Origin of the sequence: Pseudomonas monteilii (assembly GCA_001534745.1) — a bacterium.
In the GTDB taxonomy this organism is placed as follows: domain Bacteria; phylum Pseudomonadota; class Gammaproteobacteria; order Pseudomonadales; family Pseudomonadaceae; genus Aquipseudomonas; species Aquipseudomonas alabamensis.
Genome location: CP013997.1, coordinates 3224771 through 3282441 on the forward strand (window position 1 = coordinate 3224771; position 57671 = coordinate 3282441).

Genomic DNA, 57671 nt, shown 5'->3' on the forward strand with positions numbered 1-57671 from the left:
CCCGCAGGGGCTCACTGGCGGACATGGGCAGGCCTCCTGCGTCAGCGGATCGCGAACAGCTTGGAGAAATTGGAGATGGCCAGGATGGTGCGTACGTCGCTATTGGCGTTGACCACGCTCACACGCGCCTGCTCGCCACCTTGGTAGTCGCGCAGCAGAAGCAGCATGCCCAGCGCCGAACTGTCCAGGTAGGTGGTCTCGGCCAGGTCGATCACCACGTGTTCGGGGGCGACGGGCTGGTCTTCGTAAGCGCTGCGAAAGGCCTGATGCAGGCCGAAGTCGAAGCGCCCGCGAACCTTGATCGTCAAACGTTTTTCATCCGTTGAAAACAGGGTATCGACAGCCATGATGCGATTCCTTGAGCCCAGTGCGAGCGTTGACGCTAGGGCTTGTACGAAAAGTCGCCGAGCGGCGATCAGGCAAGGCGAAAACAGGCGAGGAAGCGGAGTTTGCTGGTTGCAAATGAGCATTCCGAGCCTGTTTTCAACGCAGCATGATCGTTGCGTAGGCACTTTTCGTACAAAGCCTAGAAGAGGTTTAGCAGGCCGGTGCCCCCTGGGCAAGCGTGCGTCAAGGCTGCTCCAGCCGAGGCAGGCGCTGGGCCAGCTCATCGAGCAGCTTCTGCTCGCGCTTGTCTTCGGCGCGGCGGGCTTCGTCGAGGTAGCGCTGCACCAGCTTGCGCAGGCCCTCGACGCGGGCATAGGCCTGCTGCCAGACCTGGCGGGCGTTGTTGAGGTTGTTCTGGTGCCAGGTCAGGCTCTGGCGCTGCTGGTTCATGGCCGTCTCCAGCTGGCCGAGAAAGCGCTGGTAGTTGAGCAGCCAGCTGCCGTTGACGCCCTGCCCGCCGCGGTTGATCCACTGCTGCTGGTAGTCTTCGCGAAAGCGCTCGAGCTCGCTCAGCTTGGCCTGCGCCTGGGTGACCTGCTGCTGGAACTGCCCCAGGCGCTGGACGGCCTTGCGTTCGGCTTCCTCGGCCATTTCCACCACGGGCGCCAGACGGGCGGCACGGCTGTTGGCGGCCATGACCGTCAGCTACCGGAAGGCGCAGCGAACAGGCTGCCCAGGTGACTACGGCTCTGCTCGAGGCTGACGTTCTCGTTCAACGCCTGACGCAGGTAGCCGACCAGTCGCGGCTGCAAGGCGATCGCCTGATCGGTCTCGGCATCGCCGCCGGCGACGTAGGCGCCGACGCTGATCAGGTCGCGCGCCTGGGACAGCTTCGACCAGAGCTGCTTGAATTTCTGCGCCTCGCGCAGGTGTTCGGGGCTGACCACCTGGGGCATGACCCGGCTGATGGAGGCTTCGATGTCGATGGCCGGGTAGTGACCTTCTTCGGCCAGGCGCCGGGACAGCACGAAGTGACCGTCGAGCACGCCACGCGCCGAGTCGGCGATCGGGTCCTGCTGGTCATCGCCTTCGGACAGCACGGTGTAGAAGGCGGTGATCGAGCCGCCGCCCGCCTCGCCATTGCCGGCACGCTCCACCAGCTTGGGCAGTTTGGCGAACACCGAGGGTGGATAGCCGCGGGTGGCCGGCGGCTCGCCGATGGCCAAAGCGATCTCGCGCTGGGCCTGGGCGAAGCGGGTCAGCGAATCCATCAGCAGCAACACGTTCTTGCCCTTGTCGCGGAAGTACTCGGCGATCCGCGTGCAGTACATGGCCGCCCGCAAGCGCATCAGCGGCGCATCGTCGGCGGGTGAGGCCACCACCACCGAGCGCTTCAGGCCTTCGCTGCCGAGGATGTGCTCGATGAATTCCTTGACCTCGCGGCCCCGCTCGCCGATCAGCCCGACCACGATGATCTCGGCCTCGGTGAAGCGGGTCATCATGCCCAGTAGCACCGACTTGCCCACCCCGGTACCGGCGAACAGGCCCAGGCGCTGGCCGCGGCCCACGGTGAGCAGCCCATTGATGCTGCGGATGCCGACGTCCAGTGGCTGGCTGATCGGGTCGCGGTTGAGCGGGTTGATCACCGGGCCATCGATCGGCACCCAGTCTTCGGCCTTCATCCCGCCACGCCCGTCCAGAGGACGCCCTACCCCGTCCAGCACGCGCCCGAGCATGCTCATGCCCATGGGCAGGCGACCGCTGTCGGCCAACGGCACCACGCGCGCACCCGGTGCGATACCGGCGACGCTGCCCACCGGCATGAGGTACACCTTGCTGCCGGAGAAGCCCATCACCTCGGCCTCGACCTGCACCGCCTGGTAACTGTCGTCGTTGATCACCACGCAGCGGCTGCCCACCGCCGCCCGCAGCCCTTCGGCTTCCAGGGTGAGGCCGACCATGCGCAGCAGGCGGCCCTCCACCACCGGCCGGGTCGGCAGGTCGATCGCGCCGAGGTAGCCCGACAGGCGCTTGGCGAAACTGGTGCGTTCAACCGGCATCGAAGGTGTCCGTCTCGAGGTTCAGGTCAGGGCTGGCCGGGTGCAGGACCTGGTCGTGCATCTGCTCGAACAGCTGGCCCACGGCCTGTTCGATGCGCGTTTCCATGCTGGCGTCGATCCGGCTGTGCGCCGTCTCGATCCGGCAGCCACCGGGCAGCAGCGTGTCGTCCTCGAGCAGCCTCCAGGTTTCTTCATGCCGCTCGCGCAGTGCCTTGGCGGCGTCGAAATCCTGGGGGTTGAGGTGGATGCGAATGTTCTCGGCGCCCATGGGCAGCAGCTTCAGGGCCTCGCGCAACACCTGGGTGATCTGCGCGGAATCCAGGCGCAGCTCGCGGCCGATCACCTGACGGGTGACATGGCTGACCAGGTGCACCAGCCCGCGCTCGATCTGCGCGTCCTGTTCGGCGATCGGTTCGAGCAACTGGGCCATGACCCGTTCGAGGCTGTCCAGCTTGGCCGCCAAGGCCACCTCGGCCTCCTGGCGCACCTTGAGCTGGGTGCTGTGGAAGCCCTCGCGCTCGCCGGTGGCGAAGCCCTCGTTCCAGGCCTCCTGGCGAATGCTCTCGAGGTCTTCGAGAGTCAGCGGCTGGACCTCGTCGAGCGGCACTTCCTCGACCTCGTCCTCCACGGCCTGGGGCTCGGGCTCGGGGGTCGGTTCGGGCAGCGGATCGAAGCTGGGCAGCGCCCAGACATCGACGCCCCGCAGGTCGCGGGCGCGGATCAGGTCGCTGGAGGGGTCGTTGCTGGACATGCGCTGGGGTACTCGAAACCGTGACTGAAGGGCCGGGTGTCACAGGTTGGACACCCGGCCAGGCCCATCAGATCATTTCTTCGGCGCCTTTGCCACCCAGCACGATCTCGCCGGCCTCGGCCATGCGCCGGGCGATGGTGAGGATTTCCTTCTGCGCCGCCTCGACATCGCTGACCCGGACTGGCCCCTTGGCTTCCAGGTCGTCGCGCAGCAGTTCGGAGGCGCGCTTGGACATGTTCTTGAAGACCTTGTCCTTGAACTTGTCGTCGGCCCCCTTGAGCGCCACCACCAGCACGTCCGACGAGACCTCGCGCAGCAGCGCCTGGATACCACGGTCTTCGACGTCGCCCAGGTTGTTGAAGACGAACATCAAGTCTTCGATCTGCTCGGACAGGTCGCTGTCGACCTCGCGGATCGAATCCATCAGCTGGCCTTCGACCGAGCTGTCGAGGAAGTTCATGATGTCGGCGGCGCGCTTGATGCCGCCCAAGGTGGTGCGCGCGGCGTTGGAGTTGCCGGAGAACTGCTTCTCGAGGATCTGGTTCAGCTCCTTGAGCGCGGCCGGCTGCACGGTGTTGAGCGAGGACACGCGCAGGATGATGTCCAGGCGCACCTTGTGGTCGAAATTGCTCAGCACCTCACCGGCCTGATCGGGGTCGAGGTAGGCGACGACGATGGCCTGGATCTGCGGGTGCTCGTAGCGGATCACGTCGGCCACCGCCCGCGGCTCCATCCACTTGAGGCTGTCCAGCCCGCTGGTGTTGCCCCCCAGCAGGATACGGTCGATCAGACCGTTGGCCTTGTCCTCGCCCAGGGCCTGGTTGAGCATCTTGCGGATGTAGCCGTCCGAGCCCACGCCGAGGCTGGTCTGGTCGCCGACGATGTCGACGAACTCGCTCATCACCTGCTGGACCTGCTCGCGGTTGATGTTGCCCATCTGCGCCATGGCCACGCCGACGCGCTGCACTTCCTTGGGCCCCATGTGGCGCAGGACCTGGGCCGCGTCGGTCTCGCCGAGCGACAGCAGCAGGATGGCGGCCTTGTCGACCTTGGTCAGTTTGGCGGTAGCGGCTCGATTGTCACTCATCGTCGTTGATCCACTCTTTGACGACCTGGGCGACACGGCCCGGGTCTTCGGCCACCAGGCCTTTGATTGCGTTCAACTGCGCCTCGTAACCCTCTTTCGGGCTAGGCAGCAGAATGCTTTGCGGCCCGCTGAGGCTCACACGGTCGTTGGCCAGCTCGCCATCGGCACCGATCATGCCGCCCATCTCCATGTCGCTGCCCAGCGCCTCGGCCGGACGGCCGCCACCGGAAATGTTTTTCAGCACCGGGCGCAGCACGCCGAACACCAGCACCAGGATGAACAGCACGCCGAGCACCTGCTTGACGATGTCCCAGAACCACGGTTGCGAGTAGAACGGCACTTCGGCGATGACTTCGCCACGGTCGGCGGAGAACGGCACGTTGACCACGCTGACGCTGTCGCCACGGCTGGCGTCGAAGCCCACCGCGTCCTGCACCAGGCGGGTGAAGCGTGCCAGGTCTTCGGCGCTCCACGGCGCACGGGTGGTCTGGCCGGTCGCCGCGTCGAGCTTGAGCTGGTCGTCCACCACCACGGCCACCGACAGGCGGGTCAGGCGCCCTTGCTGCTGGCGGGTGTGGCTGATCGAGCGATCGAGCTCGAAGTTGCGCGTGGTCTGCTCGCGCTTGTCGCTCGGATACGGTGCCAGCATGGGCTGGCCGGTGGCCGGGTCCATGATCTGCTGGCCGTTGGCATCGAGCAGCGGCTGACCCGGCTGGATCGCGCCTGCGCCCGCTGCGCCACCGGTAGCCACCTGCGGGGCGGCTGCAGCAGCCGGTGGCTGGTTGCTCAGTGCACCGGGCACGCCCGAGGAACCCGAGCTGCTGGAGCGTTGTTCATTGACCGCCTGCTCGCTGCGCAGAGCCGGCTGGTCGGGATTGAACTGCTCGGAGGTGGACTCGACCGCGTTGAAGTCGACGTCGGCCGAGACCTCGGCCTTGTAGCGGTCGTTGCCCAGCACCGGCTGCAGGATGCTCTGCACGCGCTGGGTCAACAGGCCTTCGATGCGCCGGCTGTAGTCGAACTGCTTGCCAGCGGCGCTCATGGCCGTGTCCTGCAACTGGTCGGAGAGCAGATTGCCCTTCTGGTCGACCACGGTGACCTGGGACTTGTCCAGTTCCGGCACGCTGGTCGCCACCAGGTTGACGATGGCCATGACCTGACCGGCTTCGAGCGAACGACCGGCGTACATCTCGATCAGCACCGAGGCACTGGGCTTGCGCTCGTCGCGCACGAACACCGAACTTTTCGGGATCGCCAGGTGCACGCGGGCGGCCTTGACGTTGTTCAGGCTGGCGATGGTGCGGGCCAGTTCGCCTTCCAGGCTGCGGCGGTACCGGGCTGCCTCCATGAACTGGCTGGTGCCCAGGCCCTGTTCCTTGTCGAGCATCTCGAAGCCGACGTTGCCATCGTTCGGCGCCACGCCTGCGGCGGCGAGCTTCAGACGCGCACGGGACAGGTCATCGGCCTTGACCAGCAAGGCACCGGAATTCGGCTCCACGGTGTAAGGAATGTCGGCAGAGGCCAGGGTGTCCATGACCTGCTTGGTGTCCATGCCCGCGAGGCTGCCATACAGCGGCCGGTAGTCCGGCTGCTGCGACCAGAGCACCACGGCAAAGCCGATGGCCACGCTCGCAGCCAGGCCGACCAGCAGGCCCATCTGGCGCAGAACCGGCATCCGCGAGATGTTTTCCAGGAACGCCAGGCCCGGCAAGCCAGGCTTGCGTGGGGCAGGAGCGCCGCTGGTAGCGGGTGGAGTGTCGAGTGCTTCGGCCATGTCTTAGCTTGCCCTCAAACCGGCATCTGCATGATGTCCTGATACGCTTGGACCACTTTGTTGCGCACTTGGGTCAATGCCTGGAACGAGACGCTGGCCTTTTGCGAGGCGATCATCACGTCGGTCAGGTCCACGCCGCTCTTGCCGATCTCGAAGGCATTGGCCAGTTGCGAGGACGCCTGCTGGGTCTCGTTGACCTTGCCGACGGCCTGACCCAGCATGTCGGCGAAGTTCATCGAACCCGCCTCGGGGGCGGCCGTGACCGTCGTCCGGGACAGCGACATGGCGTCGGCCTGCATGGCGCGCATGTCCAACATCAAACGATTGAATTCAACACCTTGGCTCATGGACTTCTCTCTGCGGCGGCCGCATTTTTTTGACACTCCTGCGGCGGATAGGCACGACCTAGCAACAACGATGCCAGCACCTGTTTCAGCGGCGTGACAAAGCGCTCAAAGGTCGGGCTCAGCGTCCAGGTCAAACCCGGCGTCACGCATCTGCGCCAGCTTGTAGCGCAGGGTTCGAGGGCTGATGCCGAGCCGATCGGCGGCTTCCTTGCGCCGGCCACGCTCGGCCCGCAGGACGTCGAGGATCATCTGAAATTCATGGCGGCGCAGGTCATGCTCCAGGCCACTGGGCACGGCGGCCTCTGCGACCTCGTCAGGCACGGCAGGCGGCGGCGCGACGGACGGGGCCGGTACGCTGCCGTCCAGACAGAAATCCGCCGCTTCGATCACCCCGCCCTGCTGCAGGATCAGCGCGCGCTGGAGCGCGTTGTCCAGCTCGCGCACGTTGCCTGGCCAGTGGTGCGCCAGCAGTCCTTGCCGGGCCGCCTCGGAAAAGCGTACGGGCGCATGGCGCATCTTGCCGACGTGTCGCGCCAGCAGGCGCTCGGCCAGCGGCAGAATGTCGGCGCTGCGCGCCCGCAGCGGCAGCAGCCGCAGAGGGAAGACCGACAGGCGATAGTAGAGGTCTTCACGGAACCGCCCCGCCGCCACCTCGGCGGCCAGGTCACGGTTGGTGGTGGCCAGCACGCGGATATCCAGCGCGATCGGCTTGCGTCCACCGACCCGCTCCACTTCACGCTCCTGCAGGACCCGCAACAGCTTGGCCTGCAAGGCCAGGGGCATCTCGGAAATCTCGTCGAGCAGCAGGGTACCGCCCTGGGCCTGCTCGAACTTGCCGGGCTGGGCGGCGATGGCGCCGGTGAAGGCGCCCTTTTCATGACCGAACAGCGTGGCTTCGAGCATGTTGTCCGGGATCGCGGCACAGTTGATGGCTACGAAGGGCTGTTCGGCGCGGGCCGAACGGCGATGCATGTAGCGCGCCAGCACTTCCTTGCCGGTGCCCGATTCGCCGGCGATCAGGACCGTGGAGTCGCTGCGCGCGACCCGTGCGGCCAGGTCGAGCAGGTGCCGACTGGCCGGATCGCACGCCACCGGCCCGTCATCATCGGGCAGCAGCCGTCCCTGCCCGTGCCGCTCCACCAGCGCCAGCAGCGCGCGCGGCTCGAACGGCTTGACCAGATAGTCCACCGCGCCCTGGCGCATGGCCTCGACCGCGCGCTCGACGGTGGCGTGGGCCGTCATCAGCAGCACCGGCAGGTGGGGCTGGGTGCGACGCAGATGCGCCAGCAGGCGATGACCATCCATGCCCGGCATGTTCACGTCGCTGATCACCAGGGCATAGGGCTCCTGCGTCACGGCGAGCAGGGCCGCCTCGGCACAGTCCACGGCGCGGTAGGCGAAGCCGCCGACTTCCAGGGTATCGGCCAGAGCCTGGCGCAGCGCGGGATCGTCCTCCACCAGCAAGACCTTGATCATGGGCGCGCCGACACGGGTGGGTGCGCCTCGGTCAGGGGCAGCTCGATGACGACACAGGTACCACGACCCAGCCGCGAGCGCCACTGCACCTGGCCTTGATGGGCACGCACCACGGCCTTCGTCACGGCCAGCCCCAGCCCCGTGCCGGTGGATTTGGTGGTCAGGAACGGCTCGCCCAGGCGAGCCAGCAGAGGCGGCGCGATACCAGGGCCGGCATCGCTGACAGCCAGGCGCAGGGTCGCCCCACGTCGGTAGAGGTGCACCTTGAGCCGCGCCGGCCCGTCGCTGGCCTGCAGGGCATTGTCCAGCAGGTTGAGTACAGCGCCGACCAGGGTGTCGCGGTTGCACGGCAGTTCGCCCAGGCGGGCGTCGCACTGCCAGCGCACGGCATGGCCCTGGACATGGCTCTGCGCGGCCTGCTGCAAGGCCTGGAACAGCGCCTTGGGCGTGAGCGTGTCGGTCAAGGGCAATTCGCCCCGGGCGAAGACCAGCATGTCGCGCACCTGGTGTTCCAGTTCGTGCAGGCGGGCCTTGAGGGTATCGGCGAAGCGCTGACGGGTGGCGGTGGGCAGGTTGGCCTCGGCGTCAGCCAGGTGGCCGGCGTAGAGCATGGCTGCCGACAGAGGGGTACGGATCTGGTGGGCCAGGGAGGCCATCATCCGGCCCAGGGACGACAGACGCTCGTGCCGCGCCAGCTGATCTTGCAGGTGGCGGGTTTCCGTCAAGTCGGTGAGCAGCACCAGTTGGCCAGGTTCGGCGTCCAGTGACCGGGTGGCGATGGACAGGCGACGCCCATCGCGCAGCGACACCTCATGCCCATCGTCCTTGCGTGGCGCGAAGCAGCGGACGATGACCTGACGCCACAGCTCGCCGCATAGCGGCTCGCCCAGCAGGTCGCTGGCGGCCGGGTTGGCTTCGCAGACCCGACCCTGGGCATCGATGACGATCACCCCACCTGGCAGCAGGTCGAGCAGATGACGCAGACGGTCGGCCAGGCGTGCCTTGTCGCCCAGTTCGGCCAGCCGCTGTTCGCTGACGGCCGCCAACTCCCCCTTGAGCGCATTGACCCGCGCTTCGAGCATGCCATAGGAGTCGGCGAGCTGATCGGCCACTTGGTCGACACGGCAAGCCGCCTGCTCACGAACGGGACGTTCGCATGGGCTGGAGGGCGTGGAGGCAGAAACGGCCGACGGGCGGACGAATGAGGCGGCGTGGGGCATCGTGCTGTCTCGTAGGGCTGACCGTCAAAAACGGTCCGGTACGAGAGGGGGAAGCAATCACCGTGCCGGGTGAAGACAAGACAGCCTGGGAGCGTGTAGCGAGATCGAAGCCGCCATCGCGGGCAAGCCCGCTCCCACACCCGTAGATACGCCGCAGTGATACAGCAATCGCTCAGCCTCTTGCAAGAGTGTCTTGTGGGACCCAATAGCGGCACGGGGCTGCTCCCGCACCCGTAGAGACACCGCAGTGGTACAGGCGATCGCGGTACTGTGGGAGCGGGCTTGCCCGCGATGGGCTGCAAGGCAGCCCTACGAGCCTTCAGTTACAGGCGCCCCCGATCCGGTGCGAGCGCCACACAGTCCTCATTCGTCCGCCGCGTCTTCCCCTTCACGCCGGCTCATGCCGTACTTGCGCATCTTCTCGACCAAGGTGGTTCGACGGATGCGCAGGCGTTCGGCGGCGCGGGCGACGATGCCGTTGGCATCGTCCAGCGCCTGCTGGATCAGCCCCTGCTCGAGGTTGCCCAGGTAGTCCTTGAGGTCCAGCCCCTCAGGCGGCAGCATGGCATGGCCCGAGAAACTGGTGGTCTGGCCGTTGATCGCGACGCGCTCTTCCAGCTCCGTGCGCAGGCTGTCGACCATCTGCTCGTCTTCGTCCTCGACATAGCGGAATTTCTTCGGCAGCTCGGACACCCCGATCACGCCGTACGGGTGCATGATCGCCATGCGCTCGACCAGGTTGGCCAGTTCGCGCACGTTGCCCGGCCAGCCGTGGCGGCACAGGGACATGATCGACGCCGAGTTGAAGCGGATCGAACCGCGCTTCTCGTGCTCCATGCGCGAGATCAGCTCGTTCATCAGCAGCGGAATGTCCTCGACGCGCTCGCGCAGCGGCGCCATCTCGATGGGGAACACATTGAGCCGGTAGTACAGATCCTCGCGGAAGGACCCGACCTCGATCATCTGCTCGAGGTTCTTGTGGGTCGCGGCAATGATGCGCACGTCGATGCTCTGGGTCTTGTTGCTGCCCACGCGTTCGAACGTGCGCTCCTGCAGCACGCGCAGCAACTTGACCTGCATGGGCAGCGGCATATCGCCGATCTCGTCGAGGAACAGCGTACCGCCATTGGCCAGCTCGAACCGCCCGGCGCGGCTGGTGATGGCCCCGGTGAACGCGCCCTTCTCGTGACCGAACAGCTCGCTCTCGAGCAGTTCGGCCGGAATCGCGCCGCAGTTGACCGGCACGAAGGGCGCTTCGCGGCGCTTGGAATGGTAATGCAGGTTACGGGCGACCACTTCCTTGCCGGTGCCCGATTCGCCCAGGATCAGCACGCTGGCATCGGTATCGGCCACCTGCTGCATCATCTGCCGGACATGCTGGATCGCACGGCTGGTACCGACCAGGCTGCGGAACAGGTTGGGCTCGCGCTGGCGGCCCCGCTCCCGCGCCTGGTCGTACATCTCGCGGTAGACCTGGGCACGGTGCAACGAGTCGAGCACCTGGCTATAGCTCGGGGGCATTTCCAGGCTGGACAGCACACGACGGCGCAGCTCTTCGGGGAACTCGGCGACAGAAATATCGCCAATCAGCAAAATCGGAAGGAACTCATCCCAGGCCAGCACTGTCTTAAGCACCCCAGACACCGTCGAGGGCGCTTCGACCGTGCCGATGAGTACGCAGAGCACATCCCGGTTCGATGCCAGGGACTCGACCGACTGCGACCACTCCTGGCTGGAACACGGCAGGTTCTCTTCGCCCAGGAAATTCAGCACCACCGCCAGATCGCGGCGGCGCTCGCTGTCGTCGTCGATCAGGAGAATTTTTGATTCACGCCACATGCAATAGCAACTTCCCTAGTCATATCGGCGCCCGGGGGCAGGCTCGACACCATTACGACTGAATGCTCAGCGTTCACGACGTCATCTACGAAAACAGCTACTAGTTAAGTCAAAAAACCACGGGCAGTCAATTTGTTGGCGCCCATCTTTTGCATCATCCAGTGTCAGCTGAACAGATGGTATACCTTCGTCGCCGTCTGTGCCTGTCGGATTTCAGTCATTTCTGCTATCAAACTTTGACGCTCGTCACTTGCTGTATCGATTAACTGGCGATAGACGCCCAGCAATTCCTCGAGCCGCCCCTTAACTGCCTGCTGATTGACCACCGACTCGGCCAACACGTCATCGACGCAGACCCGGCACTCCAGGTCGAGTTCGCCAATGGCTTCCCAGTCGCGTGTGGATAGCGCAGCGAGCAAGGCCTGACGGGTTTGGTCGATGCGTTCGAGGACTGCATTCATGGGGGCGTCTCCTAGAAATCCGGGCTGGCCTGATCGCCGATTGCGTCCCAGCCTTCCTTGACGGTGATCAGCAAGCGGGCCACTTCATCGATGATGGCCGGATCGTTCTTCACGTTGGCTTCGATCAGGCGGCGGCTCATGTAGCTGTAGAGGCTGTCCAGGTCGGCCAATTGCGCCCCATGGTTTTCCAGGTCCAGCCCTTCGCGCAGGCCGCCGATGATGTCGATGGCCTTGCCGATCAGTACACCACGCTGCGCCACATCGTTGCGTGCCATGGCGCCCTTGACCTGAGCCATGCGGTCCAGGCCGCCCTGCATCAGCATCTGCACCAGGCGGTGCGGGCTGGCTTCGGAGGTTTGCGCGACGCTGTTGACTTTCTGGTATTGGCGCATGGCCAGCATTGGGTTCATGGTCTGCCTCATTGCAGCGAATGGATTGCATGTACTGGGTTATCGTCGCCAGGACGGGAAACTTTAGACCAAAAAAAACCCGCGGTGCTTGCAAGGCGGCCGCGGTTCATTGGGTTCGGGCGTCGATCAGGAGTTCTTGGCCTGGGCATTGATCGCGTCGAAGATCGAGGTGATCTGGGCGGCTTGAGCCTTCATCTTACCCAATGCGGCATCGAGCGCCACGTAACGCTTGGTCAGCGATTCGGTCAGCGACTCGGTACGACGGTCCAGCGCCGCCTGCTGCTCGGTCAGCCCCTTGGCGACCTTGTCCAGGTTGCTCTTGCGGGTGGCCAGGCTACCGTCGGTGGAATTGTATGGCGTGACCGCACTCTTCAATCGGCTGAACAACCCCTTTTCACCCGTGAAGAACGCCTCGACGCTGGTGCCCAGCTTCTTGTCGTTGATCGCCGTGGTGAAGGTGGTGGTGTTGAAGGCCAGGGTACCGTCCTTCTGCGTGGCCACACCCAGCTGGCCCAAGGTGGACAGCTGATCGCCGCCTACGGCCGTCGCCAGCACGCCCCGGATATCGGCCAGCAGCGAGCGCGTGGTCGGATCGTTGGTCAGCGAGCCCAGCACCGTCTTGCCATTGGCATCCGTGGACGTGCTGGTCAAGGAGCTGATGCCCTTCTGCAGCGTGTTGAAAGCGTCGACGAACGCCTGCACGGACGTCTTCAGGCCGTCGTTGTTGGGCGCGACCGTCACCTTGACGGCGGTCGCTGGCACAGGCGCCGAGGCCAGGTCCAGGGTCAGGCCGCTGATGGCGTCGGTGATGGTGTTGATGCCGCTGGACACCGCCAGCCCGTCGATGGTCAGCGAAGCATCCTTGGCCTGCTCGGTGATGAAGCCGGCACCGTTGCCACTCATCTTCTGGGTGCCGTCGATCGCCAGCGAGGCGATGCCACTGACCGACACGTCCGAGCCGGCGCCGGTGACGTTGGAGCCCAGTACCAGCCGAGCGCCGTCCCCGGCGTTGATGATGTTGGCCGAGAAGCCTCGCGGGCCGAGCTCCTTGTTGATCTGGTCGCGTACGCTCTGCAGCGTCGCGCCCTTGGCGACATCGATCGAGTAGCTGTTGCCGCTCTGGGTCAGGGTCAGCTTGCCAGCTTCCACGCTGCTGCTGGCACCCCCGCTAAACACCTGGCTGGCGATCTTGGAGCTGGTCGCCAGGTTGTTGACCTGGACGCTGTAGCTGCCTGCGACGGCCGTGTTGCTCGAGCTGACCTTGAGCACGTTCTCGTTGGACGAACTGGCGGCAAAGGCATTGAACGAAGGTGCGGTGGTGCTGCTGAGCTTGTCCAGCGACGACTGGAAGGTGGTCAGCGCACTGCGCAAGGCACCAATGCCCGACAGCATCGCGGTGTTGTTGCTGGTCTGCCGAGTGATCTGGCCTTGCTTGGCCGCCGTGTCTGCCTTGACCAGCGAGGTGACGATGGTGCCAATCTCCAAGCCGGAACCCAGGCCGGTGCTGGATACGATGGTAGAAGCCATGTCATTGTCTCTCTCTGTTGATCGCTACGCCTGATGCGGGTGCCTTGCCCCTGCCCCGGGCTCTTGGCCCGGCAGAGGCCGATCGATCAGACCTTGGCACTGAACAGGATGCTCGCGGTGTCGTCCAGCGCACGGGCGATGCGCAACGCCTCTTCGGAAGGCAGCTGGCGAATCAGTTCCCCGGTGTCGCTGGCGATGACTTTGACCACCAGCCTGCCAGATTCCTCGTCGGTCGAGAACTGGAGATTGCGTCGGCTGGCGTTCAGGAATTTTTCGATATCGGATACAGCAGTCTTGAGTTGATCGGCTTCGTCCGCCGACCCCACCTCAGGGGTGATGTCTGTACGGCCCGGATCAGTTGGCGGGGAACCGGGCGTCGCGATGGGCCGTTCGGCGGCCGTGTCGTCTGCGCGGGGTGCCGGGTAGGGCTGACTGAACCTGACGTTGATGTCCATGACATTCACCTCGAAACGAAAAGACGGGGAAGCGTCTTACGACACTCCCCCGCCGATGGCCGTCACCGATTACTGAAGCAGCTTCAGAACCGAGGATGGCAGCTGGTTGGCCTGGGCCAGAACCGACGTGGACGCCTGCTGCAGAGTCTGCTGCTTGGTCAGCTGAGCGGTTTCAGCGGCGAAGTCGGTGTCCTGCACGCGACCACGAGCGGCCTCGGCGTTTTCGTTGATGTTCTGCAGGTTGTTCACGGTGCTGGTCAGGCGGTTCTGCGAAGCACCCAGGTCGGCACGCGTGGTGTTGATGGTCTGCAGAGCAGCGTCGATGGCCGACAGTGCTTTGTTCATGCTAGCTTCAGCGGTAGCGCTATCGGTACCCGTGATGGCGACGGTAGCCGAGTCGACGCTCAGTGCACCGGCGGTGAAGCCACTGTCCAGCGAGATGCTGATCTGGTTGTTGGCACCGGAGTTGGAGCCAACCTGGAAGGTCATCTTGCCAGCAGTACCGTCGAGCAGGTTCTTGCCGTTGAGCTGGGTCGAGTTGGCGATACGGGTCAGCTCGTCGGACATCTGCGCGAATTCTTTGTTCAGCGCTTCACGGTCCTTGGTGCTGTTGGTGTCGTTTCGCGACTGGACGGCCAGTTCACGCATACGCTGCAGGATGTTGGTCTGTTCCTGCATCGCGCCTTCAGCGGTCTGGGCGATGGAGATACCGTCGTTGGCGTTCTTGATCGCCATGGTCTGACCACGGATCTGCGAGGTCATGCGGGTAGCGATCTGCAGGCCGGCGGCGTCATCTTTGGCGCTGTTGATTTTCAGGCCGGAGGACAGACGGGTCATCGAAGTGCTCAGCGCATCGGCAGCCCGGTTCAGGTTTTTCTGAACGCCCAGAGAAGTGGTGTTGGTGTTGACAGTCAAAGCCATGACGAATTCCTCGTGGTATGGGTACTACGGCTTCCGGCCTTGGCAAATCGCCGGGCGTGGCACAGAGAACCTTCGTAGTAGTTATCGTCGTCAGGGCGGGTTGCTTTAGGAAAATTTGCAAAAAATTTGCTGGCAGGCTGCCACTGTCGAGAAATCAATGACTTGCCGCCTTTCCTGGCCAGGAGGCGGACGAGAGGGCCTGAACGCACAACGCCGCTCGAACGAGCGGCGCTGGCAGACCACCAGGCAGTCGATCAGGGCTGACGTTCGAGAATCGCCGAACCCCACGACAGGCCCACGCCGAAGCCGCTGAGCGCCACGCGCTGCAAGGCAGCGCCAAGCACGTGCTTTTCCAGCAGCAGCGGGATGCTGGAAGACACCGTGTTGCCAGTCTCGAGCATGTCCTTGACGAACTTGTGCTTGTGCGCGCCGTCATCGAACCGCGACGACACCGCATCGACGATGGCCGCGCTGCCCTGGTGCAGGCAGTACAGGTCGATCTGCTCGGCGCTCAGGCCGCTGGCCTCGAGCAACTGGTGAAGATGCGCCGGCACCTTGACCAGGGCGAAGTTGTAGACCTGGCGACCGTTCATGAAGAACGTGCCGTCGGTGGTGCGCAGATGCTCGGCCCCTGCCCCATCGCTGCCGAACAGTGACTTGCCCAACTGCCACGGCGCGTCTTCACCCATCCAGGTCGCCGTAGCGGCATCGCCGAACAGCATGGTGGTGTTGCGATCTTCCGGGTCGACGATCTTCGAGTACGGGTCGGCGGTGATCAGCAGGCCGTTCTTCAGGCCGGTGGCTTCCATGAAGCCCTTCATGGCGTACAGGCCGTACACATAGCCCGAGCAGCCCAGAGAGACGTCGAACGCCGCCACGGCCGTGGACAGGCCCAGCTTGTGCTGGACGATCGCCGCGGTGTGCGGCAGGCCTTCGGCATCGCCGTTCTGGGTGACGACGATCACCACATCGATCGAGGCCGGATCGAGCGTCGGGTTGGCGGCGAACAGGTTACGGGCCGCGGCGACGCCCAGGTCGGAGGTTTCCTGGTGCTCGTCCTTGCGCGGCAGAAAGGTCGAGCCGATCTTGCCGAAGATGAAATCCTGGTCTTTGCCGAATTTCGCACCTTGGGCGTAGTTGTCCACACCCTCGAGCGGTACGTAGCTGGCGATGCTTTTCAGGCCAATCATATGGCTTCCCAATTCAGTGACAGCGCAACACATGCGACGACGTCCAACGGCCAAGCCCCAGGTCTGTCGAGGAACATCGACACCTGCCAGGCACGTCGGAAGACGAGGCAACGATTCGTGGTCGGGTAATATACAGGGGAGATGCGCGATATGACTCTCGAGTCACGCGCTTTTTTGTGACACATCCTGCAAGTGGCGCATCGCACGTGGGGCATGCCGCCCTGCTTTCGGCCTGAAAGCGGGGCGGCATCGGCAGGCGATCAGCCGCCCAGGGCCTGCCAATCGACCCCGGCCTGCGGGTCCAGGCCGAACAGCGTGGGCCCGGTGCCGTGGCTGGCGTTGTGGAACGGGTCGGACGGAGGTGAGGCAAGGTGCGGCTCGGCCCAGGGCGAGTCCAGCCCGTCCGTGGCCTCCCCATGATCGATGGCCTGGACCTGCGGCGTCCAGACCACCAGCAGCCCGGCTGCGGCGAGGCGCGGGCAGAGTTCGATCTGCACGGCGCGCACCGACGTCAGCTGGGTGTCGAACCCGCCTACGGCCTGCAAGGCCTCGGCGCGCACCATCAGGCATCCGGACGCCGCAAATACATCGTGCTCGACACTCAGCCGTTGCAGGTAGCCTGGCTCCTTCACCGAGGCACCGACGAACGCGGCCTGCAACGACGAGGCGTCAGGCAGGACCAGGCCCGCCTCGCGTACCTTGCCGTGCGTATCCAGCAGCAGCCCGCCGACCGCGCCGACTTCCGGGCGCAGGGCCTGGTTGAGCAGCCCTTCGAGCCAGTTCGCATTGAGCACTTCGACGGCATCGGCCAGCACCACCAGGTACTCACCCTGTGCGTGCTCACGGGCGCGCTCGAGCAGCACGCCGGGCGGTACGGGCTGCTCGCTGCGCACCACGCGCACGCGACTGCCGGCTGCCTGCAGACTGTCGAGCCATTCGCGCAACGCCGACGACTGGCTGGCGTTGTCGACGATGAGAATCTCATGATGGTGGTAGCGGGTACGCTGCACCACAGCGATCAAGGCCCGCTGCACGTCGACCGCATTGTCGTGACAATGCAGCAGGATCGATACCTGGGGACGCCGAGCATGCCGGTAGTCGATGCGATGGACACCAGGCACCACCGAGGACACCTCGGCGTCGTAGCCACGCTGGCGCAACGCCTGCGCCAGCACGTCGCGCGTCTGTCCTTCGTCCTCGGTGGGCGCCGCGCAGGTCAGCAACGGTTCGGCCAGGTGTGCCAACCCTCCCAATCCCTCTGCCCCGATCAGGCGCAGCAACAGGTCGAACTCCAGTGCCTGCGGCCAGCGCGCGTCGAACCCGCCCATGGCCAGCAACAAGTCGCGCCGCAGCAGCCAATGCCGCGCCATCAGCCCCGGCGCACTCTGCAACAGGTCCAGGTTGACGCCAGGACGCAGGACGTCCGCCAGGCGGCCATCGGCCTGCACCTGGACTTCGTCCATGGCCACGGCACGCACGCCCTCGACACCCAGCAGTTCGAGGCTGGCGCGCAACAGGCCCGTGGCGGTGAAGCGATCACCCGCCTCGGCCAGCACCACCCAGTCGGTATCCAGTTGGGCCACGGCCTGGTTGAGACGGGCGGCTGGCTGCCGAACGTCGACCGGCACGAAATGCACGGTTTGCCCGGCATGGGTCTGGGCCGGTGGCTCGCCAGCCGTCAGGACCACGACCTTGAAGCGCCGGCACAGCCCGTTCATCAGGCTGTCGAAGGTGGCTTGCAAGCCTTCGGCGTCGTTCTTCAGGTCGAGCAGCACGATGCCGAAGGATGGCCCACCATCCGCCTCGCTCAGCCGCTGGCGCAACCGGTCGAGCTGGTCTGGCGACGGTCTCCGGCTGTCCAGCCAGTTCAACAACCGACCCGACGGCAATGAATCGAGCAGCGCCTGGCTGTCGTAACTCGGGACCGCCTCGAGCCGGGCCAGCCAGCCTCGCAGCGAGGCGGCCTCCGGATCCTCGACCGCTTCGAGCGAGACCAGCAGCCGCTCGACCACCTGACGATTGAACGGGCTCAGGGTCAGCGCCTGCCACAGCCGCGCGCGCAACGTGTGTTCGTCGTCATTGGCCTGCACCTGCATCAACTGCTGCTGACGCACCAGGATCGGCTCCAGTTCGCGCAGTTGCAGACGGCCACATGGCAGGCTGTGGATGAGATGCTCGAACTCGGCGAGCAGGTCGAACATGGATTTGGTGTAGTACGGCATCTCGAGGAACTGCTGCTCACCGAAGGCGCGGGTCGGTTCCGGTGTTGGCAGCAACCAATGGGAACGCACGATCATGCAACCTTGCAAGGCGCGCCCCGTGAGCAGCCCCTCTGCCATGGCCTGGAAGGCCTCCAGCACGACCTGCTTGGCCTGCTCGAGCGTCAGCGGCGTCAGCCCGGTCGGCAGGCCGGCCAGGAACTCGGCGAACTGCTCACGCTCGCGGCAGGCGGCCTCGTCCTGGTAGGTCAGCACGGTCAGCACGTTGGTGTTGTGCTCCGAGCCGCCCACGTTGGCCTCGCGCACGGCATAGGGAATCGGCAGTACGCGGGCCTTGGCGCTGGTCAATAGGTAGAAGGTGTGACCGATCTCCTGCCACTCGAAACTGGTGCCGGCCGGCAGCAGGCGGTACCACTGCTGGATCAGGTCGGTGCGGGTGACCGCGTAGAACGGCGGCAAAAACTGGCCCATGAAGTCGACCAGACGCCGCGCCGGGTCTTCGCTGGCATAGTCTTCCTGGACCCGCTTGTCGCGGCGGAAGTACTGCACCTCGGTGCCGCGTCCGACGTACATCATGCCGTAGCCATGACAGACACCGTAATCGGGATGCGCCTGCAGGAAGTCCACCGACTGGGTCATGCCGTCGAACAGCAGGAAGTCGTCATCGGCGGCGAAGGTCATGAACGGCGTCCTGATCCGCTCCACGCCATAGGCCAGCTTGTCCTGCAGGCCGGTGTAGGCGAACTGCGGCAGGTGCAGGTACTCGACCTGCGGATGGTCGGCCTGCAGCGTCGCGTCGATCTGGCTGGAGGAGTCCAGCACCAGCAGCGTGGCCGGATAGTCGCGGTAGTAATGCAAGGCGCGCCGCAGGAACGCCGGCCGGTTGTGGGTGATGAGCACGATGGTCAGACGGTTGCGCAACGCGTCGTCTGCGAATCGGGAGGAAGAAAGAGGCACGGTACGCTCCTGCGCGACAGGGAAGGAAAGATCAGCGAACGCGACGCAGATAGCCGTCCGACGCGACGGTCAGCAGCAGTTTGTCCTGCACCGTCTGGTCGATCTGGAAGTCGCCGTTTTCCTCGAGGAAGGCCCAGACTGCGGTCTTCGGATTGTCGCCATGGCCCCAGGGGCGGTCGGGGAAGGCATCGGCCGGCATGTCCTCGACCACCGTGTCCATCACCACGCAATAACTGTCCACCGACACCAGCGGCGCGTAGTGACGCAGCTCTTCGAGCACGTGGGCATGGGTGTGATTGGAGTCGAGCACGACCATGACCCGCTTGCCCTGGGCATGGGCACGAACGCGCTCGACCATGGCGAGGTCGATGCTCGAGCCTTCGAACAGGGTGATGCGGTGGGCCATGGGGTGGTTTTCGATGGCCTGGCGATTGTGCGCACGGATGTCCACGTCGATGCCCAGCACCTCACCATGCCCCAGCAGCTGCAACAGGGAGGCGTAGTAGATGATCGAGCCGCCGTGGGCGACGCCGCACTCGATGATCAGGTCGGGCTGGATGCGCCAGACCAGTTCCTGCATGGCGATCATGTCCTGGGGCAGCTGGATGATCGGCCGCCCCATCCAGGAGAAATGGTAGGTGTACTTGTGCTTGGCCGACTCGTCGTAGAAATCGCGCGCCAGTTGCTTGAGCGTCTGGCTCTGCCCTTGCTCGGCGATCTGCGTCGCGCACTCTTCGGCAAAGATCTGCTGGGGGGTCTTGTCGCTCATGAACATCTCCAAAAGTCATCGAGGCGCGGCATCGGCCGCGAAACACATCACACCGTGGTGGCCGTCAGGGCCGCGCACAGGACAAAACAGGCAGCCGGCCCTGTCATACAGGCCGGACTCAGGCCGCAGGGTCGGCGCCCTGGGCTGCCAACAGCCGGTCGAGCACCTCGGTCACCGCCCAGAACGCCATGGGTTCGTGCCGTGGGTAGGGGTAGTGTCCGAGGTTGAGCGACAGCGTCGCGCCGCGTGCGGCCAGGTGCCGTTCCACCAGCGTGCGCACGGCCAATGGCTGGCCGCTGGCGCAGTTGACGGTGCCGTCGAATTCCCGCCGGGCGATCAACGTGGCCAACTGGCGCGCCAGCGTCGTGATCGGCTGGAAGTCGCGCAGCTGCTCGCCGCCGGACATGTCGAACGTCGCGGCGCCCTGGTCGATGGCGCGGTCCAGGGCGGCCAACAGGCTGTTGGGGTTCTGGCCTTCGCCATGCAGGTAGAACAGGCGCGCCCATTGCAGCACGAATGGATGGTGGCGCTGCAGCGCCAGCAGGAACTGGTGCAGGCTGTGCTTGGCCAGCCCGTAGGCCGTCTGTGGCCGGGCCGGACAACGCTCGTCCAGCGGGCCGCTCTGATCGCCGTATTCGTAGCAGGTGCCGGTGACCAGCACCTGCGGCACGCCTGCCAGCACGGCCTGCTTGATGAAGCGGTAGTCGGCGCCCAGGTTCTGCTCCAGGTGGAACAGCGCCTGGTAGTCGGGCAGCCCGGGCCAGGCCAGGTGCGCCAGTACGTCCACGCCCTCGCACCAGGCGGCGACCTGCTCGGCAGTGGCATCGTGCACGTCGGCCGCGATGAACGTCACCCGTTCGAACCACGGCAGCGTGCTGGCACGTGCCTTGTCCCGCGCCAGCGCACGGACGGTCATGCCGCGTGCCAGCAGCTCGCCGACCAGGTGACGGCCGACGAAGCCGGTGGCGCCGGTGACCAGTACGACGGACGCGCTCACAGCACCGTCAACTCAGGCACGGCGACGACCAGCCGCCCTCCCCACTCGGCGATACCGGCCTGCTCGGCCTGCACCTCCGGCAGCAGGTTCCAGGGCAGCACCAGCACGTAGTCGGGGCGCTCCTGGGCGATACGCTCGGGCGCAACGATGGGGATGCGGCTGCCCGGCAGGTACTTGCCCTGCTTGTGCGGGCTGGCGTCGGCGACCCAGGCCAGCAGGTCGCTGCGAACCCCGGCGTAGTTGAGCAAGGTGTTGCCCTTGGCCGCCGCGCCGTAGCCCGCCACGCGCTTGCCCTGGGCCTTGGCTTCGAGCAGGAAATCCAGCAGCTGCAGCTTGATGGCCTGCGCGGCCGGGGCGAGCGTCGCGTAGAACGCCGGCGTAAGCACGCCGGCTTCGCGTTCGGCGTCCAGCGCCTCGCCCACCGCCGGGCTCACGACCCGTTCGCCTGTCGCGCGGCGCTGGACGAAGACCCGCAGCGAGCCGCCGTGGGTCGTGAGCGGTTGCACGTCGAAGACCTGCAGGCCGTTGCGCTGGCAGAGCAGGTCCACGGTGGTCAGCGACAGGTAGGAATAGTGCTCGTGGTAAAGGGTGTCGAACTGACGGCCGGCGATCAGCGTCAACAGCTGCGGAAACTCGAAGGTGACCACCCCCGTGGGCTTGAGCAGGCGCGCGAAGCCTTGGAGAAAATCGTTGATGTCGGGCACATGGGCCAGCACGTTGTTGGCGACCATCAGGTCGGCCTGCCAGCCCTCGGTCGCCAGGGTCTCGGCCAACGCCGTGCCGAAGAAGTCCTCACGGATGGCCAGACCGCGTGCGCGTGCAGCGGCGGCGGTGCTGCGCGTGGGCTCGATACCCAGGCACGGGATACCGCGCTGGGCCACGAACTGCAACAGGTAGCCATCATTGGCGGCGATCTCGACCACGCGGCTGTCGGCCGTGAGCGTGAAACGCTCGACCATCTCGGCCACGTAGGTTTCGGCATGCTTGAGCCACGAGCGCGAGTAGCTGCTGAAGTAGGCGTAGTCGGCGTCGAACAGCTGGTCGGCCTGCTGGTGGGCCTCGGCCTGGACCAACCAGCAGTGTTCGCAGACCCAGACTTTCAGGGGCAGCCAGACCTCGGGCTGCGACAGCTGCTCGGGGCGCAGGTAGGCATTCGACGGTGGCGAGGTGCCCAGGTCGATCAAGGGCAGCTGCAAGGGGCTGGCGCAGGCACGGCAGGTGTGGGGGGCAAGCGTCATGGGTTCAGTCCGCTGAAGTGGTCATCGAGCCAGGCATGCTGCTGGTCGCGAAGCGACAGGTTGATCACCGGCAGGGGCCAGTCGATCGCCAGGCGCGGGTCGTCATGGGCCAGCCCGCCTTCGCGGTCCGGCGCATGGTCGGCGCTGTGCAGGTACAGCAGCTCGCTGTCGTCGCTCAGGGTCTGGAACCCGTGCGCGAACCCCGGCGGCACCAGCAGGCTGAAGCCCGCCTCGGCCGTCAGCTGCTCGGCATGCCAGCGCAGGAACGTCGGTGAACCCCGGCGCAGGTCCACCACCACGTCCCAGACGGCGCCACGGACGCAGGTGATGTACTTGCTTTCGGCCGGCAGGCCGCTCTGGTAGTGCAGCCCGCGCACGCTGCCGCGCTGGCGGGTCAGCGAGCGGTTGATCTGGCGAACGTGGAACGGCGCGCCCTGGGTATGCAGGCTGTCCTCGCAGTACAGCCGTGCGAAGGCGCCGCGTGCATCGTCGTGCCGACGGTGCTCGACCCGGGCCAGACCCTCGAGCGGCAAGGGGATCAGACGGTACTGGCTCACAACGACTCCTTGTAATGATGCAGTTGCGTCAGGCATACGGCGCGCATGTCCAACCCTTGCTGCCAGCCCTGATGCCAGGCCAGGGTATGGTCGAGGCATTCGGACAGCGACCAGCGCGGTTGCCAGCCCAGCACCTGGCGCGCCCGCGAGCTGTCCAGGCGCAGCAGGCCCGCCTCGTGCAGTTCGCTCTGGCGCAGCTCGACGCCGGCAGCCTGGGGCCATTGCGAGGCCAGCAGCTGCACGACTTCACCGACGCTGCGCGCATCGTCCTCGCCGGGGCCGAAGTTCCAGGCGCCCTCGAAAGCCGGGCCGCGCTCATGCAGTGCCTGCGCCAGTTGCAGGTAGCCGGCCAGCGGCTCGAGCACGTGCTGCCAGGGGCGTACTGCCTGCGGGTAGCGCAAGGTCACGGGACGGCCTTCGGTCCAGGCCTTGAGCACGTCCGGTATCAACCGCTCGGGGGAAAAATCGCCACCTCCGACCACGTTGCCGGCCCGTGCCGTGGCCAGGCACAGGCCATGGGCGGCATGCTCGGCGGCCGGGAAGAACGACGACTTGTAGGACTGCACCAGCAGTTCGCAGCAGGCCTTGCTGCTGCTGTAGGGATCATGGCCGCCGAGGGCTTCGTTCTCCCGGTACGGCCAGGGCCATTCCTGATTGGCGTAGACCTTGTCGGTGGTGACGACCACGCAGGCGCGCACGCCGCCGATCTGGCGAATCGCCTCGAGCAGGTTCAGCGTGCCCATGACGTTGGTGGAATAGGTCCCCAACGGATCGCGATAGCCCTCGCGCACCAGCGGCTGGGCCGCCAGGTGCAGGACGATCTGCGGCTGGGTCTCGAGCAGCACGTTCATCACCGCGCCCAGGTCGCGCACATCGCCGCGCCGGTCGTCGATCCCCTCCCCGACCCGCGCCAGGGTAAACAGGTTCGGCTCGGTGGACGGATCCTGGGCGAAGCCGATCACCTCAGCGCCCATCTGCTGCAGCCACAGCACCAGCCAGCTGCCCTTGAAGCCGGTATGACCGGTCACCAGCACGCGCTTGCCGGCCCAGAAGCCGGGGTTCAGGTCCACTGTTTCCATGGGGCCTCCCCGTTCGCCCAGAGCTGTTCCAGGTAATTCTTGTCGCGCAGGGTGTCCATCGGGTGCCAGAAGCCCTCATGGGTGAAGGCGTGCAGTTGCCCTTCTTGCGCCAGCTGGGTGATCGGCTCGGCTTCCCAGGAGGTGGCGTCACCGTCGATGTACGGCAGCACCGCCGGCGACAGCACGAAGAAGCCCCCGTTGATCCAGCCGCCGTCACCCCGTGGTTTTTCGCTGAAGCCCAGCACCCGATCACCCTCGCACTGCAAGGCGCCATAACGCCCGGGCGGCTGCACGGCGGTCACGGTGGCATGCTTGCCATGGGCACGGTGGAAGGCGACCAACTGGCTGATGTCCAGGTCCGAGACGCCGTCGCCGTAGGTGAAGCAGAACGCCTCTTCCCCCTCGAGGTAGCGCCCTGCCCGGCGCAGACGCCCGCCGGTCATGGTCTCTTCACCGGTGTCGACCAGCGTCACGCGCCAGGGCTCGCTGTAGTTCTGGTGCACGTCCATGCGGTTGGCCCGCATGTCGAAGGTCACGTCGGAGGTGTGCAGGAAATAGTTGGCGAAGAAATCCTTGATCGCATACCCCTTGTAGCCCAGGCAGATCACGAAGTCGTGAATGCCATGGGCCGAGTACTGCTTCATGATGTGCCAAAGAATTGGCTTGCCGCCGATTTCGATCATCGGCTTGGGCTTGAGGTGCGACTCTTCGCTGATCCGCGTGCCCAGCCCACCGGCCAGAATGACTGCCTTCATCGAGTTCCTCGTCTGCGTCGACCCGACCTGCACGTGCCGGGTGCAGGATTTATGGCGATGTCGAGGTGCATTGCAGGAAGCGCGCCAATCTGGGAGCTGAACACAAGTTCACGCAGACGGTAATGCGGTGCGTCAGGCAGAGCATGACGTCAAGACGGCGCTGGCGCTCTGACTTGCAGCTTGCAGCCCGTCACTTGTCGCTAGGGTGCCAACCACCCCCACTCCCACTGCCGCAGGTTGTCACCGCACAGCAGGAAGTCGCGCATGACCGCGTCGCGCAAGGCCTCGCCCATGCGCTGGCTGGCGACAGGATCGGCCAAGTGCTGACGAATCGCCTGCAGCCATTCTTCAGTACTGTTGGTATATACCCGAGTACAAGGCAAATAGCCGCGGTAGGCCTCGGTGTCGGTGCAGACCACCGGATAGCCGCAGGCGCCGTACTCCAGTAGACGCAGGTTGCTCTTGCAGTCGTTGAACACATGAAACTCGAGGGGTGCCAGAGCAAGATCCAGGTCGAGGCTGGCCAGCTTGGCCGGATACGCGTTCAGCGAAACACCTGGGTGGTACTCATGGATGTAGGGCTTGAGCTCATCCGGGCACATGCCGAAGAATACCCAGTGCACCTCATCGACCAATGCACGGACCACCTCGGCGATGATCTCCAGATCGCCACTGTGACTGGTACCACCGCCCCACCCTACCCTGGGTTTGGACGAGGTGCCTCGCCGACTAGGCGCAAGATTGCTCCAGAGATGCGGCGCCAGCATGTTGGGCACGACACGTATGTCGGTGTGCATGTCCGCCAGTCGTTGGGCCAGCGCATGAGTCGTGACCACGACGCGATCGCACAGCGCAATGCCACGACGCAGTTGCTGCTCTGTGTCGGCCGGCTTGTTACGCGCATGGGAATTCTTGGCAGAGGCCTGAATCACATAGTCGTCAATTTCGAAGATACGCCGTGCGCCAGAGAACCGGGCAATGCGCTCGATATCGCGCACCGAATCCTCGGAATGGCGCAACTGGAATACGATCACGTCCGGGTCCATGCGCGCCAGCTGTACGATGCTGGGCGATTCGTAGACCACCCGACCCACCACGCGGCCGGCAGCCTCCAACTGACGGAACGGCTGGTCGACCCTGTAATGTCCCACGGCCGAATCATTCACCGGCAGACCCAGCACGGATGGCAGCGCGCGCGCGCACAAAGGGCTCCAGCTGCCACGCAGGCTGGGCTCGAGACTGAAGTCGGCGCTGTTCAGGCTCAGGCTCGGGTTATAGGCCGGATCGCGTGCTACCTTGGGCAGCCAGCGCTCGCAAAATGCCTGTTGCTGCGCCTGCCATTGGTCGGTATCGACGACCGGCGCAAGCGATGGATTGGACGACGTCTTGAGCAACCTGGCATGCGGTGTGCCGACAATCAGGTAGCCCAGCTGTCCGGCGCGTAAGCACAGATCGACCTCGGCCAGCCCCCCTACCAGCGGCTGGCTGCACAGTCCGCCCAGTTCGTCGAAGACCGTCTTGCGAACCATCAGGCAGGCACCACCCACGGCGCTCCAGTTCTGCACGACCTGCAAGCGCTGCAGGTAACCTCGGGCTTGGCTGTCCTCCCCCGCAAACGCTGGCCCTGAACTGCCCGCCACACCGAGCACGCGTCCCGCTTCGACGACTCGACCACGGGTATCGATCAACGTGCCGCCGACCACCGCCACCTCCGGGCGACGGCCCAGCTGCAGCATTTCATCGAGCCAATGGGCATCAAGCACCTCCACTGCGGCATCGAGCAGCAGCAGGTAGTCGCCCTGTGCTTGGGCGGCGGCGCGATCGATCAGTCGCGTACGCTCGCTTTCTTCCGGTACGCGCACGACACGCAGCAACCGCGCATCTAGCCGGGCCATCGCGTCGAGCCAACCCGCGATGGATGCGGACACCCTCTCGCCGGCCACCAACAGCAGCTCGTAGTCCACCGTGGCAGTGCGCTCGAGCAGCCGCTCGGCGCTACGTTGCAGCTGCTCGAGGTCTTCCTCAACCACGATGATGATCGTCACCTTCGCGCTGCCCGTATGCTGGTAATCGATACGATTGAGCACCTCGAGCTGCTCATGGCAAATGCGATGCTCGATGCCAAGGCGGTCAAGATGAGCGCTTACCAGCCCCTCACTGCCTTGGACCACGGCCGGTGACGATAACCATTGGGCGAAACTCGACGTGCACTGGGCCTGGATTTCGGCAATATGATCGATGGCCTGGAGGCCACGCGCTTCCACCAAGCGCCAAAGCAGGTCATGGGGCGCCAGCTCGCCGAACCGGTCATCCAGCCCGCCGAGCTCAAGCAGCGCAGCACGCTCGAACGCCAGCATCCGACCGACGTACGGGTAACTGCGCAGCAGGTCGAGGTTAAAATCGGGCTTGAACACAGGCTCAGCGGGCGCATCGTCCACCCAGGCACCTTCGTCGCCATAAATACAGGCAATGCCAGGAAATACCGATGCGCGCTCTGCCAGCAGCAAGCACGCAGACTCGCTCAGGCGGTCACCAGCACGCAGCAGGTACACCCAGTCGACATCGGACGTGGAGATCAGCCAGCGATTGACCTGCTCGGGCCAGTTGGCATCCAGTGTCTCATGTGAAACGGCCAGCGACGGGTGTTGCCTCGGCACGGTGTCGGCAAGCAGCAGACAGGCCTGTACTGGATAAAGCTGCCCGGCCAGGCTATCGAGCGTGTACTGCACGCCCTGCGCGTCTCCTTCCGGGTCGAGCACCACTGCCAGCAATCGCGGCTGCGTCGGCCAGGTCGACACGACTCGTGGCACCAAGCCACGCTGTACCGCGCTGAAATGCCGGGCAGCCAGCCATTGCTCGTAGAATTGCGCATAGCTTTCACAGTCGCTGCCCACCCGCCCGCTGAGCCGCGTATGCCAGTTGCTGAGGATCCTCGCCACACACAGCTCTTGCCAGGGAAGCGGTCGCTCCTTGGCCTGGCTCAACGGAACGAAGCGCACCCAGCCACTGGCAGGAGCTGCTTCACCACTGCGCGCGGCTACCATCTGCAACAACCAGCGCCACTCCTGAGGCATACGTTGGCTGATCTCTGGCAGCTTGCTGAAACGTTCCGGATGCAACCGCTCGATCAATGCCGGCGCACTCAGCATGACCATGTCGCCACGGCGCATCAGGCAGACGAACACAGCGATGTCCAACAGCGCTTGAAAACGCTGGCCATCGGCGCTCAGCGCACGTAACCAATGCAAGGCTTGCTCACGCCGCATCAAGGCTGCCGACAGATTGCCGAGAAAATTGAACGGCCGGCCTTCGAGCAGCGACAGCATGTCTTCACCTTTGAACAAGCTGTCTTCGCTGGCAAACCGCGCGTTGGCGATGCGCATGGGCAGAATGAAGTCGTTCTCGTCGCACAGCACTCGCTGAGACAGTACCAGGTTGACGTCGGGCAGACTCAGCAGCACCTCGGCCTGATCGCTGATGCACTGCGGGAACAAGCGGTCGTCATCGCACAGCACCTTCACCATGTCATGGCTGGCCAGTTCGAGCGCGTGGATCAGGTTGTCGATGAACCCTTCGCTGTCATCATGACGTACATAGCGCACGCGTGCTCGGCTCTCGGCGTCCAGCGCCATGACGATTGCTTCGATCTCAATGCCATGGCTGTCATCACAGACAATCACCTCCAGCGCCTCATAGGTCTGCGCCAGCGCACTGTGCAGCGCGGCAGCGAAGAAACGGGGGTGATGGGCCGGGATGACGAGGCTGACGCGGGCTGTCTGGTTCACACGAATGACCTTGAAGGGGGGTTATGCGCCGCACCGAAGCCGGGCGACGCATGACAGGAGGCCAGTGACGCCGATCAGATGTAGTTGACCAGCGACAGGCTTGCGATCTTGGCGTAGGCCTGGAGGGAGGCCGAGAGCATGTTGCTCTGCATCTGCAGGCGCAGCATGACTTCGGCCGGATCGCTCTCGCGAATCGAGCTCTGGGTCTTGGTGTTCTCGATGCTCAAGGCCTCGTTGGTCTCGGTCTGCACGTCCAGCGCCTGGCCACGTCCGCCGATGGACGCGATGGAGGCGCCGACCTGGTTGCTGGCGTTGGCGATGTTGCCCACGGCCGCGTCCAGCGAGGCCAGGAAGGTCTGACGGGCGGCCGGGTCATTGTCCATTGGCGTGGTCAGCGCCTTGCGCAGTTGGCCGATGGTGTCGAGCACGTTCTGGGTCTGGTGCGTGTCGACCTTGACCATGAACTGGTCGGCCGCCGCAGGCGTGCCGGCGACCTGGAAGCTCACCCCGGCGACGTTCGCGACGCCGCCGGCCAACGTGCCTTTGCCCACCGGCCGGCTGTTGTCATCGACCGGCGCAGCGTACAGCTCGAACTCGTTGTCGCTGGTGAAACGCAACACGGCGCTCTGGCCCGGGAAGGTCGACTGGTACGCCTGCGTGTCGCTGATCGACGCACCCGTCACCTGGGCCGTCGACGGGTTGCCGGCGCTGCGCGTGCCGACCAGGGTGTCGGGCTTGGAGCCGAGCGAGAAGACATGACCGGCGATCGAGCCATCCGGATCGGCGCTGTCGGGCTTGATCTGCAGGCGCAGGTCGACGCCCCGGAAGCTCAGGGTATTGCTGTCGGCCGACGGATTGAAGGTACCGCTCTCGCCCACTTCGGCGGTCACGTCCTTGCCCGCAGCATCGGTGATCTTCAGCTGGGTGCTGCTGGTGAACTCGATCTGGTAGGGCTCGCCGCTGCGGAACCGGTCGTTGTAGGTGATGTTGCCCGAGACCTGACCATTGGACAGGCTGACCCGTCCATCGTCGGTGGCCGGCGACAGCAGCTTGGTTTCGCTGCGGCTGGTATTGAGCGCCTGCTCGAACGCGCTGTAGCCGGTCTCGTTGGCCGCCAGGCTGATCATGTCGCCAACCTGCAAGGTCAGGCTGACTTCGTCGCCCTGGTAGCTGTAGGTGCCGTCGGCGTTGCGCACGTAGGGCTGGGTGCTGCCCTTGGAGCCGGAGAACAGGTAGGTGCCGGTCTCGTCCTTGCTGTTCATCAGGGTGTACAGCTGACTTTCCAGCGACGACAGTTCGTCGGCGTTGGCCTTGCGGTCCGAGTCGGTGAAGGCGCCGTTGCCGGAACTGACCGCCAGCTCGTTGACCCGCTGCAACAGGGTGCTGATCGAGCTGAGCGTGGTCTCGGTGGTGCCCAGCGAGTTGCGCACGCTGGTGACGTTGGTGCTGTACTGCTCGAGCATGTTCTGCTGCTGCTCGAGCTGCAGCAGGCGCGCCGAGCCGACCGGATCGTCCGCCGCCGAACGGATGCGCAGATTGTCGCTGGCGTCCTGCTGGCTCTTGACCGTGTTGGCGTAGCTGCGCTGGTAGTTGGCGCTGCTGGTGTTGTAGAACTGCGAGGTCGAGATACGCATGGTCAGGACGCTCCTTTAAAGGCTGTTGATCAAGGTGGCGAAGGTTTCCTGGGCCGCCTTGATGATCTGCGACGACGCGGTGTAGTACTGCTGGAACTTGATCAGGTTGCCGGTCTCTTCGTCGATGGAGACACCGGACACCGAGTCGCGGCTGTCACGGGCCGACGTCTGCAAGGCCGAGGTGGCCGTGCTGTCCATGGTCGCCTGGGACGCCTTGCCGCCGACGTTGGACACCAGCTTGGCGTAGGCATCGGTGAAGCTCATGCCCTTGCCGGTGGCCCCGACATCGACGCTGGAGCCGTTCTGCAGGGCCAGCAGGGCCTGGGCATTGCGGTTGTCGGTGGAACCCGAACCGGTCAGCGAGACCGTGAAGCTGTCACCCTTGCGCGGCACGCCTTCCACACTCATCTCGAAGGTGAAGGCCTGTTGCTTGCCGTTCTCGGTGATCGGGTTGCCGCTGGCGTCGACCATCGGCACGCTCAGCTTCAGGGCGTTGTTCTGCCCGGCAACGATGGTCCCGGTGCCGATCTGCGTGCCCTTGGCGTCGTACAGCTGATAGCCCTGGGGCGAGGCGGTATCGTCGCCGAACACCAGCTTGACCGGGGTGGAGTACTTCAGACCAGTCTGCAGCTGGCTGCGCTGGGTCGCGTCATAGGCGTCCAGCGTCGAGGTCAGCGTCGGCTGGCCGGCCACCGCCGTGCCTTTGTTGCCCAGCGCGGTGCTGATGCTCAACGGCGCGGACAGCGCCAGACGCTTGGCGTCGGTCAGGCTGGTGCCGATGTCGCCGGCGCCGCTGCGGGTCGGCACGATGCGGAAGCTGTCGCCCGCCTTCGGTGCGCCACCGTTCATCGCCAGGCTGAAGCCATCGATCACCGGCGCCGGATCGGCGTTCAGGTCGAAGCTGCCCATCTCGGTGTTGTCCGGCAGGCGCCGCACGCTGTAGGTCGAGGCGTTGCTGAAGGTCACCTGGTAATCGTTGGTGGTGAGCTTGCCGCTGTTCTCGATGGTCACGCCCAGGTTGCCCGAGCCGACACTGTTGCCGATCCGCGGGATGCTGCGCTGGCTGGCCGCCTCGGCACTGTTGATGTCGCCGAACAGGGCAGCACCGAACTCACCGTTCTTGTCCAGGCCCTGGGCGAGCTGGCTGTTCATGGAGTCGGCCACGACCAGCGCGATGCGGCCCAGCTCGTTGAGCGCCGGGTCCAGGGTATCGCTGCGGTAGCGCAGCAGGCCACCCAGCTCGCCGCCGGTGGTGCTGGCGGTGATGTCCATCTGGGTGTTGCCGCGGTTGAGCATCAGCGCCATGCGCGTCGGGTCGCTCTGACCCGGTGCCACGGACAGGGCCTGGGTGGTCTTGCCCAGCACCAGCGACTGGCCGTTGTTCAGGTAGATGTCGTAGTTGCCTTCGCGCTCGACCACCTGGGCGCCGACCAGTGAGGTCAGCTCGCGGACCGCGCCATCGCGCTTGTCGAGCAGGTCGTTGGGCGTACCCTGGGTCGCCGAGACACGGGCGATCTGGTCGTTGTACTGGGCGATGGTGCTGCTGAGCTTGTTGACCTGGTCGGCCATGGTGGCCATGTTGCCGTCGATGTTGCTGCTCTGCTGCTTGAGCTGGGTCGACAGGGCATTGAAGCGCTTGCCCAGGGTCTGGGCACTGGTCAGCAGCAGTTGCCGCGAGGCGTCCTCGGTCGGGCGCGCGGAGACTTCCTGCAAGGCGCTGAAGAAGCTCTGCAAGGCCGAGGTGACGCCGGTGTCGGTGCTCGACAGCGACTTGTCCAGGGGCGTGATCTGGTTGAGGTAGGCGGTCGAATCGCTGCTCAGGCTGGTGGTGGTGCGCAGCTGGTTCTCGAGGAACGAGTTGTACACGCGGCGCACGTCAGCCAGGGTGGTCCCAGTGCCGATGTAGACGTTGCCGTATTGCTGCGAGCCCTTGGTCTGCTGGACGATCTGCTGGCGCGAATAGCTGTCCACGTCGGCATTGGCGATGTTGTTGCCCAGGGTATGCAACCCCGACTGCGCGGCGTTCAGGCCGGAAATGCCGATATTGATCAAACTCGCCATGGTTGCGGGCCCTTATAGTTGCCGAGTGGTCGTCAGAGCCGCGTAGCTCTCGGTCGACTTCATCTGCTTGGCTATCTGCGAAATCTTGCTGGCATAGGCAGGGTCGGTGGCGTACCCGGCTTTTTGCAGCTCCTTCACGAACTGTTCTGGTTTATCGGCAGAGGCGACCGCATCTTTATAGCGGGCGTTGTTCTGCAGCAGGCTGACCAGGTCGTGGAAGCTGTCCTGGTAGGATTCGTAGGAACGGAACGACGCCGTTTCCTTGACGAACTTGCCGTCGCGGAATTCGCTGGTGATCGCCCGGGCCTTGTCGCCTTCCCAGTTGCCGCTGGCCTTGATGCCAAACAGGTTGTGGCTGTTGCTGCCATCGGCGTTGCGCATCACCGACTTGCCCCAGCCGGTTTCCAGCGCCGCCTGGGCGACCAGGTAGCGCGGGTCGACGCCGATGCGCTTGGCGGCCGCTTCGGCCATCGGCAGCATGGTGGCGACGAAGTCGTCGCTGCCGGAGAAGACCTTTTGCGGCGCCAGCGGCGGCTGCGCGACACTGCGGCTGAGCCCTTGCAACTGGGCACGGTCCGGCGCGGCGAAGGCACGGGCCGTGGACGCCCCGACGGCAGCTACGCCTTCGCGGGCCGGCAGCGCAGCGGTGTTGGTCGTGGCGGTGGCGGCCGCAGCCGCCGTGGCCGACGGCACGATGCCCGCCAGCAGACGGTCGGTCAGCTTGCCCGGCAGGGCCAGGCGCCGTGCATTGAGCGCCGCGACGTCATTGCGTCCGTGGGTGTCGCCACTGACCGCCGAATGGGCACCGGCCACGCCCTGCCGGCCCCACAGGGTCGGCGCGCTGCCCTCGACCCGCGGGAACGGGCTGGGGTTGCCCACCGCCGGGCTCTTCTGCTTGGACAGCTGACGCATGAGCACGTCCTGCAGGCCGATGCCGCCGCCCTGGCGCGACATGCTCACCGCCATCTGCTGGTCGTACATGTCCTGGTACTGCTTGACGGTCTCGGTGTTCATCGGGTTGTCGTCGGCCAGCACATTGCTGGCCTTGCGCGAGGCCTTGAGCATTTCGCTGACGAACAACGACTCGAACTCCTGGGCCACCTTGCGCAGGTTGCCTTCGCTGTCGCGATCACCGTGCTTGAGCGAGCTCAAGCGGTTGAGGTCGGTGTAGGCGCCGCTGTCGGCTTGACTGGAGACCAGGCTCTTGGCGTTGTTCATCGTACGGTCCTCAAATCACGATCAGGTCGGCCTGCAGCGCCCCGGCCTGTTTCAAGGCTTCGAGGATCGCCATCAGGTCACCGGGTGCAGCGCCGACCTGGTTCACCGCGCGGACGATCTCGTCGAGCGTGGTGCCGGGGCCGAACTTGAACATCGGCTTGGCTTCCTGCTGGGCATTGACCCGCGAGCGCGGCACCACGGCGGTCTGACCACCGGAGAGCGCCCCCGGCTGGCTGACGATCGGGTCCTCGGTGATGGTCACGGTCAGGCTGCCGTGGGTCACCGCCGCCGGCGACACCTTGACGTTCTGGCCGATCACGATGGTGCCGGTGCGTGAGTTGATGATCACCTTGGCCACGGCCTGGCCCGGATCGATCTCGAGGTTCTCGAGGATCGACAGGTAGTCCACGCGCTGGCTCGGGTCCATGGGCGCGGTGACCTGCACCGAGCCCCCATCGATGGCCTGGGCCACGCCCGGGCCGAGCAGTTCGTTGACCTTGTCGACGATGTGCTTGGCGGTGGTGAAGTCCGGGCGGTTGAGGTTCAAGGTCAGGCTGTTGCCCTGGTTGAAGCCGCTCGGCACCGCACGCTCGACAGACGCGCCACCGGGGATCCGGCCTGCCGACGGAACGTTGACGGTGATGCGCGAGCCGTCGCGGCCTTCGGCGTCGAAGCCGCCGACCACCAGGTTGCCCTGGGCGATGGCGTAGACGTTGCCGTCGATCCCCTTGAGCGGCGTCATCAGCAGGCTGCCGCCGCGCAGGCTCTTGGAGTTGCCGATGGACGACACGGTGATGTCGATCACCTGCCCCGGCTTGGCGAACGCCGGCAGGTCGGCATGCACCGACACCGCCGCGACGTTCTTGAGCTGCACGTTGCCCGACCCTGGCGGCACCTTGATGCCGAACTGCGACAGCATGTTGTTGAAGGTCTGCAGGGTGAACGGCGTCTGGGTGGTCTGGTCACCCGTGCCGTTGAGCCCCACGACCAGGCCGTAGCCGATCAGCTGGTTGGTGCGCACGCCAGAGATGCTGGCGATGTCCTTCAGGCGTTCGGCCTGGGCACCGAACGCACAGGTCAGCAGCAGGGTCGCGACGATCAGGTGCCTAACGTTGAGCATGGGCGTGCGCACTCAGAAGGGGAACAACGGGCTGAGGAAGAAGCGGTCGAACCACCCCGGCTGGCTGGCCTCGGCGAACGAGCCGGTGCCCGAGTAGGTGATGCGCGCATCGGCGACCCGGGTCGACGGCACGGTGTTGTCGGTGGCGATGTCGTCGGCCCGGACCAGCCCGGCGATACGCACCAGCTCGTCACCGGTGTTCAGGGTCATCCACTTCTCGCCGCGCACAGCGATGATGCCGTTGGGCAGCACCTCGGCCACGGTCACGGTGACCGAACCGGTCAGGGTGTTGCCCTGGGCCGCCTTGCTGTCGCCCTTGGTGCTGCGGTCACCGCTGTAGCCGGCGTCGAGCGACAGGTCGCCGCCGCCGAACGGGTTGTTGGTGGTGGCCGAGCCGCCGAACAGCGAGGTCAGGCCAAGCTTGGCGCTGCTGTTCTTGGCGATCTGCGAGCCGGCGTTCTTGCTCGCCGAGGTGCGCTCGTTGAGGGTGATGGTGATGATGTCACCGACCCGGAAGGCCTTGCGATCGCTGTAGAAGTTCTGCTCGAACCCGGCCTGGTAGATCGACCCGTTGTTGGCCGCCGCCGGCAGCGGCGTGCGCGGCAGCACCGGCGCATAGTAGGGGTCGTTGGGCTTGGCTGCCGGCGCCACGCAACCGGTCAGCACCAACGCACTGCCCAGGGCGAACACGGAAAACAGACGATGCATGACGCTTACCTCACGGTGTGACGGACGCTGCGGGCGCAGCCGGATCGCTTTCAAGGGTTACAGCTGTTGGGTCACGAACGACAGCATCTGGTCGGCGGTGGAGATGACCTTGGAGTTCATCTCGTAGGCGCGCTGAGTGGTGATCATGTTCACCAGCTCTTCTACGGTGCTGACGTTGGAGTTCTCCAGGGTCTGCTGCAAGGTGGTGCCGAAGCCGTTCAGGCCGGGCGTACCCACCTGCGGCGCACCGCTGGCGGCGGTCTCCAGGAACAGGTTGTTGCCGATCGCCTGCAGGCCGGCCGGGTTGATGAAGTCGGCGGTCTGCAGGTTGCCGATCACCTGGGAGGCAGCGTTGCCCGAGGTGGTGATCGACACGGTGCCGTCCTGGCCCACGGTGAAGGTCATGGCATCGGGCGGCACGACGATGGCCGGTTCCAGCGACAAGCCGTTGGCGGTGACGATCTGGCCATCGGAGTTCAGGTGGAAGGTACCGTCACGGGTGTAGGACACGGTGCCGTCGGGTTGCAGCACCTGGAAGAAGCCGCGCCCGTTGACCGCCATGTCCAGCGGGTTCTCGGTGGTCTGCAGGCTGCCGACCGCGAAGTTCTTCTGGGTGCCGACGATGCGCACACCGGTACCGACCTGCAGGCCGGACGGCAGCTGGCTGTCCTGGGTGGACTGGGCACCGGGCTGGCGCTTGGTCTGGTACAGCAGGTCCTGGAACTCGGCGCGATCGCGCTTGAAGCCGGTGGTCGAGACGTTGGCCAGGTTGTTGGAAATGACCGTCAGGTTGGTGTCCTGGGCGGACAGGCCGGTCTTGGCGACCCACAGAGCCGGAAGCATGGGATTCTCCTCGTGTGCCTGTTTTACGGCACGTGTTCAGGTGTGATTAGCCGATTTGCAAGACGCGGGCCATGGCTTCGTCGCCTTCCTTGGCCGTGTTCATCATTTTGATATGCAGCTCGAATTGCCGGGACAGCGCCAGGACCGAGGTCATTTCCTCGACGGCGTTGACGTTGCTCGCCTCGAGGAACCCCGAGACCATGCGCACGGTACCGTCAGCCGGTGCGGGCTGGCCGTTGCCGGTGTGCAGCAGGCCGTCGGTGCCTTTGCTGATGGCCTTGATGTCCGGCTTGACCAGCTTGATCCGGTCCACTTCGGCGATGACGCGCGGGTCCTCGCCCATGCCACGGATGCTGATGGTGCCGTCCTCGCCGATCTCGACCTTCTGCTGCGGCGGAATGGCGATCGGGCCGCCGTTGCCCATCACCGGCATGCCGTTGCCGGCACGCAGCACGCCCAGGGCGTCGATGTTCAGGCTGGCGGTACGCACGTAGGCTTCGCTGCCGTCGGGTGCCTGCACCGCGATCAAACCATCGCCGCTGACCGCCACGTCCAGGTCACGCCCGGTTTCCTGCAGGGCGCCGGGGGTGAAGTCGGTGGCAGGCCGCTCGGTCATCGCATAGGCCCGCGCCGGAAAGCTGTCACCGAACACCGGCATCGAGCGCGCCTGCTCCAGGTCACGCTGGAAACCGCTGGTCGAGACGTTCGCCAGGTTGTTGGCATGGGCCTGTTGCGCCAGTGCGTTCTGGCTGGCGCCACTCATGGCCACGTAGAGCAATTTGTCCACTTCGATCCTCCGCTGCACGGGCGGGCGATTGCCGCCGGCCGTTGCTGTGCTGGCTGTTAAGCAAGCTTTGCGCCAACTTTTCAAAAGCACGGAAAAGCCCCGTGTTCATGGGGCTTGGGGATGAACGGTCGGGACCGTGATGACGGTTATCCGGCGGTTGTTTGCCGCTTGCCGGCAGCTGGCAAGGCAGGTGTGGAATGTACAGGCCCTCTCGCCGGCAAGCCGGCTCCCACAGAAGGGCGCTCGTCACACCACAGCATCAGTGGAATCGGGACCTGTGGGAGCTGGCTTGCCAGCGATAGCGCCCGATCCGTCACCGCCTGCATCGCGGGCACGCCCCACAATGACCTGGACATTGCAGACAGGGTGTGGGAGCCGGCTTGCCAGCGATGCAGACGATGAAGGTGCGGGCCTAACCGCACCAGGCCTTCAGTGGTCGCGACAGGCTGCGTTGTTGAAAGGGCCGGCAAACCGCTTCCAGCCCTCGCCAGGCGACCACTGTGAGCAGACCAGATGCCCATCGACCTGGCTTTCCCAGCGGAACCAGGGCGCCGCGGCGGCGTGGGCCTGAGCCAACAGCACGGCACCGGCAAGGGCGGACACGAGAAGCGACGCGCGCATACAGGCACTACCCCTAGAAAAATGACGTTAGGACCACCGCGACGCGAGCGCCTGGCGTGCCGCGCTCGTGGCAGCGGCATACCAGGCGCCGACCGCCATCAGGACATCTGGATGGTGGTCTGCATCAGGGTGCTTTCGGTGGAAATGGTCTTGGCGTTGGCCTGGTAGTAGCTCTGCGCCTTGATCAGATCGACCAGCTCCTGGGTCAGGTTGACGTTCGAGGCTTCCAGCGAGCCCGACTCGATCGAGCCCAGGCTGCCGGTCTTCGGCGTGTCGACGCCGGCTGCGCCGGACGCATAGGTGGCCTGCCAGCGGGTACCGCCGATCTTGGCCAGGCCCTGGTCGTTGGCGAAGCTGGCGACCGCCACCTGGCCGATAGCACGGGACTGCTGGTTGCTGAAGCTGGCGAACAGCACACCGGTGGAGTCGACGCTCAGGCTGGACAAGGTGCCGGTGGCATAGCCGTCCTGCGACTGCGAGACACGCGCGGTGTCGCTGTTGTAGGAGGTGGTCGTGTCCATGCCCAGCTTGATGCCCTTGGCGTCGCCGGCCGCGCCATTGGCCGCCCACACGCCTGCGCCGTTCTTCTCGGCCGGGACCCAGCCGCCCAGGGTGAAGGTGTTGTCCGCCACGGTGAACGACCCGCCTGCCGGCAAACCGGTGTTGTCGGCGGTCATGCGGTTGATCGAGCCGTCGCTGTTGAAGGCCAGCGTGCCGGTCAGCGGCTGCGTGCTGGTTGGGTCCATCGGGTTGCGACCGTCGATCAGGGTATACATCGACCACTGGTTGGTGTCGGTCTTGCGGTAGAACTGCTCCAGGGTGTGTTCGTTACCCTGGCTGTCGTAGACCTTGGTCGGGAACGAGCGGCTGTAGGTCGTATCGTCCGACGGGTCGAACGGCTTGTTGGCGACCATCGCCGGGGGCGTGTTGCCGTCGCTGACCTGCAGCGGAATCGAGGTGGCCGACGAGTTCAGGTTCAGGCCCTGGTCGACCTTGGTGGTGGCCTTGGGCTGCAACGCCGAGGTGTCGATCTTCAGGTCGGTCAGGCCGGTCTTGAGGATCTTGCCCGAGGCATCGGCGGCATACCCTTGCAGGCGGTCGCCGTCGGCGCTGACGACATAGCTGTCCTTGTCGGTCTGGAAGGCACCGGCACGGGTGTAGCTGGTCGAGTTGCCGTCGTTGAGGATGAAGTAGCCCTGGCCCTGGATGCCCATGTCCAGCACGTTGCCGGTGCTGGTCACGTCACCCTGGTTGAACTGCTGCGACACGGCGGCCACGTTCACACCGCTGCCGACCTGCTTGCCCGCGGTGCCCAGGCGGTTGGCCCCAGCATAGACGTCGGCGAATTCAGCCCGCGACGACTTGAAGCCAGTGGTGTTGGCGTTGGCGATGTTGTTGCCGGTCACGTCCAGCTGCTTGTTGGCCGCGTAGAGGCCACTCAGGCCGATGTTGTACGACATGTTTCACTCCTGATGCCGTGAACCGGCGTCAAATACCGATGGTTTGCACTTTGGACAACGCGACCTGGCCGACCCCGGACAGGTTGAGCATCATTTCCCCGCCGGTCTGGCTGAGGGTCACACTGGTGACGGTGGCGGGCAGCAGCGTGCCCAAGGCCACCGAGGCGCCGTCGACGGTGGTCTTGGCGTCGAAACGGTAGGTGCCAGGGTCGACCTTCTCGCCGCTGGCGTTGGTGCCGTCCCAGATGAAGCTGGCATTGCCCGCGCTTTGCGGACCCAGCTCGATGGTCTTGATCACTTTGCCGCTGGTGTCGCTGACGCTGACCGTGGCGCCACTCACCGACTGCGGCAGCACCACGCTGCCGTTCAGGCTCTTGGTGGTGTCGACCACGGCCTGATCGTTCTGCACCACCACCGAGCGGCCGACCAGGGACGAGGCCTGCAAGGCACGGGAGGAGCCGAGCGCGCTGGAGATGGAGGTCACCGACTCGTTGAGCGAGGAGATGCCTTCCAGGCTGCTGAACTGGGCCAACTGGGCAACGAACTCACTGTTGTCCTGCGGGTCGAGCGGGTTCTGGTGCTGCATCTGGGTCACCAGCAGTTGCAGGAACGCATCCTTGCCGAGCGCCTTTTCGCTGGCGCCGGTGAGGCTGGCGCTCTTGTTGCTGCTGGGGGTGGCGCTGGTCACCGTGGACGCCTTGAGGACGTCCGTCAGGTTGACCGCGCTGGTGCTATCGACTGCCATGGCCAGGGTTCCCTATCACTGACCGAGGGTCAGGACTTTCTGCATCATTGTCTTGGCGGTGTTCATCAGCTCGGCGTTGGTCTGGAACGACCGGCTGGCAGAGATCATGTCGGCCATCTCCTCGACCACGTTGACGTTGGGGTAGTAGACGTAGCCGTCCTTGTTCGCCGCCGGGTGATTGGGCTCGTAGCGGGCTTCCAGGTTGCTCTGGTCCTCGATGATCCCGGTCACCTGCACGCCCTGCCCGGCTTCGCCCTGGTCCTCGAACAGCGACTGGCCCATGCCGGACTGCGCCTGCTGGAAGGTGGTGGCGAACACCGGATGCCGGGCCCGGTAGGTCTGGTCGACGCTCGAGGAGACGGTCTCGGCGTTGGCGATGTTCGATGCCACCGTGTTGAGCCGCGTGTTCTGCGCGCTCATGCCGCTGCCGGCGATGTTGAAGACATTGGCGAGGGACATGGTCATTCTCCGCGCAGGGCCGACATCAGCCCTCTGAATTTGTTGTTGAGCAGGGTGAAACTGGCCTGGAAGCCGATGGCGTTCTCGGCATAGCTCGACTGCTCGAGCTGGGCGTCGACGGTGTTCTGGTCCAGCGACGGCTGCAAGGGGGTGCGGTACTGCAGCACGTCGTCGGCGGTGGATGCCAGACCTTCGGCTTCGATATGCCGGCTGCTGGTACGCTCCAGGGTCATGCGGCCGCCCTGGGTCTTCTGCGACTCGGCGGCGAGCACCGAAGAGAAGTCCAGGTCGCGCGCCTTGTAGTTCGGCGTGTCGGCGTTGGCGATGTTGTTGGCCAGCACCTCGGCACGCTGGGCCCGAAAGCCCAGGGCTTTTTCATGGATGCCGAGCGCCTTGTCGAAACTGATGCTCATGTCAGAAAACCTTCGCAGGACGGCCAGAATGGTCGGATGCGATGTATTAGCAAGGGCTGTGCCAATGTGGCGGAAGGCAATGAATGCGGGGGCTGTGCGTGAAAATGTCGAGGTGGCTGCCAGAAAAGCGGCAATTTTTTTCCGCAGGGTGACGGGAAAGCGGCAATGGAAGGATGGGGGCTGCAAGCTGCAAGGATTATGGCTGGGCCATGGAGGTGAGCCTGTGGCGACGGTGTGGCTGATCTTGCGGGCCCTGCGGGCCCGATCGCGGCACAGGGGCCGCTCCTACACCCGTAGCTCCACCGCGGCGTGGCAGGCTATCGCGGTTCCTGCACCCGTAGCCTCACCGCGGGGTTGCAGGCTATCGCGGTCACCTGTGGGAGCGGCCCCTGTGCTGCGATCGGGCCCGCAGGGCCCGCAAGATCAGCCACGCCGTCCACGGCTGGAACGACGCTTCTACAGCCATGAAGCAGGCGGCACCCGATGGCCGCCCTCCTTCACTTGGCCTGGTAGATGATCCCCGGGCTGCACTGCACCATCTGGAAGTGATCCGGCAGCCCGTTGAGCGCCTCGGAGGCCCCCAGGAACAGGTAGCCGCCAGGCTTGAGGGTGCTGTGGATGCGCAGCAGGATGTCCTTCTTCACCTGCGCCGAGAAGTAGATCAGCACGTTACGGCAGAACACCACGTCGAACTTGCCCAGGCTGGCATAACTGTCGAGCAGGTTGAACGGACGGAACTCGACGCGGCTGCGAATCGGCGCCTTGATCGCCCAGCGCCCTGCCCCACGGCTGTCGAAGTAACGCTGCAGTCGCTCCTGTGACAGGCCCCGGGCGATTGCCAGACTGTCGTACTCGCCGGTCTTGCAGTTGGCGAGCATGGCGCTGGACAGGTCGGTCGCGACGATCTGCGCGCCGGCCTTGAGCTGCCCCAGGTTGGTCCGCTCGAACTCGTCGATGGACATCGACAGCGAATACGGCTCCTGGCCCGACGAGCACGCCGCCGACCAGATGCGCAGGCGCTGGCCTGGGTTCTTGCGGATGAACTCAGGGATCACTTTGTTCTTGAACACCTCGAACGGGTAGGTATCCCTGAACCACAAGGTTTCGTTGGTGGTCATGGCGTCCACCACCTGCTCGCGCAATCCGCCGCGCGGCTGGGTCTGCAAGCGCTGCACCAGTTCGCCGAGCGACTTGATGCCCTGCTGCTCCATCAGCTTGTTGAGACGGCTGGAGACCAGGTACTGCTTGTTCTCACCCAACAGAATCCCACAGGCTTTCTCCAGGAAGACCCGGAACTGCTCGAAATCCAAATTACCCGTAGACACAGTGGCCGTCCCTCGAATCTCATGTCGCGCCAGAGCATGCTCGGCCATTTAATACGCAGCCTTGATACGATCGACTACGCGTTGTGCCAGGTCATCCGGCCTGAACTTGGCCAGGAAATCATCCGCGCCAACCTTCTTGACCATGGCATGGTTGAACACGCCAGAAAGCGAAGTATGCAGCAGGATGTGCAGTTTCTGCATGCGCGGATCGCTGCGAATCTCCGCCGTCAGGGTATAGCCGTCCATTTCGGGCATCTCGATGTCGGAGATCATCATCAAGAACTCCTCCTCCGGACGCTTGCCCTCGTCCGCCAGATTGCGCAGGTAGTCCAGCGCCTGACGACCGTCGTTGAGCGACACCACCTCCACACCGACCGTCTGCAGGCAGCGGCTGACCTGCTTGCGCGCCACCGACGAGTCGTCGACGATCAACACGCGCTGCATCACCGCCTTGTCCTGCACCTCGGCATCGATCACCCCTTCGGAGATGGACTCCGACGTCGGCGCCACTTCGGCCAGGACCTTCTCCACGTCGATGATCTCGACCATGCGGTTGTCCAGGTGGGTCACGGCGGTGAGGTAGTGGTCACGACCGGTGCCCTTGGGTGGCGGATGGATCTCCTCCCAGTTCATGTTGACGATGCGCTCGACCGAATGCACCAGAAAGCCCTGGGTCTTGGTGTTGTACTCGGTGATGATCACGAAGCTGTTGCGCGTCTCTTCGCGCAGCGCCGGCAGCCCGGTCGCCAACGACAGGTCGATGATCGGGATGGTCGCACCGCGGATGTTGGCCACGCCCCGCACCACCGAGTGGGAGCGTGGCAGCAAGGTCAGGTCAGGGCATTGCAGCACTTCGCGGACCTTGAATACGTTGATCCCGTACAGCTGTGCGCCATTGAGGCGAAACAGCAGCAGCTCGAGCCGATTCTGTCCTACCAGCTGCGTACGCTGGTTGACCGAATCCATTACACCTGCCATGCCTTGCTCCTTCATCGATCAGCGCTTCGTGCAAGTCGGCACGAGCTTTGCTTTTCGAGCGGTATGCCTGAGAAAACGACAGTATCCCGACGACTGATGCGCCAGTTGCCTGCCCTGGTGGCCGCGACGTGTCTGCTTGCACCCGGCTTGCGCCTGCACGCTGACACGTTCACCGCGCCTGAACAGCTTATCGGCGTGGCCCAGGGGTTTCTTGAGTACGCCGTGGAGGATTATCTGGCGACCAGCCAGACCGAGGGCCGCTACGAGGTGCAGGTCAATGCCATCGACCCGCGACTGCGCATGCCGCTGTGCGATCGCGACCTGGACGCGTCACTGGAAAGCCCCGCGCAGCCGATGGGCCGGGTGACGGTGCGCGTACGCTGCAACGGCGCGGCGCCCTGGACCGTGTTCGTCCCGGCGCAGGTGCACCTGTACCGCGAGGTGGTGGTGATGAGCCGCCCGCTCAAGCGCGAAAGCGTCATCGGCGAAGGGGACGTCGTCATGCGCGAACGTGACGTGGGCACGCTGAACCGGGGCTTTCTGAGCCAGCTCGACCAGGCCGTGGGCATGAAGCTGGTGCGCCCCACCGTGCTCGACCAGGTGTTGACGCCCCAGCACCTGGAACAGGCCGAGGTGATTCGCAAGGGCGATCACGTGGTGATCATCGCCCGCAGCGGCAGCCTGAGTGTGCGCATGCCGGGCGAAGCCTTGGTCAAGGGAGGGTTGAGCGAGCAGATCCGGGTACGCAACCTCAATTCCAACCGGGTGGTGAAGGCCATGGTCGTGGGGCCGGGGCAGGTCGAGGTGGCCATGTAGACCAGGCTGGCGGTTCAGGCCGGCTTTTCCTACACTGTGCCGTTAGGGTTATCCGAACCCTGCTGACAAGCGGTTGCCTTTTCGCGCCTAAAGTTTTTGCACCGATGGCCGAAAACAAGGCAAGCGTCCTGAACCCAGAGGTTTCTGATCATGGTCATCGACTTCAGTCGTTTGAACAATTCACCGTCCGTCGGCGGTACGCGTGCCGCGGGCTCAGCCAGCAGCACCGAAAAAACCGCCGCCACCAGCGCCACCGCGCCCCGTGCCAGCGTCAGCGGCGAAGCCGTGCATCTGAGCCAGGAGGCCCAGCAGTTGCAGAAGATCACCGACAACCTGCGCGATCAGCCCGTGGTCGACAAGAGCCGCGTGGCGGCCCTGAAGCAAGCCATCGCCGATGGCAGCTACCAGGTCGATGCCGGTCGAGTCGCCAGCAAGATGCTCGGTTTCGAAGCGCAGCGCTGACCTTTCGTCGCCCTGACGTCCCGTACGCCTACGCCAAGAGTCCGCCATGCACGACACCAGCTTGCTGCAACTGATCGAAGACGACATCGCCCCGACCCAGGAGCTGCTGACCTTGTTGCAGAACGAGGCGGTTGCCCTGCACGGTCGGGACATGGTCGTGCTGGAGAACATCCTGGCGCGCAAGCAATCGCTGATCGTGCTGCTCGAGCAGCAAGGCCGACGCCGCAATCATCTGCTGAACAGCCTTGGCCTGTCGGCGGACCGTGCCGGTGTCCAGGCCGTCGCCGCGCAGTCTTCCCTGGGCGAGGTGCTGCTGCAGCAGCTCGACGTGCTCACCGGGCTGATGGAGGCGTGCCAGAAGATCAACGAGACCAATGGCCGGGTCATCCAGATGCAGCAGCAGGCGACCGCGACGCAGGTCCGCATTCTCATGGGGGGCGAATCCCCGTCGCTGTACAACAGCCGTGGCACCACTGCCCCGCTGACCGGCCCTCGCACGCTCAGCCAAGTGTGAATACTGCTGTCAAGGCGCGATACATGCTGGCAGAATGCCTCGCCTCGCGTGTGTCGTTTTTGCCTGGAGATTGATTACCCGTGTTCGATGATGCCGATGCCCCCCAGCCGCCCCAGGTGCTGACCACGCCCTTGGAGGTAGTGTCCAACCTGCGCGCCCTGCAAGACAGCCATGACCCGCTGATCATCACCTTCCATGACCGTGCCCATCGCTTTCAGAGCTATGTGGTGGACGTCGACCGGGAAAGCGGCACCCTGGCGCTGGACGAGCTGATTCCACGCGACGGCGAGAAATTCATCGAGAACGGCGAAGCCTTCCGGGTCGAGGGGTTCCACGACGGCGTGCGCATCGCCTGGGAATGCACCACGGCGCTGACCATCAGCCAGTGCGGCCAAGGCCGTTGCTACAAAGGCAGCCTGCCCGAGCAGATCGTCTACCACCAACGCCGCAACGCGTTCCGGGCTGCGCTCAAGCTGTCGCAACTGGTGGATGTCGTGCTCGATGGCGACCGGCTCAAGGGCAGCGGCATGCTGCGCGGCAAGCTGCTGGACATCTCGGCCACCGGCTGCAAGCTGCGTTTCGACGGCAATGTGGAAGATTACCTGCAACTGGGCCAGGTCTACGATCGGTTCAGCGCCGGCAAGCCATTGGGCATGTCCCAGGTGATGGTGGAACTGCGGCATCTGCATTATGAAGAACGGTTCAATACCACGTTCGCCGGGGTTCGCTTCCACAACCTCAATGGCCAGGTGCAGCGACGCATCGAGAGTTTCGTCTACCAGCTGCAGCGCGAGGCGCGGCGGTTCGACAAGGACGATTATTGAGGCAAGCGGCAAGCGGCAAGCGGCATTGGATAAGACGGTTGCAAAAAGTTTCAGGCTTCGGTAGTAACGCCGCCCCATGGCCGACCACGGCTCGGACGTTGGCCTGTTAGCGCTGAGGTGGATGAACAGGCCCTATCGCTGGCAAGCCAGCTCCCACAGGTACCCCTTTCAAGCAGGCAATCGCACGATGGCAAAGCCGCCTGTGAGAGCCGCCTGTGGGAGCGGGCTTGCCCGCGATAGCGGTGGTAACGCCGATTCATAGCCGACAGGCCGAACGCTCGCCTGTCAGCCCTGAAGTGGATGAACAGGCCCTATCGCTGGCAAGCCAGCTCCCACAGGTACCCTTTCAAGCAGACAGCCGCACGATGGCAAAGCCGCCTGTGGGAGCGGGCTTGCCCGCGATAGCGGTAGTAACGCCGATTCATAGCCGACAGGCCGAACGCTGGCCTGTCAGCCCTGAAGTGGATGAACAGGCTCTATCGCTGGCAAGCCAGCTCCCACAGGTGCCCCTTTCAAGCAGGCAATCGCACGATCAAGCACGCAGTCGCACGATGACAAAGCCGCCTGTGGGAGATTCTATGGTTTCTGCCAAGTGCTGATGTGGGCCCTGGCGGGCCCAATCGCGGCACAGGGGCCGCTCCTACACCCGTAGCCCCACCGCGGGGTTGCAGGCTATCGCGGTCACCTGTGGGAGCGGGCTTGCCCGTGATAGCGGTGGTAACGCCGATCCATAGCCGACAGACTGAACGCTGACCTGCCACCTTTACTTGCGCGGCGCTTCCTCGATGACGTCGGCCTCAGGCACGACGGCCCCATCTTTCTCCTCATCCTCGTCCTCGGTATCTTCCGCCGCCACCGGCGTCTGCATGACGTCTTGCACCACCTGCTCGTCCACCCGGGGATCCAGCGCTGCCGACAACGGCGAGCCAGCCGCAGGCATGGCCACGTGGTGCAACGGCGCATCCTCGACCTGATGCAGCCCGGTCACCGCCTTGGGTCGGATGCGCCAGACCAGGACTAGCCCGAAGAACACGAAGAAGGCATACAGCATCTGCGGGCCCAGCAGCTTCATCAGCACACCGGCCACCAACGGGCCGATGCTGGCGCCGACGCCGTAGGTCACCAGCAGCATGGCCGTCAACGAGACGCGGCGCTCGCTTTCGACATGGTCGTTGGAGAACGCCACCGCCAGCGGATAGAGGCAGAACTGCAGCAACGAGATCAGGAAACCGATGCCGAACAGCAGCTCCAGGGGGACGCCCGGCATCACCGCCAGCGGCAACGAGCTGATCGCCAGGCCGATGGCGACGGTACGGATCAGCACCGCGCGGTCGTAACGGTCGGACAGCCAGCCAAGCGGCCACTGCACCACCAGGCCGGCGAAGATGCAGAAGCCCATGAACAGACCGACCTGCTCGGTGCTCAACCCCTGCCCGGCCGCATACACCGGCGCCAGACCATAGAACGACCCGACGATCAGCCCCGCGCCGAGCACGGTGCTCAACGACTGCGGCACGCGCTTGATGAAGAACCGTGGCTCCATCGGTGCCGGACGCAACGGCGCCGGGTGAATGCGTCGGGTCATGGCCACCGGCACCAGGCACAGGGCGAAGCACATCGCCACCAGCATCAGCAATTCCGGGCCCAGCTCAGGGTGCACCACCAGGATCAGCTGGCCGAGCACCAGCCCGAGGTAGGAGAAGATCATGTAGCCACTGAACACGGCGCCGCGCTGCTTGGCGTCGGCCTGTTCGTTGAGCCAGCTCTCCAGGACCATGTACTGGCACATCATGCCCATGCCGACGATCATCCGCAGCCCGACCCAGGCCGGCAGCCAGTCGGTCATGCCATGCCCGAGCACGGCGGCGCCGACGATGCCGGCGCACGTCGCATAGGCGCGGATGTGCCCGACGCGGGCGATCAGCCGGTGGCCGATCTTGCCCCCGACCGCCAGGCCGAAGTAGTTGGCGGCCATCAGTGCACCGACCCACAGGCTGTCGACCTGCTCGGCGGCCAGGCGCAGGGCCAGGTAGGTGCTGAGCAGGCCAGAGCCGATCAACATCATCAGAGCAGCGAAATACAGCGAGCGAAATGACTTCCAGATCTGTCGCATCGGCGTCCCGTAGGCTCCTTGGTGCAGGTGAAAGAAAACGATTGATCAGAGCACGCGGCACGCATAGAGGCCGAAACCGCATGTCACAGGCCCGGCCCGGTAGAAAAGCGTGACTGGACGCCTGTCTGGCAAGCGGCTCAAGACCGCATGACGCCGTACACGAACACACGTTCGATGAACGCCTCGGGCAACAGTTCCCGACCCAGGAAACAATGCCGCCACGGTCGCGAACGGCGGCCACCGTCACTCACCAATGGTCAGGCCGTTGCTGGGCAGCGGCAGTGCGGTCTTGTAGCGCACCTGCTTGAGCGCGAAGCTGGAGCGGATGTTGGCCACGCCCGGCAGGCGTGTCAGGTAATCGAGGAAGCGTTCCAGCGCCTGGATGCTGGGCAGCAGCACGCGCAGCAGGTAGTCGGGGTCGCCGGTCATCAGGTAGCACTCCATGACTTCGGGCCGCTCGGCGATTTCTTCCTCGAAGCGGTGCAGCGACTGCTCGACCTGTTTTTCCAGGCTCACATGGATGAACACGTTGACGTCCAGGCCCAGCACGTCGGGCGCCAGCAGGGTGACTTGCTGGCGAATCACGCCCGCCTGTTCCATGGCCTTAACCCGGTTGAAGCAGGGGGTCGGCGAGAGGTTCACGGCACGCGCCAGGTCGGCATTGGTGATCCGGGCGTTCTCCTGCAACTGGTTGAGAATGCCGATATCGGTGCGATCGAGTTTTCGCATCAGGGAAACTCACCTTGTTCTTGTGGTTATGCAGAATATTTATCCGTTGCACGGGACAAAGGCAACGCACATCAGAGAAATATTCTTCTCGTCTGCTCCTATCATTGAAGTGACCAGGACCTGCCTCGCACCTTCCGGCAGGTCAGCACGACTTCGAAGCTCACAACAATAATCCCGAGCGAGCGTGGACAGCATGAACGAGTACGCACCGCTGCGCCTGCACGTGCCTGAGCCTACGGGCCGGCCCGGCTGCCAGACCGATTTCTCCTACCTGCGCCTGAACGACGCAGGCCAGGTCCGTAAACCGCCGATCGACGTGGAGCCGGCCGACACGGCCGACCTCAGCCACGGGCTGATCCGCGTGCTCGACGGCCAGGGCAATGCGCTAGGTCCCTGGGCCGAGGGCATCGCGCCGGAGGTCCTGCGCCAGGGCCTGCGCGCCATGCTCAAGACGCGCATCTTCGACAACCGCATGGTGGTGGCCCAGCGGCAGAAGAAGATGTCCTTCTACATGCAGAGCCTGGGCGAGGAAGCCATCGGCACGGCCCAGGCCCTGGCGCTGAACCGTGATGACATGTGTTTCCCCACCTACCGCCAGCAGAGCATCCTGATGGCGCGTGACGTGTCGTTGGTCGAGATGATCTGCCAACTGCTGTCCAACGAGCGCGACCCGCTCAAGGGCCGCCAGCTGCCGATCATGTATTCGGTACGCGACGCCGGCTTCTTCACCATCAGTGGCAACCTGGCCACGCAGTTCGTCCAGGCGGTCGGCTGGGCCATGGCCTCGGCGATCAAGGGCGACACACGAATCGCCTCGGCCTGGATCGGCGACGGCGCCACCGCCGAGTCCGACTTCCACACCGCACTGACCTTCGCCCACGTGTACCGCGCCCCGGTGATCCTCAACGTGGTCAACAACCAGTGGGCGATCTCCACCTTCCAAGCCATCGCCGGCGGCGAGGCGACGACCTTCGCCGGCCGTGGCGTGGGCTGCGGCATCGCCTCGCTGCGGGTGGATGGCAATGACTTCCTGGCGGTCTACGCCGCTTCGTGCTGGGCCACCGAGCGTGCGCGCCGTGGCCATGGCCCGACGCTGATCGAATGGGTGACCTACCGCGCCGGCCCCCACTCCACGTCCGACGACCCGTCCAAGTACCGCCCTGCCGATGACTGGCGTCACTTCCCGCTGGGCGATCCGATCGCACGCCTGCGCCAGCACCTGGAAGCCCAGGGCCTGTGGTCGAGCGAAGAGCACGAGGCGGTCAGCGCCGAACTCGAGGCCGAGGTGATCGCCGCACAGAAGGAGGCCGAACGCCATGGCACCCTTGCCAATGGCCATATTCCCAGCGCCGCGTCGATGTTCGAGGACGTCTACAAAGAGATGCCCGAACACCTGCGCCGTCAGCGCCAGCAGATGGGGGTTTGACGATGAACGACTGCAACAGTGGCATCGACCTCGACACCGCCGTGCGCACCCGCGACATGACCATGATCCAGGCCCTGCGCTCGGCCATGGACCTCATGCTCGAGCGCGATGACGACGTGGTGATCTACGGTCAGGACGTGGGCTATTTCGGCGGGGTGTTCCGCTGCACCGAGGGCCTGCAGGCCAAGTATGGCTCCTCGCGGGTGTTCGACGCGCCGATCTCTGAAAGCGGCATCGTCGGCACCGCCGTGGGCATGGGCGCTTATGGCTTGCGCCCGGTGGTAGAAATCCAGTTCGCCGACTACTTCTACCCGGCCTCCGACCAGATCGTCTCGGAGATGGCGCGGCTGCGCTACCGCTCCGCCGGCCAGTTCATCTCGCCGCTGACCCTGCGCATGCCCTGCGGGGGCGGTATCTACGGCGGGCAGACCCACAGCCAGAGCCCGGAAGCGATGTTCACCCAGGTCTGCGGCCTGCGCACGGTGATGCCATCCAACCCCTACGACGCCAAGGGTTTGCTGATCGCCTCGATCGAATGCGACGACCCGGTGATCTTCCTCGAGCCCAAGCGCTTGTACAACGGGCCGTTCGACGGCCACCACGACCGGCCGGTGACTCCCTGGTCCAAGCATCCGCAGAGCGCGGTCCCGGAGGGCTACTACCAGGTGCCGCTGGACAAGGCTGCCATCGTCCGCCCTGGCGACGAGGTGACGGTGATCACCTACGGCACCACGGTCTACGTGGCCCAGGTCGCCGCCGAGGAAAGCGGCGTGGACGCCGAGGTGATTGACCTGCGCAGCCTGTGGCCGCTGGACCTCGACACCCTGGTCGCCTCGGTGAAGAAGACCGGCCGCTGCGTGATCGTGCACGAGGCCACCCGCACCTGTGGCTTCGGCGCCGAGCTGGTGGCCCTGGTCCAGGAGCACTGCTTCCATCACCTGGAGGCGCCCATCGAGCGCGTCACCGGCTGGGACACCCCTTACCCCCACGCACAGGAGTGGGCCTACTTCCCCGGCCCTGCCCGCGTGGGCGCTGCCTTGAAACGGGTCATGGAGGTCTGAATGGGCACGCACGTCATCAAGATGCCGGACATCGGCGAAGGCATCGCTCAGGTCGAGCTGGTGGAATGGTTCGTCAAGGTCGGCGATGTGATCGGCGAGGACCAGGTGGTGGCCGACGTCATGACCGACAAGGCCACCGTGGAGATCCCGTCGCCCGTGGCGGGCACGGTGGTGGCCCTGGGCGGCACGCCCGGGGAAGTCATGGCGGTCGGCAGCGAACTGATCCGCATCGAAGTCGAGGGCATGGGCAATGCGACGGACACACCTCGCGTGGACGCCGCTGCCTCGGTAGCGCCTGCGCCCCTCGAGACCACGCCGCCTGCTTCCCCGCCTGCGCCTGCCCAACCGGCAGCCGCTGCACCGGCGCCGGCCCATGCAGCCGCCGACGCCACGCCTGCGGCGAGACAGGAGCGGGTCGCCGAGAAGCCACTCGCCTCGCCCGCCGTGCGCAAGCGCGCCCTGGAGGCCGGGATCGAACTGCGCTATGTGCACGGCAGCGGACCTGCCGGACGCATCCTGCATGAAGACCTCGACGGCTTCCTGCAACGCCCTGCCACGGTGGCGCCCGGTCATGCCGGTCCCACGCCGCGCACCGACAGCCGACAGATCCCGGTGATCGGGCTACGGCGCAAGATCGCCGAGCGCATGCAGGACGCCAAGCGCCGGGTCGCGCACTTCAGCTACGTCGAGGAAATCGACGTGACGGCGCTCGAGGCGCTGCGCAAGCACCTCAACGACACCTGGGGCGAACGCCGCGGCAAACTGACCCTCCTGCCGCTGCTGGTGCGCGCATTGGTCGTGGCCCTGCGCGACTTCCCGCAGATCAACGCCACCTACGACGACCAGGCCCAGGTGATCACCCAGCACGGTGCCGTGCACGTGGGCATCGCCACCCAGGGCGACAATGGCTTGATGGTGCCCGTGCTGCGCCATGCCGAAGCCGGCGGGCTGTGGGACAACGCCGCCGAGATCGCTCGCCTGGCCCAGGCGGCGCGCCAGGGCAAGGCCAGCCGCGACATGCTCTCCGGCTCCACCATCACTTTGACCAGCCTCGGCGCCCTGGGCGGCATCGCCAGCACGCCGGTGATCAACATGCCGGAGGTGGCCATCGTCGGCGTCAATCGCATGGTCCAGCGGCCCGTGGTGATCGACGGGCAGATCGTGGTGCGCACCCTGATGAACCTGTCCAGCTCCTTCGATCACCGCGTGGTCGACGGCATGGACGCCGCCCGCTTCATCCAGGCCGTGCGTGGCCTGCTCGAGCAACCTGCCTGCCTGTTCGTGGAGTGACCGATGTCCGACATGCTCGATACTCAACTGCTGATCCTCGGCGGCGGCCCTGGCGGCTACGTGGCGGCGATTCGTGCCGCGCAGCTCGGCATCGCCACCGTCCTGGTCGAGGGCAGCGCGCTGGGCGGTACCTGCCTGAACGTGGGCTGCATCCCGTCCAAGGCCTTGATCCATGTGGCCGAACAGTTCCACCAGACCTGTCGGCATGCCGAGCGCGCCGAACTGGGCATCAGCGTGTCCACGCCGCATTTGGACATCACCCGCAGCGTGGCGTGGAAGGACGGCATCGTCGACCGCCTGACCACGGGGGTGGCGGCCCTGCTGAAAAAGCACGGCGTCACCGTCATCCAGGGCTGGGCGCGACTGCTCGACGGCAAACAGGTCGAGGTCGACGGGGGCCGCATCCGTTGCGAGCACCTGCTGCTGGCCACCGGGTCCACCAGCGTCGAGCTGCCGATGCTGCCCTTGGGCGGCGCCGTCGTGTCCTCCACCGAGGCCTTGGCACCGCAGACCTTGCCCCGCCACCTGATCGTGGTCGGCGCCGGTTACATCGGCCTGGAACTGGGCATCGCCTACCGCAAGCTCGGGGTCGCGGTCAGCGTGGTCGAGTCGCGCGCGCAGGTCTTGCCGGCCTACGATGCCGAGCTGACTCAACCGGTGGCCGAGGCCGCTCGGCAATTAGGCATCGCTCTGTACCTGGGACATACCGTGGAGGGGCATGACCCTGAGCAGGATCGTCTGCGGGTGCGTGATCCCGAGGGCCAGTTGCTCGAACTGGAAGGCGATCGCATCCTGGTGGCCGTTGGGCGCAAGCCCCGGACCCAGGGGTTCGGCCTCGAAGGACTGGGCCTGGACATGCGCGGCGCGGCCATCGCCGTGGACGATCGCTGCCAGACCAGCATGCGCAACGTCTGGGCGATCGGTGACGTGACCGGCGAACCCATGCTGGCGCACCGGGCCATGGCCCAGGGCGAGCTGGTGGCCGAGTTGATCGCCGGTCAGCGACGCCGCTTCGACCCGCGTGCCATTCCGGCGGTGTGCTTCACCGATCCGGAAGTGGTGGTGGTCGGCCTGACCCCGGACCAGGCCGGCGAGCACGGCCTGGACTGCCTGACGGCCCAGTTCCCGTTCGCCGCCAATGGCCGGGCGATGACCCTGGAATCCAAGCGCGGCTTCGTGCGGGTGGTGGCACGGCGCGACAATCACCTGATCCTGGGGTGGCAGGCGGTGGGGGTGGGGGTTTCCGAGCTGTCGACGGCGTTTGCGCAGTCCTTGGAGATGGGGGCACGGCTGGAGGATGTGGCGGGTACGATCCATGCGCACCCGACGCTGGGGGAAGCGGTGCAGGAGGCGGCGCTGAGGGCGTTGGGGCATGCGTTGCATGTGTGACGCGGCAAGCGGCAAGCGGCAAGCGGCAAGCGGCAAGCGGCAAGCGGCAAGCGGCGTTGGATAAAGCGGTTCTGATAAGTTTCAGATTTCGCGTCGACTTTGCGATTTTTAGGGCCGCTTTGCGGCCCATCGCGGCACGGGGGCCGCTCCCACACCCGTAGCCCCACCGCGGGGTTGCAGGCTATCGCGGTCACCTGTGGGAGCGGCCCCAGTGCCGCGATTGGGCCCGCAGGGCCCACAAAGTCAGCCATGTTTGTCTTGCACGGTGTCCGTCAGGATCAGGCACGCCCAAGCTCGCAGCTTGCCACTTACCCCTCCCCGCGCTGCGCCTCGAACCACTGCGCATAAGGCGTCTGTGTCACCTTCCGCTGATTGAAATCCGGCGCCCCGTCCTCCCACCAGACCGGCCCTCGCTCGCCCAAGGCAACCTTCGCAGCCTGTACCCGCGCCCGTGCCTGGCGCAATCGCTCGGCATCGTCCGACTGCTTGGCCTGTTTGACCTCACGACGCGCCGTCATCAGCTCGCTGACCAACGCCTGCCGGCGATCTTCCGGCAGCGCCGGGTTGGTACAGCGCCATAACTGCTGCTTGACCACGAAGTAGCGCCCATCGGGTGTACGCGGGTACCGCTGCCCCATGGGCTGCGCCTGGTCACTCGTCTTTTTGCGTGGGCTCATCCTGCCGGGCCTCATCGCTCAACTGCACGGCCAGACGCGCGGCTTCGACATCGTCTTCGAGGTGGTACACCGTGCCGTCGTCGTCGGTCACGGCGAACAGTTCGGTCAGGTTGGGTCGTCGCAGATGCGCCGGGATGTGCTCGCCGCTCAGTTTGGTGACAGAAATGGCCATGGCGATGCCTCGATACGAAGAATGTGTTTCTTCGGACCGGTACAGGGTGCAAGCGTGCGGTCGGATCGACGATGAAAATGCGAGGGAATGTAAAGCGCGGAACGAGACGACCGAGCGTCAGGTCATGGCGTCCCCGGCAGGAATCGAACCTGCACCGACCCCTTAGGAGGGGGCCGTTCTATCCATTAAACTACAGGGACCTGTCTGGCAAAGCCGGCTAGTGCTGACAGCGATGACGCCAAGGACGCCGTCGGTCGCGAATAATGCGTGTTTCGCATCGCCTTGGCAAGAATGAATCGGCGATTTCGACCGGATCGTCCGTACGCCAGCACAGCCAAGGATGCTACGTCACACCGTGAAATCAGTACTGTCAGGCTTTTCTACACGATCTGTCAGACAGCGGCAGCAGGTCGTCCGGGCATTTTGCACGAGCCCTGGGCGTGCAGAATGCAAAGTGCAATCGGCAGCCTTCAGAAAGTTCCATCGATGTGCCTGATTCATTGGGTAAAACCCTCTGCGCGAAGTTGGCACGGTGCCTGCACTACCTAAACGCCTGCTACTCACCGCCCTGAAGGAGCTCACCATGACCCGTCTTCTGATCGCACTCAATACCCTGGCCCTGACCTGTGTCGTCGCCTTGGGTGTCGTCGACAGTCAGCCGGCTCACGTGTCGGGGCTGGATTACCACGTGGGTCAAGGCATGCGCCAGGCGGTCATGGGCGAAGGCTCTCCTGTCATTCAGACGCGGTCGTCCGAGCGCCTGTCCTTCTGATGATCAATTTCCCTGCGTGATACCCAGGCCCTTCAGCAACGCCAGCAGTGCATCCACCGTGTCCTGCAGATCACCCGAATTGTCCAACGTGTAGACAGCACCTGCGGTCAGAGGCTGCAATGCCGTACTGCGGGCCAACCGCTGCTCGATGTCCTCCCTCGATTCTCGCCCCCTTGCCTCGAGCCGTTGCCGTAACGCCTCCAGCGACACCTGCAGCTGCAGCGTGATCATGTCCGGATAGCGCCGTACGGCCTCTGGCTGATGCGCACGCGAACCATTGACCAGCACGCTCTGCCCCTGCGCCAGCCAGGTATCGATGTGCGCGGGAATGCCATACGCCAGACCGTTGGCATGCCAATGCAAGGCGAACGCGCCTTCGCGAACGTGCTGATCGAATGCTTCGCGGCTGACGCCCGTGGCTTGCTCCCCCTTGGCTTCGGCAGAACGCGTGATCACCCGCCGCGCACGACGCACCCCCCTACGCGCCAGGTGGGGCTCGGCCGCTTCGATGAGCGAATCCTTCCCCGATCCGGACGGACCGACCAAGTAGATGAGTTTTCCCGACGGGCCAGGCGATGCGGCGATCACAGGATCAAGCATGGTCACTCCACGGTAGGACAGGCCGTCAGATAGGCTGGACTCGAGCGTCACCCCGTCTGATCCAGGGATCAGCGACAGCGTCTGCTTTTCTGGCGGCAGTCGGCTGACGGTTTGAGAGAGACCTTAAAAAATCGCTCACTTTTCAAACCAGTCCGCATTTCTGATAATTGGTACTGGCAAAGCGCCTGTACCCAGCTCACTATTTGTCACAGATTTGACGCCAAGGAAACGGCGACCTTGAGGCAAGATGAGCGGCTCGTAACAGCCATGGTTGAACGTTTTGTCGTCCGCACTGTCGTACTCCCACCGCGCGGCCCATTTCGAGAACCGCTTCCCCCTTGAACTAGAAAATCCGGTCAATACTATGCGCCCAATGAAACAGGCTATCTACTCGAGCCGCACTGCAGACAAGTTTGTCGTACGCCTGCCAGACGGGATGCGCGAGCGCATTGCCGAGGTGGCGCGCAATCATCACCGCAGCATGAACTCGGAAATCATTGCCCGTCTTGAGCAGAGTCTCATTCAAGAGGGTGCCCTGGGTGACGAACTGAGCATGCGCCTGGACAGCCCCGAGCTTTCCCTGCACGAACGCGAGCTGCTGCAACGTTTCCGCCAGCTGTCCCACCGTCAACAGAACGCTCTGGTTTCGTTGATTGCCCATGACGCCGAAATGGCAGCCGACGCTTCCTGATCGCTCACGCGCTCGACACACAAAAAAGCCAGCGAACGCTGGCTTTTTTCATGCCTGCCGATCAGAGCAGGAAGACAGTGGCCAAGCCCAGGAAGATGAAGAACCCGCCGCTGTCGGTCACCGCCGTGATCATCACGCTCGAGCCCATCGCCGGATCCCGCCCCAGGCGCACCAGGGTCATCGGAATCAATACTCCCATGAGCGCCGCCAGGAGCAGGTTGAGCGTCATGGCGGCGGTCATGACCACCCCCAGCGACCAACTGCCATAGAGCGCGAAGGCGACTGCGCCAATCACCCCACCCCAGACCACGCCATTGATCAGGGACACCGCCAGCTCCTTGCGCATCAGGCGCCGGGTGTTGCCGGGCGCCACCTGATCAAGCGCCATGGCGCGCACGATCATGGTGATGGTCTGGTTGCCCGAGTTGCCACCGATGCCAGCCACGATCGGCATCAGCGCTGCCAGCGCGACCAACTTCTCGATCGAGCCTTCGAACAGGCCGATGACCCGGGAGGCGACGAAGGCGGTGATCAGGTTGATGGCCAGCCAGGCCCAGCGGTTGCGCAGCGAGCGCCAGACCGAGGCGAAGATGTCTTCCTCTTCGCGCAGACCGGCCATGTTGAGCACTTCGCTCTCGCTTTCCTCACGGATCAGGTCGACCATCTCGTCGATGGTCAAGCGGCCGATCAGGCGGCCGTTCTTGTCCACGACCGGCGCCGACACCAAGTCATAGCGCTCGAACGCCTGGGCGGCCTCGTAGGCGTCCTCGTCCGGCACGAAGCTGACCGGATCGCTGGCCATGACGTCGGAGACCTGGCGCTCGGGATCGGTGACCAACAGGCGCTTGATCGGCAGCACGCCGCGCAGGATGCCGTCATGATCGACGACGAACAGCTTGTCGGTGTGTCCGGGCAGTTCTTTCAGACGGCGCAGGTAACGCAGGACCACTTCGAGGCTGACGTCTTCGCGAATGGTCACCATCTCGAAGTCCATCAGGGCGCCGACCTGGTCTTCCTCGTAGCTCAGGGCCGAGCGAACACGCTCACGCTGCTGCGCATCGAGGGTTTCCATCAGCTCATGGACGACGTCTCGCGGCAGCTCGGCGGCCAGGTCAGCGAGTTCGTCGGCATCCATTTCACGGGCCGCCGCCAGCAGCTCGTGATTGTCCATGTCCGCGATCAGCGTTTCACGCACTGCGTCCGACACTTCGAGCAGGATGTCGCCGTCACGGTCCGAGCGCACCAACTGCCAGACCGTCAGACGGTCTTCCAGCGGCAGCGCTTCGAGGATGTAGGCGATGTCGGCGGGGTGCAGGTCATCGAGCTTGCGCTGCAACTCGACGAGGTTCTGCCGGTGGACGAGGTGCTCCACCCGGTCCTGGTGATGACCTTCCTGACGATGGGTCAGGTCTTCGACGACGCGCTGGCGCTGCAGCAGCTCCACCACCTGGCCCAGACGGTCCTGCAGGCTTTCCTGCGCTTTCTTGACTTCTACTTCGGTCATAGGCGTACTCCACTCCCAGCAGTGGGGCACGCCGGGAGAATCAATCTGACGGATTCAG

55 protein-coding genes and 1 tRNA gene (1 of these 56 cut by a window edge) are annotated in these 57671 nt (G+C 65.0%); 10 read left to right on the forward strand and 46 right to left on the reverse strand.

Annotated elements, in window-relative coordinates; translation table 11 throughout:
• From APT63_13685 to APT63_13875, 39 genes are all read right to left on the reverse strand, one after another.
• On the reverse strand, positions 1-25 hold the beginning of the coding sequence (locus APT63_13685) for a fused response regulator/phosphatase (GenBank protein ID AMA46587.1). It extends 1682 nt beyond the left edge of the window; 25 of the gene's 1707 nt are visible here — the first part of the coding sequence; it begins with the start codon at positions 23-25; its stop codon lies beyond the left edge, outside the window.
• Positions 26-41: 16 nt separating this feature from the next.
• Complete coding sequence (locus tag APT63_13690) at positions 42-347, reverse strand: anti-anti-sigma factor (GenBank protein AMA46588.1); 306 nt, start codon at positions 345-347, stop codon at positions 42-44.
• Between the two features lie 223 nt (positions 348-570).
• A complete protein-coding gene (locus tag APT63_13695; GenBank protein ID AMA46589.1) occupies positions 571-1023 on the reverse strand; it encodes a flagellar protein FliJ in 453 nt (150 codons plus the stop codon).
• A 5-nt stretch (positions 1024-1028) separates the two neighbouring features.
• Positions 1029-2387, reverse strand: a complete 1359-nt coding sequence (gene fliI, locus APT63_13700; GenBank protein ID AMA46590.1) for a flagellar protein export ATPase FliI — start codon at positions 2385-2387, stop codon at positions 1029-1031.
• The gene (locus APT63_13705; protein AMA46591.1) at positions 2377-3138 is read right to left on the reverse strand and encodes a flagellar assembly protein FliH; all 762 of its coding nucleotides are present in this window, start codon (positions 3136-3138) and stop codon (positions 2377-2379) included. The genes fliI and APT63_13705 overlap by 11 nt, the downstream gene beginning before the upstream one ends.
• 67 nt (positions 3139-3205) lie before the next feature.
• On the reverse strand, positions 3206-4225 hold the full coding sequence (locus APT63_13710) for a flagellar motor switch protein FliG (GenBank protein ID AMA46592.1): 1020 nt from the start codon (positions 4223-4225) through the stop codon (positions 3206-3208).
• Positions 4218-5999, reverse strand: a complete 1782-nt coding sequence (locus tag APT63_13715) for a flagellar M-ring protein FliF (GenBank protein ID AMA46593.1) — start codon at positions 5997-5999, stop codon at positions 4218-4220. The genes APT63_13710 and APT63_13715 overlap by 8 nt, the downstream gene beginning before the upstream one ends.
• Before the next feature lie 14 nt (positions 6000-6013).
• Positions 6014-6346, reverse strand: coding sequence for a flagellar hook-basal body protein FliE (locus APT63_13720; protein AMA46594.1), 333 nt, complete (start codon positions 6344-6346; stop codon positions 6014-6016).
• Between the two features lie 105 nt (positions 6347-6451).
• Positions 6452-7822 (reverse strand): Fis family transcriptional regulator, encoded by a 1371-nt coding sequence (locus APT63_13725; GenBank protein ID AMA46595.1) that lies wholly within the window; start codon positions 7820-7822, stop codon positions 6452-6454.
• Positions 7819-9042: a PAS domain-containing sensor histidine kinase gene (locus tag APT63_13730; protein AMA46596.1), complete on the reverse strand. Its 1224-nt coding sequence runs from the start codon at positions 9040-9042 to the stop codon at positions 7819-7821. Before APT63_13730 ends, APT63_13725 begins: the two co-directional genes overlap by 4 nt.
• Positions 9043-9405: 363 nt before the next feature.
• Positions 9406-10881 (reverse strand): AAA family ATPase, encoded by a 1476-nt coding sequence (locus APT63_13735; GenBank protein AMA46597.1) that lies wholly within the window; start codon positions 10879-10881, stop codon positions 9406-9408.
• A gap of 164 nt (positions 10882-11045) precedes the next feature.
• Positions 11046-11342, reverse strand: a complete 297-nt coding sequence (locus tag APT63_13740) for a flagellar assembly protein FliT (protein ID AMA46598.1) — start codon at positions 11340-11342, stop codon at positions 11046-11048.
• Between the two features lie 11 nt (positions 11343-11353).
• Complete coding sequence (locus tag APT63_13745; protein ID AMA46599.1) at positions 11354-11752, reverse strand: flagellar protein FliS; 399 nt, start codon at positions 11750-11752, stop codon at positions 11354-11356.
• Positions 11753-11878: 126 nt separating this feature from the next.
• The gene (locus tag APT63_13750; protein ID AMA46600.1) at positions 11879-13279 is read right to left on the reverse strand and encodes a flagellar hook protein FliD; all 1401 of its coding nucleotides are present in this window, start codon (positions 13277-13279) and stop codon (positions 11879-11881) included.
• Positions 13280-13365: 86 nt separating this feature from the next.
• Positions 13366-13734, reverse strand: coding sequence for a flagellar biosynthesis protein FlaG (locus tag APT63_13755; GenBank protein AMA46601.1), 369 nt, complete (start codon positions 13732-13734; stop codon positions 13366-13368).
• A 69-nt stretch (positions 13735-13803) separates the two neighbouring features.
• Positions 13804-14655, reverse strand: coding sequence for a flagellin (locus APT63_13760; GenBank protein ID AMA46602.1), 852 nt, complete (start codon positions 14653-14655; stop codon positions 13804-13806).
• 254 nt (positions 14656-14909) lie between these two features.
• Positions 14910-15845 (reverse strand): 3-oxoacyl-ACP synthase, encoded by a 936-nt coding sequence (locus APT63_13765; GenBank protein AMA46603.1) that lies wholly within the window; start codon positions 15843-15845, stop codon positions 14910-14912.
• Between the two features lie 260 nt (positions 15846-16105).
• Positions 16106-19021, reverse strand: a complete 2916-nt coding sequence (locus APT63_13770) for a glycosyl transferase family 2 (protein AMA46604.1) — start codon at positions 19019-19021, stop codon at positions 16106-16108.
• A 31-nt stretch (positions 19022-19052) separates the two neighbouring features.
• A complete protein-coding gene (locus tag APT63_13775; GenBank protein ID AMA47901.1) occupies positions 19053-19790 on the reverse strand; it encodes a cephalosporin hydroxylase in 738 nt (245 codons plus the stop codon).
• 118 nt (positions 19791-19908) lie between these two features.
• On the reverse strand, positions 19909-20787 hold the full coding sequence (locus APT63_13780) for an epimerase (GenBank protein ID AMA46605.1): 879 nt from the start codon (positions 20785-20787) through the stop codon (positions 19909-19911).
• A complete protein-coding gene (locus tag APT63_13785) occupies positions 20784-22025 on the reverse strand; it encodes an SAM-dependent methyltransferase (GenBank protein AMA46606.1) in 1242 nt (413 codons plus the stop codon). The genes APT63_13780 and APT63_13785 overlap by 4 nt, the downstream gene beginning before the upstream one ends.
• Complete coding sequence (locus APT63_13790) at positions 22022-22582, reverse strand: dTDP-4-dehydrorhamnose 3,5-epimerase (protein AMA46607.1); 561 nt, start codon at positions 22580-22582, stop codon at positions 22022-22024. Before APT63_13790 ends, APT63_13785 begins: the two co-directional genes overlap by 4 nt.
• The gene (locus APT63_13795) at positions 22579-23661 is read right to left on the reverse strand and encodes a CDP-glucose 4,6-dehydratase (protein AMA46608.1); all 1083 of its coding nucleotides are present in this window, start codon (positions 23659-23661) and stop codon (positions 22579-22581) included. Before APT63_13795 ends, APT63_13790 begins: the two co-directional genes overlap by 4 nt.
• On the reverse strand, positions 23643-24416 hold the full coding sequence (locus APT63_13800) for a glucose-1-phosphate cytidylyltransferase (protein ID AMA46609.1): 774 nt from the start codon (positions 24414-24416) through the stop codon (positions 23643-23645). The genes APT63_13795 and APT63_13800 overlap by 19 nt, the downstream gene beginning before the upstream one ends.
• A gap of 200 nt (positions 24417-24616) precedes the next feature.
• On the reverse strand, positions 24617-28201 hold the full coding sequence (locus APT63_13805; protein AMA46610.1) for a glycosyl transferase family 2: 3585 nt from the start codon (positions 28199-28201) through the stop codon (positions 24617-24619).
• Positions 28202-28275: 74 nt separating this feature from the next.
• Positions 28276-29835 carry a flagellar biosynthesis protein FlgL gene (gene flgL, locus APT63_13810; GenBank protein ID AMA46611.1) on the reverse strand — a complete coding sequence of 520 codons (1560 nt, stop codon included), beginning with the start codon at positions 29833-29835 and terminating at the stop codon, positions 28276-28278.
• A 15-nt stretch (positions 29836-29850) separates the two neighbouring features.
• A complete protein-coding gene (flgK, locus tag APT63_13815; protein ID AMA46612.1) occupies positions 29851-31896 on the reverse strand; it encodes a flagellar biosynthesis protein FlgK in 2046 nt (681 codons plus the stop codon).
• Between the two features lie 12 nt (positions 31897-31908).
• Positions 31909-33114 carry a flagellar biosynthesis protein FlgJ gene (locus APT63_13820; GenBank protein AMA46613.1) on the reverse strand — a complete coding sequence of 402 codons (1206 nt, stop codon included), beginning with the start codon at positions 33112-33114 and terminating at the stop codon, positions 31909-31911.
• Between the two features lie 10 nt (positions 33115-33124).
• Positions 33125-34234 (reverse strand): flagellar biosynthesis protein FlgI, encoded by a 1110-nt coding sequence (locus tag APT63_13825; GenBank protein ID AMA46614.1) that lies wholly within the window; start codon positions 34232-34234, stop codon positions 33125-33127.
• Between the two features lie 12 nt (positions 34235-34246).
• The gene (gene flgH / locus APT63_13830; protein ID AMA46615.1) at positions 34247-34942 is read right to left on the reverse strand and encodes a flagellar basal body L-ring protein; all 696 of its coding nucleotides are present in this window, start codon (positions 34940-34942) and stop codon (positions 34247-34249) included.
• Between the two features lie 57 nt (positions 34943-34999).
• Entirely contained in the window at positions 35000-35785 is a 786-nt protein-coding gene (gene flgG / locus APT63_13835) for a flagellar basal-body rod protein FlgG (GenBank protein ID AMA46616.1), read from the reverse strand.
• 46 nt (positions 35786-35831) lie between these two features.
• Positions 35832-36572 carry a flagellar biosynthesis protein FlgF gene (flgF, locus tag APT63_13840; protein AMA46617.1) on the reverse strand — a complete coding sequence of 247 codons (741 nt, stop codon included), beginning with the start codon at positions 36570-36572 and terminating at the stop codon, positions 35832-35834.
• A gap of 429 nt (positions 36573-37001) precedes the next feature.
• Positions 37002-37193, reverse strand: a complete 192-nt coding sequence (locus tag APT63_13845) for a hypothetical protein (protein ID AMA46618.1) — start codon at positions 37191-37193, stop codon at positions 37002-37004.
• A gap of 98 nt (positions 37194-37291) precedes the next feature.
• A complete protein-coding gene (locus APT63_13850; GenBank protein ID AMA46619.1) occupies positions 37292-38653 on the reverse strand; it encodes a flagellar biosynthesis protein FlgE in 1362 nt (453 codons plus the stop codon).
• Positions 38654-38681: 28 nt separating this feature from the next.
• On the reverse strand, positions 38682-39398 hold the full coding sequence (locus tag APT63_13855) for a flagellar biosynthesis protein FlgD (protein ID AMA46620.1): 717 nt from the start codon (positions 39396-39398) through the stop codon (positions 38682-38684).
• 15 nt (positions 39399-39413) lie between these two features.
• Positions 39414-39857: a flagellar basal-body rod protein FlgC gene (locus APT63_13860; protein ID AMA46621.1), complete on the reverse strand. Its 444-nt coding sequence runs from the start codon at positions 39855-39857 to the stop codon at positions 39414-39416.
• Positions 39858-39859: 2 nt separating this feature from the next.
• A complete protein-coding gene (flgB, locus tag APT63_13865) occupies positions 39860-40270 on the reverse strand; it encodes a flagellar biosynthesis protein FlgB (protein ID AMA46622.1) in 411 nt (136 codons plus the stop codon).
• A gap of 497 nt (positions 40271-40767) precedes the next feature.
• Positions 40768-41595, reverse strand: coding sequence for a chemotaxis protein (locus tag APT63_13870; protein ID AMA47902.1), 828 nt, complete (start codon positions 41593-41595; stop codon positions 40768-40770).
• 48 nt (positions 41596-41643) lie between these two features.
• Positions 41644-42573, reverse strand: coding sequence for a chemotaxis protein CheW (locus APT63_13875; GenBank protein ID AMA46623.1), 930 nt, complete (start codon positions 42571-42573; stop codon positions 41644-41646).
• A 63-nt stretch (positions 42574-42636) separates the two neighbouring features.
• Between APT63_13875 and APT63_13880 the strand changes: the two genes are divergently transcribed.
• The 4 genes from APT63_13880 to APT63_13895 all read left to right on the forward strand — a co-directional run bounded on the left by APT63_13880 (position 42637) and on the right by APT63_13895 (position 45189).
• Entirely contained in the window at positions 42637-43389 is a 753-nt protein-coding gene (locus APT63_13880) for a flagellar biosynthesis protein FlgA (GenBank protein ID AMA46624.1), read from the forward strand.
• 150 nt (positions 43390-43539) lie between these two features.
• Entirely contained in the window at positions 43540-43851 is a 312-nt protein-coding gene (locus tag APT63_13885) for a flagellar biosynthesis anti-sigma factor FlgM (protein AMA46625.1), read from the forward strand.
• Positions 43852-43897: 46 nt separating this feature from the next.
• A complete protein-coding gene (locus APT63_13890; GenBank protein AMA46626.1) occupies positions 43898-44365 on the forward strand; it encodes a flagellar biosynthesis protein FlgN in 468 nt (155 codons plus the stop codon).
• Between the two features lie 80 nt (positions 44366-44445).
• A complete protein-coding gene (locus APT63_13895) occupies positions 44446-45189 on the forward strand; it encodes a pilus assembly protein PilZ (protein ID AMA46627.1) in 744 nt (247 codons plus the stop codon).
• Positions 45190-45952: 763 nt separating this feature from the next.
• On the opposite strand, the gene APT63_13900 is transcribed toward APT63_13895, so the two are convergent.
• Positions 45953-47302, reverse strand: coding sequence for an MFS transporter (locus APT63_13900; protein ID AMA46628.1), 1350 nt, complete (start codon positions 47300-47302; stop codon positions 45953-45955).
• A gap of 243 nt (positions 47303-47545) precedes the next feature.
• Entirely contained in the window at positions 47546-48031 is a 486-nt protein-coding gene (locus tag APT63_13905) for an ArsR family transcriptional regulator (GenBank protein AMA46629.1), read from the reverse strand.
• Positions 48032-48224: 193 nt separating this feature from the next.
• Here APT63_13905 and APT63_13910 point away from each other — a divergent pair, with 193 nt between their 5' ends.
• Genes APT63_13910 through APT63_13925 form a run of 4 tightly spaced genes read left to right on the forward strand, consistent with a single transcriptional unit; the run spans position 48225 to position 53197 of the window.
• The gene (locus APT63_13910; GenBank protein ID AMA46630.1) at positions 48225-49457 is read left to right on the forward strand and encodes a 2-oxoisovalerate dehydrogenase; all 1233 of its coding nucleotides are present in this window, start codon (positions 48225-48227) and stop codon (positions 49455-49457) included.
• Between the two features lie 2 nt (positions 49458-49459).
• Positions 49460-50518 carry a 2-oxoisovalerate dehydrogenase gene (locus APT63_13915; protein ID AMA46631.1) on the forward strand — a complete coding sequence of 353 codons (1059 nt, stop codon included), beginning with the start codon at positions 49460-49462 and terminating at the stop codon, positions 50516-50518.
• Complete coding sequence (locus APT63_13920) at positions 50519-51808, forward strand: branched-chain alpha-keto acid dehydrogenase subunit E2 (protein AMA46632.1); 1290 nt, start codon at positions 50519-50521, stop codon at positions 51806-51808.
• Between the two features lie 3 nt (positions 51809-51811).
• A complete protein-coding gene (locus APT63_13925; protein ID AMA46633.1) occupies positions 51812-53197 on the forward strand; it encodes a dihydrolipoamide dehydrogenase in 1386 nt (461 codons plus the stop codon).
• Positions 53198-53505: 308 nt separating this feature from the next.
• Here the strand turns inward: APT63_13925 and APT63_13930 are convergent, their stop codons facing one another.
• From APT63_13930 to APT63_13940, 3 genes are all read right to left on the reverse strand, one after another.
• On the reverse strand, positions 53506-53835 hold the full coding sequence (locus APT63_13930) for a hypothetical protein (GenBank protein ID AMA46634.1): 330 nt from the start codon (positions 53833-53835) through the stop codon (positions 53506-53508).
• A gap of 13 nt (positions 53836-53848) precedes the next feature.
• Positions 53849-54046, reverse strand: a complete 198-nt coding sequence (locus APT63_13935) for a hypothetical protein (protein ID AMA46635.1) — start codon at positions 54044-54046, stop codon at positions 53849-53851.
• A gap of 125 nt (positions 54047-54171) precedes the next feature.
• Positions 54172-54246, reverse strand: a tRNA-Arg gene (locus APT63_13940).
• A gap of 383 nt (positions 54247-54629) precedes the next feature.
• Between APT63_13940 and APT63_13945 the strand changes: the two genes are divergently transcribed.
• The gene (locus tag APT63_13945; GenBank protein AMA46636.1) at positions 54630-54818 is read left to right on the forward strand and encodes a hypothetical protein; all 189 of its coding nucleotides are present in this window, start codon (positions 54630-54632) and stop codon (positions 54816-54818) included.
• A 3-nt stretch (positions 54819-54821) separates the two neighbouring features.
• Here the strand turns inward: APT63_13945 and APT63_13950 are convergent, their stop codons facing one another.
• Positions 54822-55418 carry a ribose-phosphate pyrophosphokinase gene (locus APT63_13950; protein AMA46637.1) on the reverse strand — a complete coding sequence of 199 codons (597 nt, stop codon included), beginning with the start codon at positions 55416-55418 and terminating at the stop codon, positions 54822-54824.
• A 364-nt stretch (positions 55419-55782) separates the two neighbouring features.
• Here APT63_13950 and APT63_13955 point away from each other — a divergent pair, with 364 nt between their 5' ends.
• The gene (locus APT63_13955; GenBank protein AMA46638.1) at positions 55783-56109 is read left to right on the forward strand and encodes a DNA-binding protein; all 327 of its coding nucleotides are present in this window, start codon (positions 55783-55785) and stop codon (positions 56107-56109) included.
• A 61-nt stretch (positions 56110-56170) separates the two neighbouring features.
• Here the strand turns inward: APT63_13955 and APT63_13960 are convergent, their stop codons facing one another.
• Complete coding sequence (locus APT63_13960; GenBank protein AMA46639.1) at positions 56171-57613, reverse strand: magnesium transporter; 1443 nt, start codon at positions 57611-57613, stop codon at positions 56171-56173.
• Between the last annotated feature and the right edge of the window lie 58 nt (positions 57614-57671).

Coding starts and splice junctions, on each gene's coding strand:
- APT63_13750 (AMA46600.1), bottom strand. CDS start 13,279: ATGGCTTCTACCATCGTATCCAGCACCGGCCTGGGTTCCGGCTTGGAG.
- APT63_13765 (AMA46603.1), bottom strand. CDS start 15,845: ATGATTGGCCTGAAAAGCATCGCCAGCTACGTACCGCTCGAGGGTGTG.
- APT63_13950 (AMA46637.1), bottom strand. CDS start 55,418: ATGCTTGATCCTGTGATCGCCGCATCGCCTGGCCCGTCGGGAAAACTC.
- APT63_13930 (AMA46634.1), bottom strand. CDS start 53,835: ATGGGGCAGCGGTACCCGCGTACACCCGATGGGCGCTACTTCGTGGTC.
- APT63_13860 (AMA46621.1), bottom strand. CDS start 39,857: ATGTCCCTCGCCAATGTCTTCAACATCGCCGGCAGCGGCATGAGCGCG.
- APT63_13775 (AMA47901.1), bottom strand. CDS start 19,790: ATGAGCGACAAGACCCCCCAGCAGATCTTTGCCGAAGAGTGCGCGACG.
- flgL (AMA46611.1), bottom strand. CDS start 29,835: ATGCGTATCTCGACCTCGCAGTTCTACAACACCAGCAGCGCCAACTAC.
- APT63_13935 (AMA46635.1), bottom strand. CDS start 54,046: ATGGCCATTTCTGTCACCAAACTGAGCGGCGAGCACATCCCGGCGCAT.
- APT63_13920 (AMA46632.1), top strand. CDS start 50,519: ATGGGCACGCACGTCATCAAGATGCCGGACATCGGCGAAGGCATCGCT.
- APT63_13910 (AMA46630.1), top strand. CDS start 48,225: ATGAACGAGTACGCACCGCTGCGCCTGCACGTGCCTGAGCCTACGGGC.
- APT63_13960 (AMA46639.1), bottom strand. CDS start 57,613: ATGACCGAAGTAGAAGTCAAGAAAGCGCAGGAAAGCCTGCAGGACCGT.
- APT63_13825 (AMA46614.1), bottom strand. CDS start 34,234: ATGCTCAACGTTAGGCACCTGATCGTCGCGACCCTGCTGCTGACCTGT.
- APT63_13720 (AMA46594.1), bottom strand. CDS start 6,346: ATGAGCCAAGGTGTTGAATTCAATCGTTTGATGTTGGACATGCGCGCC.
- APT63_13690 (AMA46588.1), bottom strand. CDS start 347: ATGGCTGTCGATACCCTGTTTTCAACGGATGAAAAACGTTTGACGATC.
- APT63_13955 (AMA46638.1), top strand. CDS start 55,783: ATGCGCCCAATGAAACAGGCTATCTACTCGAGCCGCACTGCAGACAAG.
- APT63_13695 (AMA46589.1), bottom strand. CDS start 1,023: ATGGCCGCCAACAGCCGTGCCGCCCGTCTGGCGCCCGTGGTGGAAATG.
- APT63_13705 (AMA46591.1), bottom strand. CDS start 3,138: ATGTCCAGCAACGACCCCTCCAGCGACCTGATCCGCGCCCGCGACCTG.
- APT63_13845 (AMA46618.1), bottom strand. CDS start 37,193: ATGCGCGCGTCGCTTCTCGTGTCCGCCCTTGCCGGTGCCGTGCTGTTG.
- APT63_13740 (AMA46598.1), bottom strand. CDS start 11,342: ATGAATGCAGTCCTCGAACGCATCGACCAAACCCGTCAGGCCTTGCTC.
- APT63_13820 (AMA46613.1), bottom strand. CDS start 33,114: ATGAACAACGCCAAGAGCCTGGTCTCCAGTCAAGCCGACAGCGGCGCC.
- flgH (AMA46615.1), bottom strand. CDS start 34,942: ATGCATCGTCTGTTTTCCGTGTTCGCCCTGGGCAGTGCGTTGGTGCTG.
- APT63_13745 (AMA46599.1), bottom strand. CDS start 11,752: ATGAACCCAATGCTGGCCATGCGCCAATACCAGAAAGTCAACAGCGTC.
- APT63_13890 (AMA46626.1), top strand. CDS start 43,898: ATGCACGACACCAGCTTGCTGCAACTGATCGAAGACGACATCGCCCCG.
- APT63_13925 (AMA46633.1), top strand. CDS start 51,812: ATGTCCGACATGCTCGATACTCAACTGCTGATCCTCGGCGGCGGCCCT.
- flgB (AMA46622.1), bottom strand. CDS start 40,270: ATGAGCATCAGTTTCGACAAGGCGCTCGGCATCCATGAAAAAGCCCTG.
- APT63_13715 (AMA46593.1), bottom strand. CDS start 5,999: ATGGCCGAAGCACTCGACACTCCACCCGCTACCAGCGGCGCTCCTGCC.
- APT63_13885 (AMA46625.1), top strand. CDS start 43,540: ATGGTCATCGACTTCAGTCGTTTGAACAATTCACCGTCCGTCGGCGGT.
- APT63_13735 (AMA46597.1), bottom strand. CDS start 10,881: ATGTGGCGTGAATCAAAAATTCTCCTGATCGACGACGACAGCGAGCGC.
- APT63_13855 (AMA46620.1), bottom strand. CDS start 39,398: ATGGCAGTCGATAGCACCAGCGCGGTCAACCTGACGGACGTCCTCAAG.
- APT63_13905 (AMA46629.1), bottom strand. CDS start 48,031: ATGCGAAAACTCGATCGCACCGATATCGGCATTCTCAACCAGTTGCAG.
- fliI (AMA46590.1), bottom strand. CDS start 2,387: ATGCCGGTTGAACGCACCAGTTTCGCCAAGCGCCTGTCGGGCTACCTC.
- APT63_13900 (AMA46628.1), bottom strand. CDS start 47,302: ATGCGACAGATCTGGAAGTCATTTCGCTCGCTGTATTTCGCTGCTCTG.
- APT63_13795 (AMA46608.1), bottom strand. CDS start 23,661: ATGGAAACAGTGGACCTGAACCCCGGCTTCTGGGCCGGCAAGCGCGTG.
- APT63_13880 (AMA46624.1), top strand. CDS start 42,637: ATGCCTGAGAAAACGACAGTATCCCGACGACTGATGCGCCAGTTGCCT.
- APT63_13785 (AMA46606.1), bottom strand. CDS start 22,025: ATGACGCTTGCCCCCCACACCTGCCGTGCCTGCGCCAGCCCCTTGCAG.
- APT63_13755 (AMA46601.1), bottom strand. CDS start 13,734: ATGGACATCAACGTCAGGTTCAGTCAGCCCTACCCGGCACCCCGCGCA.
- APT63_13945 (AMA46636.1), top strand. CDS start 54,630: ATGACCCGTCTTCTGATCGCACTCAATACCCTGGCCCTGACCTGTGTC.
- APT63_13730 (AMA46596.1), bottom strand. CDS start 9,042: ATGCCCCACGCCGCCTCATTCGTCCGCCCGTCGGCCGTTTCTGCCTCC.
- APT63_13760 (AMA46602.1), bottom strand. CDS start 14,655: ATGGCTTTGACTGTCAACACCAACACCACTTCTCTGGGCGTTCAGAAA.
- flgG (AMA46616.1), bottom strand. CDS start 35,785: ATGCTTCCGGCTCTGTGGGTCGCCAAGACCGGCCTGTCCGCCCAGGAC.
- APT63_13875 (AMA46623.1), bottom strand. CDS start 42,573: ATGGCAGGTGTAATGGATTCGGTCAACCAGCGTACGCAGCTGGTAGGA.
- APT63_13710 (AMA46592.1), bottom strand. CDS start 4,225: ATGAGTGACAATCGAGCCGCTACCGCCAAACTGACCAAGGTCGACAAG.
- APT63_13850 (AMA46619.1), bottom strand. CDS start 38,653: ATGTCGTACAACATCGGCCTGAGTGGCCTCTACGCGGCCAACAAGCAG.
- flgK (AMA46612.1), bottom strand. CDS start 31,896: ATGGCGAGTTTGATCAATATCGGCATTTCCGGCCTGAACGCCGCGCAG.
- APT63_13725 (AMA46595.1), bottom strand. CDS start 7,822: ATGATCAAGGTCTTGCTGGTGGAGGACGATCCCGCGCTGCGCCAGGCT.
- APT63_13800 (AMA46609.1), bottom strand. CDS start 24,416: ATGAAGGCAGTCATTCTGGCCGGTGGGCTGGGCACGCGGATCAGCGAA.
- APT63_13915 (AMA46631.1), top strand. CDS start 49,460: ATGAACGACTGCAACAGTGGCATCGACCTCGACACCGCCGTGCGCACC.